We start from the raw sequence: 56,684 nt of genomic DNA, 5'->3' as shown, positions 1-56,684 counted from the left end.
AAAATTTAGAGTAAATAGCTACATAGAAACCAAATATGATGAGAATATGAAACTTAGTAAGAGCATACACAATATAGATAATCTAGCTGATATTTATCTGATTTATATGGTTGATTATGGGCGATTTATCTTGCTTGATAAGGAGATGTTTAATAGCACTTTTATCCAGCTTTATGTGCTTGAGAATTATGAAAAAACGCCATTTGAGCCTGTGATATTAGACCCAACTGCTAAGGTATATAAATTAAAAAGGTAGCACTATGAAAATAGGATTTTTATCCCATTCAGATATGAGTATATATCACTTTAGATTGCCTATTATGCAAGCTTTAAAGGATTTAGGGCATGAGGTGATCGCTATTGTGCCAAAGGGTAGTTATAATGAGCTGATTAAAGCGGAATTTAGGCTTATAAATTATGATATTGATAAGGCTAGTTTAAATCCATTTAGGGTGTTTAAAGATACAAAAAATTTAACAAAATTATTAAAATCATTAAATTTGGATTTAATCCAAACTTCAGCTCACAAATCAAATATATTTGGCACACTAGCCGCTAAAAGAGCTGGTATAAAATATATAGTAAATTTAGTTGAAGGGCTAGGTAGCTTTTACACATCAAATTCATTTAAAAATATAGCTGTTAGATATATTATTGAAATCCTATATTTTATCACTTTTAGACTCTCAAATGCTACAATTTTTGTTAATGATTCAGATCCAAACTATATGCTAAATCATCATCTAATCCCAAAGAGTAAGGTCATTCGCATAAAAAGCGTAGGCGTGGATGCAAATAAATTTAACCCACAAATTCTCAATCCATATAACTTTAATAGCGATAAAAAAATTATATTAATGGTAGCTAGAGCATTAAAAGATAAAGGTGTTATGGAGTTTTACCAAGCAGCTAGGATATTAAAAGATAGAGATGATTGTCAATTTGTATTTGTAGGCTCAAGCGACCCTAATAATCCATCAAGCATTGATGAGAGCTTTTTATCTAGCACCAATGTAACCCACATAAGCTGGAGTGATGAGATAGCAAATATGCTAGTATCTTGCTATATGTTTGTTTTGCCAAGTTATAAAGAGGGGTTTGCTCGCACTATTTTAGAGGCTATGAGTATGGCTAAACCATCAGTTGTAAGCAACTGCGATGGATGCGTGGAGGCTATAGATGATGGCGTTAGTGGCTTAATTTGCAAGATAAGAGATCCAGTCGATTTAGCAAATAAGATAGCAACTCTTTTAGATGATAGCTTATTAGCTACTAAGATGGGTAAAAATGCTAGAGATATAGTATTGGCTAATTATAATCAACCTCTTATAACAACAAAATATATTAAATTTTATAAGGCATTAGCAGGTGTATAGATATTTTTTTAAAAGAGTATTTGATATTTTAGGTGCTTTGATTTTGATTATTTTGACCTTGCCTGTGATGATATGGGCCTGTTTTGCTATCAAAAGAGAGCTTGGCTCTCCTGTGATATTTACCCAGTCTCGTCCTGGCAAGGATGAAAAGATATTTAAAATTTACAAATTTCGCTCAATGAGTAATGAGAGAGATAGTGATGGGAATTTGCTAAGCGATGAGATTCGCCTTGGCAAATTTGGCAAAAAGATTAGAGCGCTTAGCATAGATGAGCTACCACAACTTTTTAATGTATTAAAAGGCGATATGAGCTTTATAGGACCTAGACCGCTTTTAGTCGAGTATCTACCGCTATACTCAAAGGAGCAAAAACGCCGCCATAATGTCCGTCCAGGTATCACAGGTCTAGCTCAAGTAAATGGGCGAAACGCTATAAGCTGGGGGGAGAAATTTAAATTTGATACATTTTATGCTGATAATTTAAGCTTATTTTTAGATATAAAAATCGCCATACAAACCATCAAAAAGGTGATAAAAAAAGATGGAGTAAATAAAGATGGTATGGCAACTACGGAGAAATTCAATGGCTGCAACTAGCCTTTATATCTATGGCAATGGCGGTCATGCTAAGGTCGTAGCTGATATTGCTAGGGCAAATGGATATGAGAATTTGATATTTTTAGATGATAATGATGGATTGAAATTTAGCCCAAATCTACCAAAATATCCAGTTATAATCGCTATTGGCAATGCTGAGGCTAGAGCGAGAGTACAAAATTTGGTTTTATCAAGCGGATTTGAGTTAATTACGCTAATCCACCCTACAGCCATCATATCTAATAGTGTTAAAATCGGCGTTGGAAGCGTGGTTATGCCAGGAGCGATAATAAATGCTAATAGCGTAATTGGAAGTGGAGTTATCGTAAATAGCGGTGCTATAATAGAGCATGATTGTCTAATAGATGATTTTGCTCATATCTGCCCAGGGGTAGCTATAGCCGGTGCTGTAAGCGTTGGCAAACGATCGTGGATAGGGATAGGAAGTAGCGTAATTCAAGGGATTAAAATAAAGCAAGATATAGTCATAGGTGCTGGAAGTGTCGTAGTTAAAGATATTTTAGAAGGTAGCTTAGCCTATGGAAATCCATGCAGGGTAGTAAAAAGATAAATTTATGCGTGATTTAATCTATTTGGTAGCTTAGGCTGGATTATTGGGTTTGGTAATCCAAGCTTTTAGCTCTATTTTTTTACAAAGCTTTATAAATAAAATTTATAATATTGCTAATTTAAATCTTATAATTTATAGATAGATAATCGCTATAAATTATAAATTTATATATTAAGCCAAAATATCTAGCTTATTATCGCTATTAATAGTAGTTTGATTTATCGTACTACTATTAAGTTCAACTTTGATTTTATCATCTTTATTATCTTTTTTCCCTTCCTCTTGTTTTTCTAGTATTTTTAATAGATCATATGTTTGATGAAGCTCCTTTGGCACACAAGCATGTTGAAGCATTGTCATTCTTACCATTTTATATCCTTAAAAATAGTTTTTACAATATTATCTATTTATATATTAAATTATACTTAAAATATATAGATTTTAAAAATATATTTAAGAATTAATAAAGGATACATTATATTTCTATTAAAAATTATAAATAAACCTAATAATTATCAAATTTTAGTTAGAGTGTAGTTAGCTAATTGATAGCTATCATCGCATAATTTAGCCATATATTCATCGTGAGTTACTAATACCAAAGCAGCTTCATTGCTCTTTACATAGTCAAATATTATGCTCATTACCTCTTTAGCGGTTATTTGATCTAAATTTCCAGTTGGCTCATCTGCAAATATTATTTTAGGTTTTTTAGCTAAAACTCTAGCGATACTAACTCTTTGTTGCTGTCCGCCGCTAAGTTCGCCTATTTTTTGATTTATTACCTTATCTATATTTAGAGCTTTTAATAGTTTTGCTTCTATTTTTTGACCGCTTAGTATTGTAGCAAGCTCGATATTTTCAAACCCATTAAACCCCTTAAATAGATAGTGTGCTTGAAAGATAATGCCAAAGTCATATCTGCGAATTTTTAAAAGCTCATCGCTAGTTAGATTATAAAGCGATTTATCGTTGTATATAACTTCACCGCTAACTGGTTTTAAAAGGGTGGATAGAATGTGTAAAATTGTAGATTTACCGCTACCACTTACCCCCATAATAGCGGTGGTGGTAGCTGGTTTTATATCTAAGTTTATATTATTAAAAAGCTGATAGTCAAATTTATGAGATAAATTCAACGCTTTTAGCATTATTAAGCCATTTGAGCGGCTACTTCAGCTGCAAAGTCTTCGCTCTTTTTCTCTAGACCTTCACCTACTTCAAATCTTACATAGCTTACGATTTCTATTTGACCGCCAAGTTTTTTAGCCTCTTCAGTGATAACTTGCTCAATAGTTTTTTTATCATCCATTACATAGAATTGCCCTAAAAGAGTAAGTCGTTGGTCTAATTGAGTATTATCTGCTATATATCTATCGATTTGACCTGGAAGGATTTTATCCCAGATGGCTTCAGGTTTGCCTTGTTTTCTTAGCTCTTCTTTTAAATTCTCAGTTGCTCTAGCTATTACTTCATCGCTTAATTGAGCACGGCTAGCAAATTCTGGTATTTTGTGAAGTGGCTTTTTAAGGCGAACTAGCTCTTCGTTTTCTTTTTCAAGCTCACCTTTAAGAGCTAGATACTCTTTTTCTATAAATTCAGGGTCAAACTCTTTATAGCTGATGACTTGAGGCTTCATAGCAGCTGCGTGCATACAAAGATTTCTTAAGAAATCGTGGATTTTACTAGCTGTCTCTTCAGAATCACAAGCCGCACCAATAAGAACGCCCACACGGCTATTTGAGTGGATATATCCAGCTACAATCCCATTTTTACTAACTTTGATAGTTTCAAATCTTCTTACAACTAAATTTTCGCCGATAGTTGCGATTTGGCTTTGGAAATACTCTTCAAATTTAACTCCGCCTATGCTAGACTCTTTTAGCTCATCAACTGTAGTGATTGAGTTTGTCTGTACATGAAGAGTTGTATTTTTAACTAGATCGACAAAGGTTGCATTTTTAGCCACAAAGTCAGTTTCAGAGTTAATCTCTGTGATAGTTGCTGTTTTATTATCATCACTTACAACCACACTTACAAGACCTTCACTAGCTAGGCGATCAGCCTTTTTAGCAGCCTTACCAAGACCTTTTTCTCTTAGTATATCAACTGCTTTTTCCATATCTCCATTAGCTTCTTGAAGAGCCTTTTTGCAGTCCATCATACCAGCTCCGGTGCTTTCACGGAGCTCTTTTACCATACCTGCGCTAATTTCCATTACTCTTCCTCGCTTTCAAACATAGCTTCTGCTAATACTTCATCTTTCTCTTCTTGAGTTGGAGCTTCTATCTCTTCTATGGTCTCATCTTGATCTCTTAGAGCCTTACCTTCATTTATCGCTTCAGCCATCTCTTGGCAGAATAGTTGAACGCTCCTTATCGCATCATCATTGCCTGGAATTGGGTAGTCGATAATATCTGGGTCGCAGTTTGTATCGATTGGTGCTACAACTGGTATTTTCAATTTGTTAGCTTCTGCAACGGCGATCTTCTCTTTTACTGTATCGATTACAAATATCATATCAGGAAGTGTTTTTATATTTCTAATACCGCCTAGAGTTGCGATTAATTTCTCTTTTTTACGGCGAAGCATTAGGGCTTCTTTTTTAGTTAATAAATTTATAGAGCCATCTTCTTCCATAGCTTCTATAACTTCAAGCTTTCTTATAGATTGTCTAATTGTCCCAAAATTCGTCATCATACCGCCAAGCCATCTGTGATTTACATATGGCATACCGCATTTTTCAGCATACTCTTTTACTGCGATACCAGCTTGTTTTTTAGTGCCGACAAATAGTATAGTTTTGCCTTCAGCTGCGGCGTCTCTTACTATATTATATGTGTATCTAAAATATCTAATAGTTTTTTGTAAATCTATTATATAAATGCCTTTTCTCTCGCCAAAAATGAATTTTTTCATCTTTGGATTCCAGCGTCTTGTTTGGTGACCAAAATGCACACCGCACTCTAGTAAATCTCTCATAGTTACCATGAGTTTCTCCTTAAAATTAAATTTAGTTTATTCCCTCTACGCTCCTTAACAGCGGCATTTGCTGCAACTAAACAAGGATTAGCGTATGTGAAATGAAGGTGGCATTCTATCTAAATTTAACTTATTATTTGCTGAGTTGGAATTTCTCTTTTATATTTTCTAATGAGTTAAATATTTGGGCGATTTTTTCTAAATCATAGCCTTGAATTTCAAAATTTTTAGCCTTGAAAAATAGCTCTAAAAGTGCGATATTTTCTCCAAATTCTAATCCATAATTTCTAGCATTTTGCGAAATTTTTAAAAGCTCTATATCTGTATATCTCTCATACATTTTCACCCCTTTAACATTATAAATCCAGCAAATCTACCTGTGATTTTATCCCTTCTATATGAGTAAAATCTCTCATCGCAATGGTTGCAAATATCGCTAAATTCATAATCTACCACCCCAAGAGTATTAAGCTCAGCTCTCAAAGCCCCATTTATATCAAATTTAGCATTATCTTTAAATTTATTAAATTCCCCAAGATCCAAATCCCCTATCTCATAGCAATTTTTTTTGATATTTGGTCCGATTATGGCTTTTATATTTTTAGGGTTTGAGCCCATTTTATCGATAGTTTTGCTAACTATTTTTGATACTACTCCAGCCCTACCAGCGTGGATAGCAGCAACTACGCCTAGCTTTTTATCATAGAGCAAAACCGCAGCACAATCAGCCACCATAACGCAAATCCCAACGCCCTTTAAATGGGTAAAAATCGCATCACAAGGTGGCAAATTTAATCCGCTATACTCCATCACAAAATCAGAGTGTATCTGCTCCATAAAAATTAAATTTTTAGCCCCAATTTTACTAGCTAGAATATCTCTATTTTGCCTTACATTTTGGCTACTATCGCCGACATGATAAGCTAAATTCAAACTCCCATAAACGCCATTGCTAACTCCGCCAAATTTAGTTGTAAATCCAGCAATTATTTTATCATCATCAATAGATACTAGCATAAAAATCAGCCTTTTGCCAAGTAAGAGCTTGGCTTTTTGAGTTTAAAATTCTATCAATATAACGAGCTAAAATATCGCTTTCTATATGAACTCTCCTACCTACTTTAAACTCTCCAAATAGCGTATCTTTCATGCTTATAGGGATTAGGGTTAGACGCATTAAATTTGAGCTAATATCATTAATGGTTAAGCTCACCCCCTCAACTGCGATAGCTCCCTTATTTGCCACTAAATGTAAAATTTCATCTGGCAATTCTATGATAAAATCCACCCCAGTTTGTAATTTTTTAATGCTTTTTATCACTCCGATTGCATCTATATGGCCTTGCATTAAATGCCCATCAATCCTATCGCCAATCCTCATAGCTGGTTCTATATGAACCCTATCTTTATAATTTTCTAAGGCTAATATATTAGCACTTTCACTACTTAATTCTACTACAAATCCATCTTTATCAATGTTTGTCACACTCAAGCAAGCGCCATTTACAGCTATACTATCACCTAAATTTGGCTTATAAGTAGCCTTTATGCTTAGATTTTTACCATCAAAGCTACGCACAATGCCAATCTCACGAATTAGACCATTAAACATAATCACCCCAAATTTAAATAGCCAAATTATAGCTATTTTTTCTAAATTCAACCAAAAATACAAGATTCAATTTATAAATCTTTTACTATAAATTAGGTAAAATCGCCCCTAAAAATTACAAGGCAAATTATGAAGTATGATATTATCGTAGTTGGTGGAGGACACGCTGGGATTGAGGCATCCTTAGCTGCGGCTAAAATGGGAGCTAAAACCCTACTTATAACCATCTTAGCAGAGCAAATAGGCGCAGCTAGTTGTAATCCAGCTATTGGAGGATTAGCTAAGGGGCATTTGGTTAAAGAGATAGATGCTTTAGGCGGTCAAATGGGTCTTACTACTGATGAGTGTGGGATTCAGTTTCGACTATTAAATGAGAGCAAAGGTCCAGCCGTGCGTGGTAGTAGAGCTCAAATCGATATGGATAGATATAGAATTTATATGCGAAATTTGCTTTTAAATACTCCAAATTTACAGATCACTCAAGAGATCGCTACTGAGATTTTAACATTAAATTCAAAAATTATAGGAGTTAAAACCCACTTAGATAATGAGTATAGCTGTGATAAACTCATCATAACAACAGGAACATTCCTAAATGGCTTAATCCATGTGGGCACAAATAAGCTTGAAGCTGGTCGTGTAGGGGAATTAAGCTCAAAAGAGCTATCAAGCTCACTATCATCTCTTGGGCTTGAAATGGGTAGATTAAAGACTGGGACTTGCCCAAGGGTATTAGCAAATTCGATTGATTTTAGCGTTTTGGAAATTCAAGATGGCGATACCAATCCAAAGCCATTTAGCTTTAGAAGTAAAAATTGGAGCAAAAAGCAGCTCCCATGCTATATAGCTTATACCAATGAAACCACGCATGATATTATAAGATCAAATTTCAATAGAGCTCCACTATTTACAGGGCAGATAGAAGGGGTAGGGCCAAGGTATTGCCCAAGCATCGAAGATAAGATAAATCGCTTTGGAGATAGGGAGCGCCATCATCTATTTATAGAGCCTCAAACTCTAGAGGCTACTGAATACTATATAAACGGCTTTTCAACCTCACTTCCATATGATGCGCAAGTAGCAATGCTAAGGTCGATTAAGGGCTTTGAAAATGCGATTATTGTCCGTCATGGATATGCTATAGAATATGATTATGTCAATCCAACCGAGCTTAAGCACACACTAGAGACAAAAAAGATTAGTGGGTTATATTTAGCCGGGCAGATAAATGGAACTACAGGATATGAAGAGGCTGCGGCTCAAGGGCTTATGGCTGGGATTAATGCTACTTTAAATTTACAAAATAAAGAGCCATTGATACTTCGCAGAGATGAGAGCTATATAGGTGTTTTAATAGATGATCTAGTCACAAAAGGGACAAAAGAGCCATATAGAATGTTTACTAGTAGGGCGGAATTTAGGCTACTTTTAAGGGAAGATAACGCAAATTTAAGACTTAGCAAATATGGATTTGATATAGGATTATTACCAAAAGAGGCTTATGATGAGGTTGTGGCTTTAAAAGATGAATTGCAAAAAGCGATGGAGCTTTTGCTTACTAATGAGATTACGCCAAATAAAGATACTCTTGAGTTTTTAGCAGATATGGGCGAAGAGCCAATAAATGAGAAGATAACGCTACAAAAATTGGTAGCTAGAAAGAGCTTTGATGAAGATAAGCTTAGAAAGCTTGATTTATTCTTTGAAAATTTAAGCAAAGAGTCTATAAACCAAATTCTAACAGAGGCAAAATACTACCATTACATCGCCCAGCAACACATAGAAGTTGAGAAGATGAAAGGGCTTTTGGATATTAAAATCCCAAGCGATTTGGATTTTAAATCAATTAGCGGGTTGAGTAATGAGGTGGTTGAAAAGCTTATTAAATTTACTCCACCAACTCTTGCGGCAGCTTCAAATATCAGCGGAATCACCCCAGCAGCCATAGATATTTTGCATATTGCTATTAAACATCATAAATTTAGCTAAGCTTTGAGCCTAGCTAATTTCTTTACTAAAATTAATTCTAATTAAATAAAATTTTAACTTTAAAATGGTAGAATTATGGGTTTAGTTTCGCTTTTATAATATAAAAGTTAGCTTAAATTTAGTGGCAATAATCAAAATAATAGAAAGGAAAAAAATGTCTATTCAAAAGCAAGAAAGACGCGATTTCATCGGAATGGCATTTGGTGCTGTCGCAGCTGTGGGCGGTGCTTTTGCTTTGGTTGGGATGAAAAAGTCTTGGGATCCACTTCCTAGCGTTAAGGCAGCTGGTTTTACCACAGTAGATCTAAGCCCTATGCAGCCTGGCGAATTTCGCCAAGTAGAGTGGCGTAAAAAGCCTATTTTTATCATCAAAAAAGATGAGAGTATGAAGGCTAATCCTTCAAGAGATGTAGTTGTAGGAAATGAAAACTATATAGTTACAATAGGTCTTTGTACTCACCTTGGGTGCATACCTAGCTGGAGTGCTAGTGATAAGATGTTTAAATGCGCCTGTCATGGTGGTGAGTTTAATTCTGATGGCATGAATGTGTTTGGGCCGCCACCTCGTCCGCTGGATATTCCACCATTTAAAATTGATGGGACTAAGCTTGTGCTAGGCGAAGAGGGGCCTGAGTACAAAAAATTAGTCGCAACAGCATAAGGGAGGATTTATGGCACACATTACAAAAGCTACAAGCGTAAGAGATTGGTTTGATCAGCGTATAGCTCTTACAAAATTATGGAATGTATTAGCAGGGCAGTATTGGATACCAAAAAATATTAACTTTCTTTGGGCAATGGGCGTGGTTTTAACCGTTTTATTTACTCTGCTTTTTATTAGCGGTTTATTGCTTTTAATGTATTATAAACCAGATGCGAATTTGGCATTTGATAGTGTGAATTACACTATTATGAAAGAGGTCGAGTATGGTTGGCTATGGCGCCATATTCACGCAGTTGCAGCGTCTGTAATTTTCTTAATTATCTATATCCACGCATTTGTTGGAATTTACTATGGTTCGTATAAAAAGGGTCGTGAGATGATCTGGATTAGCGGTATGTTGCTTTTCTTGATATTCTCAGCTGAAGCTTTTAGCGGATATATGCTACCATGGGGGCAGATGAGCTACTGGGCAGCACAAGTTATCACTCAATTGTTTGGTGGAATTCCATTTATTGGTGATGCGTTGGTTGAGTGGATTAGAGGGGATTATGCAGTTAGCGATCCTACACTTACAAGATTTTTTATGCTTCATGTATGCTTGCTACCAATCGTTATTATTATGGTTATAGGGGTGCATTTTTATACTCTAAGAGTTCCACATGTAAATAACCTTGAAGGTGAAGAGATAGATTTTGAGCTTGAAGCTGAAAAATATCTAAAAGGCGATACTGTAAATTCAAAAGTTATCCCATTTTGGCCTGGATTTTTAAGTAAAGACTTCTTTTATGTATCTTTATTTATGATATTCTTCTTCTATTTAGTAAGCTTCCATTTTAATTTTGCTATGGATCCAATCAACTTTGACCCAGCTAATGCCGCTAAGACTCCAACTCATATCTATCCTGAGTGGTATTTCTTGTGGCAATATGAGATTTTGCGTGGTTTCTTCTTTGATATTGGACCTATAAAGGCAGCTGATATAGGTGCTTTAGCTATGGCTTTTGCGGGTATTTCGCTATTTTTTATGCCTTTATATGATAGAAGTGATGTCGTGGCTCCAGCACATAAAAGAAAAGGCTTTTTTGTATGGTTTTGGCTACTTATAATTGATTTAATTATCCTAACAGTATATGGCAAACTTCCTCCAACAGGATTTAATGCTTGGATAGGATTCTTCTCATCAGTTGGCTTCCTTGTGTTGCTACTTGTAGTGCTTCCTATCATCACAATCAAGGAAAGAAAGGCAAATAGATGAAAGAATTAAAAGCGTTTTTAATTGTAGTCATTGTTACGGGTGCTATTTATTGGGGTGTTGAGCCTTATGCGCACTCAGTTTTACACCCTCATGTTGAACCGGCAAATTTTGATTTTGCTAAAGAGGATATAAATCTAGCAAAGACTAATGTAGAAAAAGCTGAAACCGCCTTAAAAGCTGCTCAAGCTAGCGGTGATGCCACTGCGATCGATGGTGCTTCTAAGACTTTAGAGAGTGCTAAAGCTCAATTAGAAAAATATAGCTCTTTTTGGGCTGATATAAATAGCATTGATCTTGCTAAGGGCGATGCTACTTCAGGTCAAAATCTAGTAGTAGCAGCTGGCTGTACAGCGTGCCATAGTATAAAATCAGCAGGATTTGAACCAGCTATGGATGATAAGAGTGCTAGTGAAGCTTATGGCATTGCTCCACCAGATTTAAGCAATATTGGTTATCTTTATGATGGTAAATTCTTAGCTGCTCTTATCAAAGATCCAGCTATGGCATTAAAGGTTACGCATAAATTTAATGATACAAATCCATTTCCTATGACAGCATTCTATGGTGCTGGTGGCGATCTAAATCAAGAAGTTGCCGATTTAGTAGCATACTTTAAAAGCATAGCACCAAAAGAGATGAGCGATAGAGATGTGTTTGTTGAGTCTTGTGCTAGATGCCATGATATGAAATATGTAAATGTATTTGCAAATGGTAATAAACAAAGCATATCAAACTATCTAGGAATGACCCCACCAGATCTATCTATGTATATTAGATCAAGAGATGAATTATATTTAAATAATTTTATCAACGATACTCAAAAAATGCTTCCAGGCACATCTATGCCTCGTGTTGGCTTAAATGAGAAAGCACAAAAGCAAGTTATTGAGTATATGAGAGAGTCTGGTGATAGTAAAAAAGATGAGCGAGAGACAACTGGTATTTATATTATGATCTATTTTGCTATTCTTAGCGTATTTGCTTGGGCTTGGAAACGCAAAATTTGGTCTAAATTACATTAATACCGCTAAAGATTTAGGGCAAATTCGCTCTAAATCTTACCTATAAACAATTTTTATAAATTCATCTTTGTAATCTTAAGAAAATTAAATCTATAATTGATACTAAAATTTAAAAGAGATAAATCAATTTATGATTATTTCAATTTTCATTTTTAAATACAAAAATTAATATTTTCGTAAAAAATTTAAAACAACTGATGGTAATTTAAGTTTAAATTAATGGGTGGTATAATTACACTTCAATACTTTAAAATAAGGAGATAGAATGATAAATTCTACTTTAAAAATTTGTCTTGTTGCCTCTATGGCCTGCTCGTTTGCACTTGCTGAGGGTGCATTTATCGGTGTTGAGAGTGATTACTCTTTTAAATCAAATTTAAAAATGAAATTAAATGATGGTGAAAAAGAAACTTTCAAAAAAGCTCAAACTGGAATTGGCATAAAAGGCGGTTATGATTTTGATATGTATAGAGTTTATGGCTCTTATGTTTATGATTTTCAAACTAGCAAAACAAAAGTCGATGAAGATGGAGACAATTTTAAACTAAAATGGCTAACTCATAAATTTATCGTTGGAGCTGACTATACTCCATCTATAACAGATAATTTTAAACTAGCAGTTGGTCCATATACTGGCTATTCTAGATTGACATTAAAACCTGAAGGCGAAGGCAAAGCTAACACAAATGGCTGGATAATAGGTGCAAAACTAGGTGGAATTTACTCAATCGATAAAAATAACGAGCTAGAGTTTGGCTTCAAAACAGACAGAACAGATTACAAAAAAGTATCGAAATTTGAATTAAAAGATGTAAAAGAGACAAACTACGGCTTATATTTAGGATATAACTATAAATTCTAATAGTCAACTGGATCATAAAACTATGATCTAGCTTAAACTAACTTTATAATATAATAAATGAAAATTACATTTATCAAAAATTTTTATAATATTAAGCAAATTTATTTATTATAAATTTGATAATTTTGAGTAATTTTTGCCAAAATGCTTGACAAAAGGCAAAAGATATAGTATAATTCCAACTCATTTTTAGATTGGGGTATCGCCAAGCGGTAAGGCAACAGGTTTTGGTCCTGTCATTCAGAGGTTCGAATCCTCTTACCCCATCCACCTCTTATGACGCGAGATGGAGCAGTGGTAGCTCATCGGGCTCATAACCCGAGGGTCGGGGGTTCAAGTCCCTCTCTCGCAACCATCAAGTTACTCTAAAGATATCTTACCAATCCCTAAAAACTCGTTAAAGTCTTTTAAATCAATGTTTATATCGCTATCTTTTGCTCACTTTCGTAGATTGATTGTAAAAATCTCATTTTTATTCCTTTGTTTTGAAAAATTTTTTAAATTTAACAATACAACATAAAATGCTAGTTTTACTAAAATTCCTACTTTAAAATAGGCGGTTTTTAGTGAGATAAAATTATATTAAAAAACTAAGGATAGAGTTCAAAAATTCTTTAAAAATCAAAAGAGGTAAAAATGATAATTTTAAACAGAGTTTTTAGTGGTGGCTATCTAAATGATAATCTAGGACATGAAGTTATAAATTTTTTTTAAAGCTGACAATGGTGAGCATTATATTTACATAACACCTTATGGAAAAATAAATATTAAAGCAAAAAATGCTGCTGCTGTTCTTATGGTGCGTAGTGTTGGACAAGGGCATATGGAAATTTTGGGATATGCCAGCGATTTGGAATGTTTGATTAGCGATGAGTTTATGAAAGGGTCTAGAAATAAGCTTATGGATGAAGAACAAGACAAACAAATAAAACTCATTAAAGAAGAAAAAATAAAATATGGTGGAAAAGCATTAAATGAGTTATTTAACGAACAAGAAAATACCGTCTATGTAACTTTTAAGGTTGGTTCTTTTAAAAAGCCAAAACAAAAAATTTATATTGTAAATGAAAACGAAGTTAGCGATAATAAATGTTATGTTAATTTTAGAGCAAAACAATCGTTAATTGAGTATTTAGATGAAGAAAAACTTAAGGACTCAAAACTACAAGAGTTTTTAGATAAAAAAGAATTTTGGGATGAAAAACCTTGCCAAAGTGTTGATGAAATAATGAAAAATAATGAAGATATAAAAGATGTAAATTTTTTTGAAGTGATAGGCAAAGAGTATGATGAATTAGCATTTTCAAATATTATAAGTTATGTTCTTAATGAAGATAGAGAATTATTGGCTAAATTTTGCCTTGAATTCGCAAAATTTCAAATGGATAGTAAAATGGCTGTAATAACAAGAGAAACCGATGAAAATATAGATATTTATATAAAAGATGATAAACATGCTATTGTTATAGAAAATAAAATCAAATCTGGAGTAAATGGCAAAAAATATGATGAAAAAATGAATGAAGAAATAGAAAACCAGCTTGATAAGTATCGTGATTTTGCCAAGATTAAAGATAAAGGTGCTGAAGCTAGAGAAGTAAAATGTATTTTACTTGTGCCAGATCACCACGATATTTTAAGAAATGATAACGCCAAAAAAGAAGTGGCTAATAAAGAATACGAAATTATTACCTATAAAAAACTTTTTAAGTTTTTTAGTGAATATAAATCAGAAATTAGGTTCTATGATGAGTTTTTAAGAGCTTTGGAATTTCATAGCACAGATTATCAAAATAGAGCCTATGAAATAGCAATGAGAAGACTTCAAAATATAATAAAAAATAATTAAAAGAATAAACATAATTTGCGTATATTCACGGCTATGACTCAAATAAAATATGCAGAAGTGGCAAGGTGTTAAGTGAGCTTTTAGGCACAAAGGGACAAGTGCTAACTCTGGGATGGCAATGCTATCTAAAATCCATTTCTATACTAAACCCTAGCTTAGCTTAACCTTTTAAGCCATTTCTACACAATCTTATTAATACTATTTACTACTCTTATTTCTTTTTAGGCTACTTAAGCGATTTTATAGGCGTTCTATGGCTTCTATAAGCCTATCTCTTATTTTGTTGTATTCGTGCCAAGCTTCCCAAGCTTCATCTCTTAATTCATAGTAATTATCTAGCTTACTCTCAAAATACTCAAAATCTTTAATAGCGTAAGCAAAGAGGGAGCTAGAGCGCTTTAGTTTATCTACCACACTCTTAGCTGCTTTTGCTTGCTTGTTTTCTTTAGGTATTATTAGTCTCATTTTTTTATGTGATAGTTTTTGCAATTCTAGCATAAGTAAATTAAATATTAATAAAAATTAATTTTTAATTTAACTTGTTTAGCTGTATTTATTATCATAAATTTTTACCACCTTAAGTAAATTTAAAGGGATAAGAAGGCAAAATCTTGCGATAAAATAAATATAATGTTAGCTATAAATCTTTAAGATTGCTTAAATTATTTGGATTATAATTAAGGAGTAAAAATGAATATCCTAATCACCGGTGGAGCTGGTTATATAGGCTCACATGTTTTAAAAGCACTTTTACATAAAAATAGCGATAAAATCACCGTAATTGATAATTTTTATAGTGGATCAAGAGAGACTTTAATAGCGCTTGAGAGTGTGGGGAAATTTGAGTTTATCAAGTGCGATTTAGCCGATACTGCGTTATTAGAAGAGATTTTTTCTACGCATAAATTTGATGCGATTATACATTTTGCGGCTTATATCGAGGTATTTGAGAGTATGCAAAATCCGCTAAAATATTATCTAAACAATACCGCAAATACCGCAAATCTCATTAATTTAGCAATTAAATTTGGGATTAAAAAGTTTATATTTAGCTCCACAGCCGCTACATATGGTGAGCCTAAAAATGGCATAGTGTGCGAAAATAGCCCACAAAATCCTATAAATCCATATGGCAATAGCAAGCTTATGAGCGAGCAAATTTTAAAAGATGCAGCCGCAGCAAATAGCAGTTTTAAATATGGAATTTTAAGATATTTTAATGTCGCAGGTGCCTCAAGCGACTCTTTAATTGGCCAAAACTATCCAAACGCCACCCATCTAATAAAAGTGGCCACGCAAACAATAACTGGAAAAAGAGCCAATATGAGTATCTTTGGCAGGGATTATGATACTAAAGATGGGACTTGTATAAGGGATTATATCCATATTGAGGATTTAGCAGATGCGCATTTAGCGGTGCTTGATTATCTTGATAGCAGTGATAGCGATATATTTAATGTTGGGTATGGGCATGGATTTAGCGTGCTTGAAGTGATTGATATGGCTAAAAAGGTAAGCAAGGTAGATTTTGAGGTTATGGACGCACCAAGACGCCTAGGCGATCCGGCTGTGTTGATCGCTGATTCATCAAAATTAAGAAGTCTTACCTCTTGGAAACCTAAAAAAGATAGCCTAGAGACCATCATCGCTTCAGCCCTTGCTTGGGAGAGAAAAATAGTGTAAATATATAAAAATATATGATATTAACTTAAATTTGAGTATAATTTTGGTTTTAATTTGATTTAAAAGGAAAAATATGCCAATTATAAATATTAAACTAGCTGACCCTATGCCAAGTCGCCAAAAATTAGATGAAATCGCAGTCAAAATCACTGATATTATGGTAAATGATCTAGGTAAAAAGCCTGAGCGTGTGGTTATAAATTTTGATGAGATTAGAAGTGATGCGACATATTTTGGTGCTAAATCTGTCCAAGCTATGAAAGAGGGCAAATGATGGAGAGTAAAAATCCAAATTTCACTCAAGAGGATTTAGAGCGTAAAGTTACCTTAACAGCTGGAGATATAGCACCTGATTTCTCTTTAGAAAATAGTGATGGAGTAAGCATTAGCTTAAGAGATTTTGCGGGTAAAAATGTGGTTTTATACTTCTATCCAAAGGATAATACTCCAGGTTGTACGACTGAGGCTTGTGAATTTAGTCAAAATTATGATGATTTTATCGCTAATGATTGCGTGATTGTAGGCATTAGCCCAGATAGCGTTAAATCTCACGCCGGATTTATAAATAAGCAAAATTTAAAGCATATTTTGCTTAGCGATCCAGATAAAGAGGTAGCTAAAGCTTATGGTGTTTGGCAAGTTAGAAAAAATTATGGAAAAGAGTATTTAGGGATTGTCCGCACGACATTTGTCATAGATAAAGATGGAAAAATCCTAAAAGTCTATAAGAGCGTAAAAGCAGCTGGCCACGCCGCTAAGGTGCTAGCAGATCTTGTAAAGTAGGCGAATTTGCTAGTTCATATATGCTGTAGTGTTGATAGCCACTATTTCATTGGCGAGCTTAAAAAGCTATATCCAAATGAGCGTATTATAGGGTATTTTTACGACCCAAATATCCACCCTTATAGTGAATTTTTGCTAAGATTTCAAGATGTCAAAAGAAGTTGTAAGAAGCTTGGTGTAGAGGTTATTTGCGGTGAGTATGAGTATGAAGAGTGGCTAAAGGGAACTAAGGGGCTTGAAGATGAGCCTGAAAAGGGCAAAAGATGTGCGTATTGCTTTGAATTTCGTGTAGGAAATAGTGCTAAAGAGGCCGTAAAATTAGGGTGTAAAAAGATCACTACAACCTTGCTAATGAGCCCTAAAAAAGATTTTACCCAGTTAGAAGATGCCTTAAATAATGCTATAAAAGGGACGAATTTAGAAGCTGTTGCTGTGGATTTAAGAAAAAATGGTGGCACTCAAAAGCAGTTTGAACTAGCAAAAAATGATAAATTATATCACCAAAATTATTGCGGTTGTATATATGGGCTTATTAAGCAACGCCATAATGAAGAGGTGATAGATGAGCTTTGTGAGCCACTTGGAGGGCAGATTTGGCCAGGTTCCATAGGCTATAGATTAAAGCTATATAAAAAGGTAAGAAAGCTTGAGAGATCAAAGATTAAATTTAGCTTAATTAGAGAGAAAATTCTAAATTATAGATTGAGATTTGCTCGTGTAAAGATGGATAATATCGCTATACCTAGCTATTTTTTATTTTACTCACATTTTAGGCTTTTAAGCTCTAAATTTATCATTGAAAAGCAAGGAGATTTTATCAATACAAATAAAGATGATATTAAGCTTATAAGCCTATCTAAATTTAATAAACTTGGCAAATTTAAATATAAAAATACCCTAGAATTAATCTATAATCCACCAAAATTAAAGCAAGAGCTAAAGGTGCGTCAAAAGATTACTAAATCTAATCTAAGCCCTATAATTGTAGTCGATGAGATTAAAAAGGCTAAATACATAGTAGAAGCAAATAGCCAAATCTTTCCAGCAAGCGTAGAGGTGGTAGAAAAAATTTAATATCTATCTGAATTTAGATAAAATTATTGATATTTTTTAAAAATTCAACTAATATTTTGCTAATTTTAGATACAATCTAGCACTTTGTATTCAGAAGGTATTTTATGATAGATGTAGTTGAAATTCAAAAGATATTACCGCACAGATACCCATTTTTGCTTATTGATAGAGTTGTTGAGCTAGAGCCTGGCAAACATATCAAAGGGTATAAGAATGTTACAATTGCCGAGCAGGTTTTTCAAGGTCATTTTCCAGGTCATCCTATATATCCAGGCGTTATGATTATTGAAGGAATGGCTCAAGCTGGCGGAATTTTAGCTTTTAAAAGCTTGGGCGAAGAGGAGCAAATTAGCGTAGAGAATAAGGTAGTCTATTTTATGAGTATTGATGGGGCGAAATTTAGATCTCCTGTTCGCCCGGGCGATAGATTAGAGTATAGATTAGAGGTTTTAAAGCGCAAGGGAAATATCTGGGCTTTGAGTGCTAAGGCCTATGTAGATGAGAAATTAGTGGCTGAAGCTGAGCTAAAAGCGATGATTGTAGATAAATAATTAAGAGCAAAATATGCAAATTCATAACACAGCAGTTGTAGAAGATGGTGCTATTTTAGGTGATGGATGTGTTATTGAGCCATATGCTTTCATAAGCTCAAAGAGCGTTTTGGGTGATAATGTTATAATCAAGCAAGGTGCTAGGATTATCGGAGATACGCATATTGGTAGCGGTAGTAAAATTTATAGCTACGCAATTGTGGGCGATATCCCTCAAGATATTAGCTACTCTATAGAGGATGCTGGTGGAGTTCGAGTAGGAGAAAATGTTACCATCAGGGAGTTTGCTACCATAAATTCAGGCACCAAAAAGGGCGATGGATACACTAATATCGGTAGTAATAATTTTATAATGGCATATACCCATATAGCTCATGATTGCCTCTTGGGTGATGGGATTATTTTAGCCAATGGCGTGACGCTAGCAGGGCATGTGGTGATCGATGATTATGCTGTGATTGGCGGTCTTACGCCTGTGCATCAGTTTGTCCATATTGGTGAGAGCTGTATGATAGCTGGGGCATCAGCGCTTAGTCAAGATGTGGTGCCATTTTGCTTAGCTGAAGGAAATAGGGCTTATATAAGAAGTTTAAATTTAGTTGGAATTCGCAGAAGATTTGATAAAGAGATAGTAGAACAGATCAATAAAGCTTATAAATTTCTATTTAGAAGTGGTGGCGGATTAAAAGATAGAGCATTAGAGCTTTTGGATCAAAATCCTACTTTAGAGGCTAGGAAGATGTGCGAATTTATCATAAACACAAAAAGAGGAATACCGCTTGATAAGGGGAGAGATTAATGGCTAGAAAGTGTAGTTTTTGCGGTGAGAGCGAAGCAAATGATAGAAAACTTTTAGCTAATGAGAGTGATAGTTCATTTATATGTGAATTCTGTGTTGATGCAGCATATAGTGCAGTTCATGGCGATGAAACAGGGCAAAATACTCATAAGGCTATAGATTATAAAGATATAACTCCAAAGATTTTAAAATCTGTTTTAGATGATTATGTAATAGGTCAAGAAAGAGCTAAAAAGGTATTTAGCGTGGGTGTTTATAATCATTATAAAAGAATATTTAAGCAACATAGCATTGAAGATGATACTGAAATTTCAAAATCAAATATCTTGCTAATTGGCCCTACAGGGAGTGGTAAAACGCTAATGGCTCAAACTTTGGCTAGATTTTTAGATGTTCCAATAGCTATTTGCGATGCTACAAGCTTAACTGAGGCTGGATATGTAGGTGAAGATGTAGAAAATATCCTTACAAAGCTATTAAATGCAGCCGGTGGCGATGTGAAAAGAGCTGAGCAGGGGATTGTGTTTGTCGATGAGATAGATAAGATTGCTAGAATGGGTGAGAATAGGTCAATTACTCGTGATGTAAGCGGTGAGGGCGTCCAGCAAGCACTATTAAAGATAATAGAAGGTAGCGTGGTAAATATCCCACCAAAAGGCGGTAGAAAGCACCCAAATCAAGATTTTATTCAGATTGATACTACAAATATTTTATTTGTTTGCGGTGGGGCTTTTGATGGACTTAAGGATATTATTGAGCGTAGGCTTGGTAAGAATGTTTTAGGATTTAATCAAGAGAAGCGTGGTAAAAGCCAGAAGTCAAATTTGCTAAGCCTTGTAGAGCCTGATGATTTGGTGCATTTTGGGCTAATTCCTGAGCTAATTGGCAGATTACACGCTATTACAACCCTAAATGAGATTACAATTGATGATATGGTAAATATCTTAACCCAGCCTAAAAACGCCCTTTTAAAGCAGTATGAAAAGCTCTTTGCCATTGATGGAGCAAGGCTTAAATTTGAAGATGAGGCTATTAAAGAGGTGGCAAATCAAGCCATTAAGCGTAAAACTGGAGCTAGAGGTTTAAGGAGTATAATGGAAGATGTGATGATAGATATTATGTATGATCTTCCAGAGTTAAATGGCTATGATGTGATAATATCAAAAAATGTGATTGATGGTGATGCAAAGCCACTATTAATGAAAGCAAAGTAAAGGAGATATATGATTTTAGACCAATTAGTAGGGCTATTTTCTAGCGATATGGGAATAGACTTAGGCACTGCAAATACATTGGTATTGGTAAAAGATAAAGGCATTGTGATAAATGAGCCAAGTGTTGTAGCTGTCCAAAGAGAGAAATATGGTAAGCAAAAGATACTAGCAGTCGGGCATGATGCTAAGGAGATGGTGGGTAAAACTCCAGGGGATATAGAGGCGATTAGGCCTATGAGAGATGGGGTTATAGCAGATTTTGATATGACTGAGAAGATGATTAGACATTTTATCGAAAAAACCCATAGAAGAAAGACATTTTTACGCCCTAGAATCATTATCTCTGTCCCATATGGCTTAACTCAAGTCGAGAGAAAAGCCGTTAGGGAGAGTGCGCTTTCAGCTGGGGCTAGAGAGGTCTTTTTGATAGAAGAGCCTATGGCTGCAGCCATTGGGGCGAATTTGCCAATCCGTGAGCCTCAAGGTAGTTTGGTAGTGGATATTGGTGGTGGCACAACTGAGATTGGCGTGGTATCTTTGGGCGGATTAGTGATATCTAAAAGCATTAGAACGGCTGGAGATAAGCTTGATGCTAGCATTATGAACTATGTAAAAGAGAAGTATAACTTGCTAATTGGTGAGAGAAATGGCGAGGATATTAAGATCAAGATTGGCTCAGCCATTCAGCTACCTAAAGAGCTATCTATGGTAGTAAAAGGTAGGGATCAAGTAAGCGGACTATTAAGCCGTATAGAGCTTACTAGCGAGGATATTAGAGAGGCGATGAGAGAGCCTTTAAAAGAGATTGCCGATGCTTTAAAAACCGTTTTAGAAAATATGCCACCAGATCTAGCTGGAGATATAGTAGAGCGTGGTGTTGTGCTTACTGGTGGTGGAGCGCTGATTAGGGGGTTAGATAAGTATTTGGCTGATATTGTAAAACTACCAGTTTATGTAGCTGATGAGCCACTTCTTGCAGTGGCTAGAGGAACTGGTAAGGCCTTAGAAGAGATAGGTTTATTACAGCAATTAATAAATGAATAAAATTAAATTTATCTTAATAATTATTTGCTTGGGTTTTACATCATTTTATCTAAGCGATTATGCTAGGAGTATAGTGATAAATAGCACAAATTTCATATTATCACTATATCAAGATACAAGGGATTTTATAGTTAATAGTATTGATGAGCATTTTAACCAAGCAGATGAGATAAGAGCGCTTAGAGAGCAAAATGCTGAGCTGGAGTACTCAGCTACCTTGCTTTCGGCGTTTGCTTATAAGCTTGATACACTATTGAGCGAGCAAAATTCGACTAGATTTAACCCAGATATTAGGCTTGTTAGGGTGCTTTCGTATATGAATATTGGGGATCATGATAAAATTTGGATCGATTTTGATGAATTTGATGAGAATAAAATTTATGGTCTAATCTCTCAAGGTAAAACAGCAGGTATAGTAGTAAATAAAGATGGAAATCCGCTAGCCTTACTTCAAACTGACCCCAAATCGACATTTTCTGTAAGTATCGGAGAGCAGCGTATAGCAGGTATCGCTACTGGAAATGGCAAGAATATCACGGTTAAATTTATAGCCCAATGGCTCAATCCAAAAGTAGGCGATGAGGTCTATACTAGCGGACTTGATGGGATATTTTTTGGTGGAGTGCCAGTAGGTAGAATTATTAAAGTCTATGAAGAGGAGTTATATAAGAGTGCAGTTGTAGAGACTATGCTAAAAATCCAAGTTCCAAGCTACCTATATGTGGTTACAAATCAATAATACTCAAATTTCATTCAAATTTCTATAAATCAACAATTTACAACAGAATTTTATCCCTTTTTTATGCTGTTTTTTATCTATTATTCAATATAATTACACTTAAATTTGCTAAAAATTAAGTAATCTTAGTATCCCTTAAAGTGCGAAAATAAGAGAGGTAGAGTATGCCAAAAAGAGAAGATATCAAGACAATTTTGCTTATAGGAAGCGGACCTATAGTCATCGGTCAAGCCTGTGAGTTTGACTATAGTGGCACTCAAGCAGCTAAAACGCTAAAAGAGCTTGGCTATAGAGTTGTGCTTATTAATTCTAATCCAGCTACGATTATGACAGATCCAGATTTTGCCGATGCAACCTATATAGAGCCAATTACCAAAGAGAGCATAAGTCGCATAATCAAAAAAGAGAGCGTCGATGCTATCTTGCCTACTATGGGTGGTCAAGTAGCGTTAAATGTGGCTATGGAGCTATATGAGAATGATATGCTTGGCAATGTTAAATTCCTAGGAGCTAATCCAGCAGCTATAAAAAAAGGCGAAGATAGAGTAGCTTTTAAAGAGGCGATGATAAAGATAGGTATGGACTTGCCAAAGTCAATGTATGCTTATAATATGCAAGAGGCTCTAAATGCGGCTAATGAGATAGGATTTCCACTTATAATTAGAGCTAGCTACACCTTAGGCGGTGCTGGTAGTGGCGTGGCATATAATCTTGATGAATTTAGAGATATTGCAGAAAGCGGGATAGAGGCTAGTCCTATAAATGAAATTTTAATCGAAGAGAGTCTTCTTGGGTGGAAAGAGTATGAGATGGAGGTCATCAGAGATAGGGCTGATAACTGCATTATCGTATGCTCAATAGAGAATTTAGATCCGATGGGAGTGCATACTGGAGATAGCATAACCATAGCCCCAGCCCTTACTCTAACTGATAAAGAGTATCAATATATGCGTGATGCGAGTTTTAAAATATTGCGTGAGATTGGCGTAGATACAGGTGGTAGTAATGTGCAATTTGCCATAAATCCTAAAAATGGTAGAATGACTGTAATTGAGATGAATCCGCGTGTAAGCAGAAGCTCAGCTTTAGCTAGTAAGGCTACAGGCTATCCGATAGCTAAGGTTGCTACTATGCTTGCAGTGGGCTTTACCCTTGATGAGATTAAAAACGATATTACAGGCACTCCGGCTAGTTTTGAGCCAGTAATTGACTATATAGTTACTAAAATTCCAAGATTTACATTTGAGAAATTCCCAGGCTCAAATCCATATCTAGGCACAGCGATGAAAAGCGTGGGTGAAGTAATGGCAATTGGCAGAAGCTTTAAAGAGAGTATCCAAAAAGCCCTTTGTAGCTTAGAGAAGGATTATAGCGGATTTAATCATCTAAGCCTAAGTGATGATGAGCTTGTATTTGGGTTAAGAAACGCTCATGAAAATAGAATTTTATATATCGCTCAAGCTTTTAGGAATGGTAAAAGCGTTGATGAGGTTTATGAATTAACTAAGATTGATAGATGGTTTTTAAATCAAATTTATGAGATAGTTGAGTTTGAAAAAAGTGTAGATATGGATATCTTAAATGATAAAGAGCTTTTAAGAAAAGCCAAAACTTGGGGCTTTAGCGATAAGATGATAGCATATTTAATCAACTCCAAAGATAATCTAGAATTAAGTCAAAATGATATATATTACGCTAGAATGCGTCACAATATCGCTTTAGAGTATAATGAGGTTGATACTTGCGGTGGCGAGTTTTTAGCGCTTACTCCATATCTTTATAGTAGCACAAATATCACACCAAATTTACCAAGTTTAAAAGTAAATAGCGCTAATAAAAAGGTCCTTATCATCGGTGGGGGGCCAAATAGAATAGGTCAAGGGATTGAGTTTGATTATTGTTGCGTTCATGCGAGTTATGCCCTAAAAGACCTTGGTATTACAACTATAATGTATAATTGCAACCCAGAAACCGTCTCAACTGATTATGATACTAGCGATATTTTATATTTTGAGCCAATTGATTTTGAGCATTTAAGAGCCGTGATAGAGCGTGAAAATCCAGATGGCGTTATAGTTCATTTTGGTGGTCAAACCCCTCTTAAATTCTCCAAACGCCTATCAATGATAGGAGCTAAGATAATAGGCACAAGTGCTAGAGTAATCGATGTAGCAGAAGATAGAAAGAAATTTAGTGAGTTTATACGCTTAATCGATGTGGCTCAGCCTGAGAATGATACCGCTACTAGCGAGTCTGAAGCTTTGGAAAAAGCAAATAAAATCGGCTATCCTGTTTTGGTGCGTCCTAGCTATGTCTTAGGTGGGCGAGCTATGAGAAGAGTTTATAATCAAATTGAGTTAAAAGAGTATATGGGGGAGGCGGTTAAAGTAAGTAATAACTCACCAGTGCTTTTAGATAAATTCCTACAAGATGCTACCGAGCTTGATGTGGATGCAATTAGCGATGGCAAAGATGTCTATATCGGTGCTATTATGGAGCATATAGAGGAGGCTGGAATCCATAGTGGCGATAGTGCTAGCATACTTCCACCACGCAATCTATCACAAAAAATCATAGATCAAGTAGAAAAATGCACCAAAGATATAGCACTAAAGCTTGGTGTAATAGGGCTTATGAATATACAATTTGCGGTATATAATGATAAGCTTTATATTATTGAGGTTAATCCAAGAGCTAGCCGCACGGTGCCATTTGTAAGTAAGGCTACAGGTCTTCCGATGGCAAAAGTCGCCACGCGCGTTATGTGGCAAGGGAATTTAAAAGAGGCGCTTGAGTTTTATGACCAATTTAAAGTGGTTAAATTTGATGGGCAAATTTATAAACCAGATTTAAATGGGGTAGTTTGTGTAAAAGAGAGCGTATTTCCGTTTAATAAATTAAGCGGAGCCGATCTGATTTTGGGTCCAGAGATGAAGAGCACAGGCGAGGTTATGGGGATTAGCGATAGCTTTGCTAAGAGCTTTGTCAAGTCTCAAATATCAGCTAAAAATATACTCCCAAGTAGTGGCGTAGTCTTTATAAGCTTAGCTGATGCAGATAAGGAGCGTGGAATTTTATTAGCTAAGGAATTTGATAAGTTAGGCTTTGAGATAGTGGCTACTGGTGGCACTTATAAAGCCTTGTCTCAAGCTGGAGTTAAGTGCGAAATGGTATATAAAATTAGCGAAGGTCGCCCAAATATAGAAGATAAATTAAAAAATGGCGAGATAGCCTTAGCGGTAAATACTAGCGATAGCAAGTCAAGCACAAGCGACGCTGTTAAAATCCGACAAGCCGTGCTTAGATTTAAAATTCCATATTTTACTAATATGAACGCAGCCTTAGTCGCCGCTAGCTCAATTAGCTCAAATGAAGCAGCCCTAGAGGTAAAAAGCTTACAAGAGTATCTAGGCAAATAAAATATGGTAGAAGGTGGAATTGGCGATCTTTATGCTGTGTATAAGAGCATTCAAAATTTGCTTGAGTATGGTATCGCAACTAGCATAAACGCCATAGTCAAAAGTGCGATTTATAGGGGCGTGGCTGACCTTAAGGCTAGGATAGAGCTTTTATGATTTATTTGGCTCAGACTGATACCACGGCTGGATTTTTAAGCCAAGACTTAGAGAAGTTAAATAGAGTAAAAAACCGCCCATTAAATCAGCCTTGTTTGATTTGTGTTAGTCAATTTAGCATCTTAAAAAATATCTCAAGAGTTCCTAAAAAATATCGAAATTTAGTCCGCAGAGCCAAAAAAACAACATTCATATACCCAAATTCACAAGCCGTTAGAGTGGTAAAAGATCACCCGCACGCTAGATTATTAGATAAGCTAGGGTGGGCATATTCTACTAGTGCAAATCCCCATAAAAAGGGCTTTGATATAGAATTTGCGATGGCAAATGCTGATATTATCATAGATACCAAATTTACTCAAGCCCCAGCGTCAAAAATTTATAAAATATCAAAAACTAATATTAAAAAAATCAGATAATCTCATCATCTTTTACGATTTTTTCTATTAGTCCAAATTTGATATGTTTAATCTCAAATTCCCCAGCTTGTATAAATCCTACGCTATCATTTGGATGAATTTTATATATTTTGGATTTGATTTTTAGCTTTTTTCGTCTGCCAAATAGGGCATTTATAAAGCTTATTGTATTATTTCTTTGCCAGTTTAAGTCTAAATTTACTCTAAAATGCTTTGGCAATTTTTTCTTTTTATTACTGATTAAAAAATATCTAATCGACCCAGTTAGTATCTCGCCGCCATATAGGTGCAAGCGAGACCATACAGTCATAGAAGTTAATATTTTTTTAAGCTGATTTTGACTATTGCTATCTGGGCGGATTTTGCTGCGATTTTTATGTAAAAGATTTAAAAAATTGTGTTTGGTTAATATATATCTATTTTTGCGAATTTGCTTTGGTATGCTAATTTTTGTTTTATCAAAAACGACAAAACTAAGTATTTTATAGCTACTTAGATCAAATTCATTATTGGTTAAAAAATCTTTGAAAATTTGAGTATTTTTAAGTAGTTTAACCAGTGGATCTTGGTGTATTATGGTTCGTTTTTTAGTAGTTTGTATCCACCCATCACCGCTAATATCAATGCTCCCAACCCAGTGCTTAAACTCCACAAGATAGATATAAAACCCATCTACGATGATAAAATCAATCTCATGTAATCCAGCATTAGAGTCCTTAACGCGTTTATTTTTATAGATATTTAATCCATTGATTTGACTAATAATATCAAAAAACTCACTCTCTGCTAAATTCCCAACACGGCTTATCATATTAGGCGGAGTTATATTTGGCTTTGAGACGAGTTTATAGTTTTGCCAAAAGCTTTTTAGCATTTAGTGAGCCTATTTACCGCAAGTGCTGCTAAATTTAAGCCAAAACTTGCTGTTACGCCTATAAAGCTTCCTAAATTTACGCAATTTGGTGCTTCTGTTGAGAAAACTACCTTATAATCTCCCTTAAATCCAGCTTTTTTAAGCTCATATCTAATTTTCCTAGCAAATGGATCGTTTGTAGTTTTTTTGATACTTGCGACTTCTATTTTTGTTGGATCTAGCCTTTTAGCCCCACCCATTGAGCTAAGTAGTTTTTTATAGCAAATTTGAGCCATCGCCACCTTAGCTGGTATATCATCTATACAGTCAATAACAAGGTCAAAAGGCTCAAAATCAAACTCACTTATCACGCTTGGCGTTAGCTTTAAATTCATCGTTTTTATACCAGGATAGAGCCTAGCAAATACATCGGTTTTAAGCTCCCCTACAAAGTCGCTTCCTATTTGGCGATTTTGGTTTGTTATATCAAATTTATCACAATCAATTGCGGTGATATGCCCAACCCCACTGCGATACAAGGCATCGATACACACGCCACCTACGCCCCCACAGCCACATACTAGTACCTTTGAGCTTTGGAGTTTTTCAAATTTATCGCCAAAAATCCAGCGACTTCTAGTAAATCTATCAACCATTTTAAATCCATTTTTTTATAGTTTCTATGCTTTTGTGAGCGGTCATATCAAGCTTAATTGGCGTTAGACTAGCGTAGTTTTCATCAAGCACCGATATATCACACTCATAGCCTAAATTAGCAGCATATCTAATCCCAGGTGTCCCTAGCCAGTAGTACTCTAGCCCTCTTGGATTGCGATGGATTTGGGCGTTTGTGTTGTAGCTTTGCTGACCAGCTGGGACTATTTTTAGCCCTTTATACTCACTTTTTGGCACAGCAGGAATATTTAAATTTAAAAACTCTCTACCACTTAGCGGATAGCCATTTTCAAATATATTTTTGACTAATTCTAATGTGATTTCACAAGCTAAATCAAAGCCAAATTTATCCAAACTATCATTTTTATATAGTTGCGAAACCGCAATGGAGCAAACCCCTTGAAGTGTCCCCTCCATAGCGCCACCGCAAGTGCCTGAGTAGGTTATATCTTCGCCTACATTTGCGCCGTGATTTATACCGCTTATGATAAGATCTGGCTTTTTATCTTTATACATCGTCTCAAGCGCAAGGTAGATACAATCACTAGGCGTAGCGTCATCAAGTTTGAAAAATCCATCATCAAGCTGGATAAATCTAAGCGGACGAGTTAGAGTAATAGAGTGCGAACAAGCTGATTTTTCGCTACTTGGAGCGACGACTACGACATTAGCTATTTTGCTAAGTGTATCACGCAAAGCTAGTAGCCCAGCTGCTTCAAATCCATCATCGTTTGTTATTAAAATATCTTTCACATATATCCTTTTTTGCTAAATTTTACCTATAATTTTTAAATTGTTGGCTATAATTTTGGTTAAATTTAAAAGGAAATTTATGAAAATCTTAGTCTCATCACTGGAAGCATCAGCAAATTTGCATTTAGCGGAGGTGCTAAAATATTTAGATAATAGCGAAATTTGCGGGATATTTGATAGGAGATTTGGCGCTGCTTTGTATGATAGTAAGGAATTTAGCGCAATGGGGTTTGTGGAGATTTTGCCACTGATTTTTAAAGCTAAAAGAGCTTTAAAACAGATGGTAGAACTAGCTAAAAACTGCGATAAAGTCTTGCTAATTGATAGCCCAGCTTTTAACCTACCTTTAGCAAAAGCTATAAAAGAAGCTGGACTAAAATGCGAGATAACCTACTATATACTCCCACAGGTTTGGGCATGGAAAAAGAAAAGAGTAGCTAAGGTGGAGAGATATTGCGATAATCTAGCCTCAATTTTGCCTTTTGATGAGAGATATTACACTAAAAGCGTATATGTAGGCCACCCTTTGCTTGATGAGATAAAGGTGCAAAAAACAGAGCTTTTAAATAGCGAAGTTATAGCCTTTATGCCAGGGTCTAGAAGGAGCGAGATTAGCCGTTTAATGCCTATTTATAAAGAGGTTGCACGAAGCTTAAAGCATAAAAAACTCTTAGTTATCCCACCAAATTTAAAAGATGATATAGATGAAATTTATGGCGATATTAGCGAGTTTGAAGTGGTTTTTGATACTCATAAAGCCCTTTTACAAAGTCAATTTGCTTTTATCTGCTCTGGGACTGCTACGCTTGAAGCGGCTCTTATAGGCACACCATTTGTGCTATGCTACAAGGCAAAAGCGATCGATATATGGCTTGCTAGAAAGCTTGTGAAGCTAAAACACGCAGGACTTGCAAATATAATATTTGATTTTATAGGAAAAGAGCCTTTACATGATGAATTAATCCAAGAGCAAGTTACACCGCAAAATTTGCTTAATAGCTATAAATGCTACGATGGGGCTAAATTTCTAAACGCTTGTAATGAGCTTAGGAGATATTTAAAGCATGGAAGTGCAAAGGGCGTGGCTGATATGCTTTTAAGATAAAATAGGATAAAATCCTAAATTTAAATATTTGTAAGGAAAATTTATGACTGAGCCAATGACAATTTATGGTTATGAGAAGATTACGGCTGAATTAAAAGATCTAAAGACAATCCAAAGACCAGCGATAGTAAAAGAGATAGATATAGCAAGAAGCCATGGGGATTTAAAAGAAAATGCCGAGTATCACGCCGCTAGAGAGAAGCAAGCTTTTATAGAAAATCGCATAGCTGAACTTAGCGATATAGTAAGTAGAGCAAAGGTCATAGACCCAAGCGAGTATGAGCATGATAAGGTTAAATTTGGCTCAACAGTAACTATAATGGATATTGATAGCGAAGTGGAGACAACTTACACGATTGTAGGTATAACAGAGAGCGATCTTAGCCGTGGGCTAATTTCAATATCTACCCCAATTGCTAAGCAGCTAATAGGCAAAAAAGAGGGCGATGAGGTGGTTTTGACCCTACCAAATGGTAAAAGTGAAATAGAGATAGTCGAAGTAAAATATCAAGATATAGTTTTTGAGTAAGGTAGAATATGATAAGAGTAGGGGTAGTTGGTATTAGCGGATATACCGGGCTTGAGCTGGTTAAAATGCTGGTGGCTCATCCAAATTTTGAGCTTTGTTATGCTGGGACTAGTAGTAGCGGGAAGTTATCTGATAGCTTTAGTAGTTTAAAAGGCGTGATCGATATGCCAATTGAGGTGGCAAATGCTGATGAGATAAAGGCTAGATGTGATTTGGTATTTTTGGCTTTGCCGCATAAAGAGGCTATGATTTTAGCTAGCAAACTTAGAAAAAGTGGCGTAAAGATAGTAGATCTCTCAGCTGATTATAGAGTAAGCCAGGAAAATTATGAGAAAAATTACTGCTCTCATATCGATTTAGATGGGCTAAAAGAGGCCGTTTATGGACTAGTGGAGATAAATAGAGACAGGATCAAAAACGCAAATTTAATAGCAAATCCAGGGTGTTATCCTACTTGTTCGCTTTTAGCTTTGTTGCCATTTGTTAATATGCTTGATAGTAAATTTGGCGTGATGATAGATGCTAAAAGCGGTCTAAGCGGAGCTGGAAAAAGCCTAAAGCCTAGTAGTCATTTCATCAGCGTAAATGAGAATATGAACGCTTACTCGCCACTTACTCACAGGCATAGTGATGAGATTAAGGAGCATTTAAATTTGGCTTATAATACTGATATTGATGTGATGTTTGTGCCGCATTTAATACCGCTTAGTCGTGGAATGCTAGTAAGTAGCTATGGGTATTTAAAGCCTGAATTTAAGGGTATTGATCCATTAAGCGTTTTAAAAGATTTTTATAAAGATGAGAGATTTATACGCATTCGCACAGAGCCAGTATCTATAAAAGATGTGGCTGGGACGCATTTTTGCGATATTTTTGCTATGAATAAAGATGGGAAAATTTGGATAAATTCTAGTATAGATAATCTACTTCGTGGTGCTTCATCTCAGGCCTTAGCAAATGCTAATTTGATAATGGGGATAGATGAGGCGGTTGCTTTGCCAGTTATTGGGAATTCTATATGAGAATTTTAGATGGGGCGATTTTTATAGCTGATGCTCATGAAAATATAAAACGCTTTGAGTTTTTAAAACTCATTAAAGCCTTTAATAAAGGCATTTTAAAGATACCACCGCAGATATTTTTAGTTGGTGATATTTTTGATTTTTTAAGCTCTGCGCGCCATACTCAAGTGGTTTATAAGGAGTGGATTGATGAGTTAAATTTACTCTCTACAAAGACGCAAATACACTATTTTGAGGGCAATCACGACTTTAATCTTGGCTCAATTTTCCCAAATATTATGTTATATCCTATCTCATCGCAACCAGCTATTTTTACCCTTGATAATAAGCGTGTGGCCATAGCTCATGGGGATATATTTTTGGGATTTTTTACGCAAAATATATTGAAATTTTTGCGTAATTGTATATTTTTAAAATTTATGGATTTTCTTGATGGGGTTTTGAAATTTAAGATAACTAAGTGGATTTTATCTACTCAAAAAGATAAGAATTTATCCTATAAAATACCAAATTTCAAAGAGATTATAACTCAAAAAATAGATAAATATAAGGCTGATATTATTATCGAGGGGCACTATCATCAAGGTGTTAAATTTAAGATAAATTCAAAAGATTATATAAATTTACCTTGTTTTGCGTCTGAGCGTAGATATTTTATTGTAGAATACGCCGATGAAATTAAATTTCAACTTATAAGGAGCCCAAATGTTTGATGATAATATCTTAAAAACGGGTTCGAATGAGATGGAGCTTGTTGATTTTCGTATCTTAAAACAAGGCAAAGATGCTATATATGAAGGTATATATGGCGTTAATGTCGCTAAGGTCAAAGAGATCATAAAGATGCCAAATCTCACCGAACTACCAGGTGTGCCTGATTATATTGAGGGGATTTTTGACCTTCGTGGAGTTGTTATCCCCGTTATCAATCTTGCTAAATGGATGCAGATTGAAGAGCCAAAAGAGGCAATTTTAAAACCTAGAGTTATCATTGCTGAATTTAGTAATATTTTTATCGGTTTTATCGTCCATGAAGCAAAGAGAATTAGACGCATTAATTGGAAAGATATAGAGCCAGCTAATTTTGCTGGAAGTGCCGGTACTGGGACATTGGATAAATCCAAAATTACTGGCGTAACAAGAATAGAAAATGATGATGTTTTGCTGATTTTAGATCTTGAGAGCATTGTAGAAGAGCTTGGAATTTATCAGCCAAAAATGGAAGTTGAAGTTGGCGATATACATAAATTTAGTGGCGTTGCTCTTATCTTAGATGATAGTTTGACTGCTAGAAGGCTTGTTAGCGAAGCACTTACTAAGATGGGCTTAAGAGTAGTTGAGGCCAAAGATGGCGTAGAAGGGCTAGAGAAACTAAACGACCTATACTCAATGTATAAAGATGATTTAGAAGATAATCTTCGTGTGATTATAAGCGATGTTGAGATGCCACAAATGGATGGATTCCACTTCGCTGCAAATGTAAAAGATGATAAGAGATTTACAAATATTCCTATTATCTTTAACTCATCATTGAGTAATGAATTTAGCGAAATTCATGGCAAAGATGCTGGCGGAGATGTATTCTTAACCAAATTTAATGCCACAGAGTTTTATTCAGCTGTTTCAAGAGTGATTGAATCACGCAAAAAATATATTAGTTAAGAGGTGATTTATGGATGATATGCAAGAAATACTAGAAGACTTTTTAGTTGAGGCATTTGAGCTTATTGAGCAAATAGATCATGATTTGGTTGAGCTAGAGTCTAATCCTGAGGATTTAGAGCTATTAAATCGTATTTTCCGTGTTGCTCACACAGTAAAAGGTAGCTCATCATTTTTAAATTTTGATGTCTTAACAAAACTTACTCACCATATGGAAGATGTGTTAAATAAAGCTCGCCATGGGGAGTTAAAGATTACTCCAGATATTATGGATGTGGTTTTAGAATCAGTTGATATGATGAAAGCACTTTTAAGAAGTATTAGAGAGCGTGGAAATGATACTGATGCTGGTGTGAGTATATCTGATATATGCGATAGACTTACAGTCATTAACGAAGGTAGAACTCCAGAGGTTAGCAGTGCATCTACTACTAAAGATGAGCCAAAAGAAGAGCTCCCAGCTCAAACAAAAGAAGCTCCAGCACAAGAGCAAGAAGCTGAGCCAGAAGTAGATGTAAATAGCTTAAGCGAAGATGAGGTAGAAGCTGAAATTGAAAGACTTCTTAAAGTTCGCAAAGCCGAAGATCAAGCCAGAAGAGAAAAACAAAAGCAAAGCAGTGAGCAACCAGCTCCAAAAGAGCAAGCCCAATCGCCTAAACCACAAGCTCTAAAATCATCAAAAGAGCAAACTCCAGCCCACTCTAGCTCATCAGCAGTAGAGCAAACTATTAGGGTTGAGGTAAAAAGACTTGATAATTTGATGAATTTGATTGGTGAATTAGTTCTTGGCAAAAATAGACTCCTTAAAATTTATGATGATGTAGAAGAGAGATATGAAGGAGAGAAGTTCTTAGAAGAGTTAAATCAAGTTGTAAGCCAATTAAGCTTAGTAACTACTGATATTCAACTTGCTGTTATGAAAACAAGAATGCTACCAATTGCTAAGGTATTTAATAAATTCCCAAGAATGGTGCGTGATCTAAGCCGTGAGCTAGGCAAACAAATTGATCTAGAAATAAGCGGTGAAGAGACAGAACTTGATAAATCAATTGTCGAAGAGATCGGCGATCCGCTTGTTCATATAATTAGAAATTCTTGCGACCATGGCATTGAAGATCCTAAAGATAGGTTAGCAGCTGGAAAACCTGAAAAAGGCGTAATCCAACTAAAAGCTTATAATGAGGGAAATCATATCGTTGTTGAGATAGTAGATGATGGTAAAGGGATTGATGCTTTAGCTGTGAAGATGAAAGCTCTTGAAAGAGGCATAATCACAGAAAGAGAAATAGATAGTATGAGCGATAAAGAGGCATATTCGCTTATATTTAAGCCAGGATTTTCTATGGCTAAGCAAGTTACCAATGTTAGCGGTCGTGGCGTGGGAATGGATGTCGTTAAGACAAATATTGAGAAATTAAATGGTATAATTGATATAGAGAGCGAAGTTGGAAAAGGCACAATTATGAAGCTTAAAATTCCACTAACTCTAGCAATTATACAATCCCTATTAGTAGGCTCTCAAGAGGAATTCTATGCTATCCCACTAGCAAGCGTTAAAGAAACAGTAAGAGTCCCAGTAGATAATATCTATACAATCGAGGGTAAAAATGTCCTTAGACTTAGAGATGAAGTTCTTAGCCTTGTTAGACTTAGTGATCTATTCGGTGTTAAGCAGATATTTGAAAGCGGCGATCAAACATATGTAGTTGTAATTAATGTTGCTGATAGTAAGCTTGGTATTATAGTTGATAGCTTGATTGGTCAAGAGGAGATCGTTATTAAATCTCTTGGAAATTATTTACAAAATATTCGCGGAATTGCTGGTGGTACCATTAGGGGTGATGGTAAGGTAACACTAATTGTCGATGTTGGTATGATAATGGATATGGCAAAAGAGATTAAAATAGATATTAGAGCTAGTATGGAATCAAACGCTCAAATGGCTAAAAAAGAAAAACCAAGTGATTATAAAGTTTTAATTGTTGATGACTCTAAGATGGATAGGACAATTATGCAAAAATCACTTGAACCAATTGGTGTAACTGTGATAGAAGCGACAAATGGTATTGAAGCGTTAAATATTGTCAAATCAGGAGATCACAGCATAGATGCAATGCTTATAGATATTGAGATGCCTAGAATGGATGGTTATACATTGGCTGGAGAGATTAGAAAATACTCTAAATATCGCAATTTGCCACTAATTGCAGTTACAAGTAGAACAAGTAAAAGCGACCGCTTAAGGGGCGTAGAAGTAGGTATGACTGAGTATATTACTAAACCATACTCTCCAGAATACTTAGAAAATGTCGTAAGAAAAAATATAAAGCTAGTGTAAGGAAGTAAAATGAGCGATAAATTAGGTGAAGTTTTACAAAGGCAAAAACAGCAAATAAGCGAACCTGAAAATATAAAAGATAGAGAAGAGATAGAACAACTCGTAGGCTTTATCGTTGGTGATGAGGAGTTTGCTATTCCAATTTTATATATAAAAGAGATTATCAAGCCAATTGAATACACTAGAGTTCCTAGTGTGCCACCATATGTGCTTGGTGTGTTTAATCTTAGGGGTAGTGTTATCCCTTTGATAGATTTAAGAATTAGATTTAATCTTGAACCTAGTAAAATGACAGCAAATACCAGATATATCGTTATGCAAGATAGCGAAAATATCGCTGGTTTTGTCATAGATAGGCTTACAGAGGCTATTAGAATAAATACAAATCAAATAGACCAGCCGCCTGAAACTCTAGCTAAAGATAAAGGAATGATACAAGGTATCGGTAAAAGAGATAATAATATCTTAACGATATTAAAGGTTGAATCTTTATTAAAGCGTGATTTTTAAGGCATTTAAATGATAAAACTTTGTGTTTTTGATTTTGATTCTACTCTTATGGATGGTGAGACTATTACCATCCTCTCAAGAGCGATGGGTAAAGAAAAAGAGGTGGGCGAGATCACTGCTAGAGCTATGGCAGGTGAGCTTGATTTTTATGAAAGTCTTATAAAAAGAGTTAGATTGATTGAGGGCTTAGAGCTTAATAGAGCCTTAGAAATTGCTTCAAATTTACCATTTATCACTGGTGCAAGTGATATTATCTCATATTTAAAATCCAAAAATATTAAGATAGTTGTATTTAGCGGTGGATTTCATATAGCAACAGATATAGCACAAAATAAACTAGGCTTTGATATAAATTTTGCCAATGAACTCCACCATAAAAATGGAATTTTAACTGGCAATGTAGGCGGAGAGATGATGTTTGGCGACTCTAAGGGTAAGATGCTTAAAAGACTTAAAGATTTTTTAGGTTTAAATAAAGATGAAGTAGCTTGTGTGGGCGATGGGGCAAATGATATATCTATGTTTAAAGAAGCTAGCACCGGTATTGCCTTTTGTGCAAATCAGGTATTAAAAGACGCTGCTACTCATATAATAGATATTAAAGACTTAAACGAGATTAAAAAGATTATATAAAGGTAGAAAATGAAAGAGATTAATTTCTCTCTTTGGTGTGATTTTTTAGAGCGTGATTTTATAAATTCAAATTTTACAGAGCTAATCCAAAATAGCGTAATTAACGGCGCTACAAGCAATCCAAGCATATTTAAAAATGCTATTTGTAGCTCAAAAGCCTATAGTGAGTTAAAGGATAAATTTAGAAAAAAAGATCCAAAAAAACTATATGAAATTTTAGCTACAAATGATATTAAAATGGCAGCTACTAAGTTGCTTGGTAATTACGCAAGAGGCGATGATGGCTTTGTCAGTATCGAGATAGATCCAAATTTAATTTTAACAAGCGATATTATAGAAGAGGGCAAAAGGCTATATAATACAATTAAAATGCCAAATGTGATGATTAAAATCCCAGCTATTTCATCTGGATTTGAAGCGATGAGTGAGCTAATGAAAAAAGGAATTAATGTCAATGCTACGCTTATTTTTTCTAATTCTCAAGCCAAAGAGTGCCTAGAGGCATTTAAAGAAGGAACGAAAAAATATAGCAAAAGATTTCCGCAAACTACTTTGCCACAAGGGGTAATTAGCGTATTTGTAAGTCGCTTTGATAGATTGCTTGATGAGAAGCTCGAAGATAGAGCTAAATTTGGGATTTATAACGCAACAAGCATATATAGTCAAATCCAAAATGCCAATCAGAGCAATGTAAGAACTCTATTTGCAAGCACAGGCGTTAAGGATGGGAGTTTGCCAGCAGATTACTATATCAAAGAGCTTTTGTATCCAAATTCTATAAATACAGCGCCACTTGATACCATCAAAGCTTTTATCGCTAGTGGCGATTTTAGGGCTAAAGCTTTGCCAAGCGATGATGAAATATCTAAATTTATGGCAAATGCAAAGGTGCTTGGTATAGATTATAATAGAGTTTGTTCAGAGCTTTTAGATGATGGTTTAGAGGCGTTTGTAACGGCTTTTGATGAGATTTTAGCGTCGCTATCATAAGTTTAAATTTATATTTTTTGGCTATAATTGCCAACTATTTTATTTTTAAGGAAAGATAATGTTAGAAGGCATTGTTAGAGAGAGTATTGACAAAAGAAGCACTAAAGCTCTTAGAAAAGATGGTTATCTAATCGCCAACATTTACGCAAAAGGTATTGAAAATATCAATGCTGCTTTTAAAGTAAATGATTTTATCAAAGCTGTAAAGGCTAAAAGCGGTTTGAAATTTGATGTAAGTGTAGGTGGTAAAACCTATAATGTTGTAGTGGTTGATTATCAAAAACACCCAGTAACAAGTATTTTAAAACATGTTGATTTAAAAGTTGTCTTACCAGATGTTGAATCAAAATATTTAGTCCCAGTTATTCCTGTTGGCACTCCAGCTGGTATTAAAAACAAAGGCGTTTTACTACAATCTAAAAAGCGTTTAAAAGTCAAATGTAAAGGCAAAGACCTTCCAGATAGCTTTAAAGTAGATGTATCTCCACTTGATATAGATGATACAATATTAGTTCGTGATATTAAGGCTCCACAAAATGTTCGCATTATAGATGCGGGTCGTGTAGCCGTTTTAGGTGTAGTAAAAGCTAAGTAATGACCCTAATAGCTGGGCTAGGCAATATTGGCAAAGAGTATGAAAATACTCGCCATAATGTTGGATTTATGCTAATTGACCTTATGCTTAAAGATGGCGGTTATAGCGATGTAAGTTCAGCTAAATTTCAAGGTGAGCTATATAAAAAAGGCTCCCTTCTCCTTCTTAAACCATCTACATATATGAATGCTAGTGGTAACTCATTAAAAGCTGTAAATGATTTTTATAAGCCTAGCCAGATTATTGTCGTTCATGATGAGCTTGATATAGCTTTTGGGGCGATGAGATTTAAAAATGGTGGCAGTAGTGGTGGCCACAATGGCATCAAATCCATAGATAAGCTAATAGGCAATGGCTATGATAGAGTCCGCATAGGTATAGGTCGTAGTGATAAAAGCGTGATTGATTATGTTTTAGGCAAGTTTGATAGCGATGAGATGAAAAAGCTTGATGGGATATTATCTCATGCTAAAGAGGCTATTTTGGCTTTAGTAAATTCAAAAGATATAGCGGCAATCTCATCTAAATTTACACTTAAGGCTTAAAAATATCTTAATCTAAATTTGATATAATACCCCAATTAAATTTAGGAATAATATGAGATTACAAGATATTAAAACTCCAGCATATGTCTGTGAAAAGAGCAAACTTCAATCAAATTTAAATCTGCTTAATTATGTCGCTCAAACAAGCGGAGCTAAGGTGCTTTGTGCTCTTAAAGGTTTTGCATTTTCTCCTGGTATGCCACTTACCTCATCTATATTAGGTGGTGCTACTTGTAGTGGCTTAATCGAAGCTCAATATGCCAAAGAGCATGGTTTTAAGGAGATACACACATACTCTCCAGCCTTTAAAGATGATGAGATCGATGAGGTGCTAAGCATTAGTAATCATGTGGTTTTTAATAGTTTTAACCAGTGGAGACGCTTTGCTTCAAAGGCTAAAAATAGCAACGCAAGTATAGGCCTAAGAGTAAATCCAAATGTCTCAGCTAGTCCAACTGATATGTATAATCCGTGTGGTAGATTTTCTAGATTGGGCATTACTAGAGAGAATTTTGAATTTGATAATATAGATGGGATTGATGGGCTCCATTTTCACGCACTTTGTGAAGAGAGTGCTAAGAGCTTGGAGATGGTTTTAAAGGCGTTTGAAGAGCAGTTTGGCAAGATTTTACCGCATATGAAGTGGGTAAATTTTGGAGGCGGTCATCATATCACAAAGGCTGGTTATGATGTAGAATTGCTTATTAGGCTTATTAAGAATTTTTCTAAAAAGTATAATGTTAGAGTCTATATCGAGCCTGGTGAAGCTGTGGGCTGGGAGTGTGGATTTTTGATTGCAACTGTGCTAGATATAGTTGATAATGAGCAAAAAATTTGTATTATAGATGCTTCAGCTGAGTGCCATATGCCAGATACTATTTTAATGCCATATCGCCCAAAGATTAGAAATGAGAGCCAAAATGGCAAATTTAGCTATAGATTTGGCGGGGCAACTTGCTTAGCTGGGGATATTGTCGGAGCTGAAGCTGGGGATCCAATTTATAAATTTGATAATCCTATAAATATTGGTGATAAGATAATTTTTGAAGATCAAATTCACTACACAATAGTAAAAAATACCACTTTTAATGGCGTTAAGCTCCCAAGCTTGGCTATGATTGATGAGAGCGGTGATGTGGTAGTTTGGCGTGAATTTGGATATAAAGATTATGCTAATAGAAATTAAGTAGGCTAGATGGCAGACGATCAAGAAAAAACCGAAGAGGCCACCGCTAAAAAGATTGAGGATGCTAGAAATAAAGGAAATGTCCCCAAATCCCAAGATGTTAGTGGATTTGTCACCTTGCTTGTGGGGTGCGTAGCTCTTATTGCTTTGATGGGATTTATGGGCGATAGGGTGATGAATTTATATCTATATTATCAAGATCTTATCGGCACACCACTTACTAGAGAGCTATTTTTTAAAATTGTTATCCACTCTATTTTTCAATGTTTGCTTATACTTTTGCCCTTGCTTATTTGCGTGATGATTGCTGGGATTATCTCAAATGTTATGCAGTTTGGTTTTATTTTTACCACTGAGCCTTTAATGCCAAATTTTTCTAAGCTTGATCCAATCAAAGGTCTTGGAAATCTCTTTTCGCTTAAAAAGGCAGTTGAAACAGCAAAAATTTTAATCAAAGTTTCAGCCATATTAGGTTGTGCTTTTTATGTATTTTTGCAGTTTATTACAGAACTTCCTTATACGATGTTTTATACGATGTTTGATCAGCTTGTATGGCTTAGAGATAAGATGTTTATTTTAGCAGGGATTATGCTATTGCTTTTTTTGATTATTGCAGTTGCCGATATATTTATAGTAAGGTATCAATATTTCAAAGGGCTTAGAATGTCTAAGCAAGAGGTAAAAGATGAGTATAAGCAGATGGATGGAGATCCTAGAGTTAAGGGGCGTATCCGTCAGTTACAGATGCAAGCAGCCAAAAAGCGTATGATGCAAAATATCCCAGCAGCCGATGCCATTATCACAAACCCAACCCACTATGCTGTGGCGATCCGCTATGATAAGGATAAGGAGTCTGCGCCTATTGTATTAGCTAAGGGAGCAGATCATTTAGCACTTCGTATTAGGCAAATTGGGATTGAGCATGGGGTGCAAATAGTGGAAAATCCGCCACTAGCTCGTGAATTATACCGCTTGTGCGATGTAGATGATCAAATTCCGGCTAATCTATTTAAAGCAGTAGCTGAGGTGCTGACATTTGTGTATTTAGGTAATAAGAGTAAATTTGCCAAAAGGCTAAATGGCTAGAAATTTATTAAAATTTATAGCCATTTAAGCAGATTATTAATCAAATATTCCACCACCGCTTAGCGTGATATTATTATCAATCCAATCCTTAACAGCTGGGATTTTAACTAAAGTTTTGCATAATGGCTCGCTTGAATTACTAGCATCATCAACACTAATAGTATCGCTTGCAAGCGTGATATTTAGGCACCTTATCCAAGCTTCATTTTTATCATATGATTTTTTGTAAGTTGGGGCTAGTTTATCTAAATTGCTTTGAGATTTTAGCTCACCAGATGGAAGTTTGCCATTTATCGTATAGTATGCTGTTAGTTGAACAATGGTATCTTTTAGCAAAGTAGCAGAGACCATAGCACTTGCGTCATCTTTAGTAGCTATAAATTTAGGCACAGCAATACTAGCTAAAATCCCTAGCACCACAATCACAAAAACCAGCTCAATCATAGTAAATGCACTTCTCATTCACACCACCACATTTGGAAAATCATATACTAATTTTCCTGATTTTATAGTTTTTATAGCGGCTCCTTTTAGTTTTTTGCCTAGGAGTGGCGAATTTTTGGATTTGGATTTATTTAAATTTTCATCATAAATATACTCAAATTCAGGATCAACTATAGCAATATCAGCCAAATATCCTATCTCGATTTTGCCCCTATCATTAAGTTTTAATAGCTTAGCTGGATTTAGGCTTGTAAGCTCTACCATCTTATTTAAGCTTATCACTCCATCTCTAACTAAATTTAAAGTAAGCGGGATTAAGGTTTGAAGACCTAAAATTCCAAATGGAGCCTTATCAAATTCCCTCTCTTTCTCATCTAAATGGTGTGGGGCGTGATCTGTGCAGATTATATCTATTATACCATTTCTTAGCCCCTCTCTCATCGCCTTGACATCATCTTTAGTGCGAAGTGGTGGAGACATTTTGTAGTTTGTATCATAGCCTTCAAGGTAGCTATCATCAAATGTAAAGTGGTGCGGACAGACTTCACAAGTTATATTTATACCCTCTTTTTTGGCAGTTTCGATGAGCTTTAAGCTCCATCCGCTACTTACATGAGCTATGTGAATATGTCCGCCAGTTAGCTTAGCTAGGAGCATATCGCGGCTTATCATAATCTCCTCTTGCTCTCTTGGCATACCTTTTATGCCTAGTTTCATAGACATTAACCCCTCATTCATATGTCCATTTCTACATAGTGAGCAATCTTGAGAGTGGTTTATAATAAATGAGCCATGAAATGCTGAATACTCAAGCGCAGCTCGCATAACATCACTAGAGCTTACTGGCAACCCATCATCGCTAAATGCCACGCATCCAGCCTCGCTCATCTCGCCCATCTCAGTGATACCGCCACCTTTCATACCCTTTGTTATGGCTCCTATTGGCATTAAATCTATTAGGCCTCGTTTTTTAGCCTTTTTTATCATATCTCTTGTGATTGTGGCGTTATCATTTACGGGATTTGTATTTGCCATAGGGCAACAAGCAGTTATACCCCCAGCTACAGCAGTTTCAGAACCACTTATAATATCATCTTTATACTCAAATCCAGGATCTCTAAAATGCACATGAATATCAATAAGTCCAGGCATTATGAGTTTGCCATTAGCATCAATGATATTATCAGCCTTTGGCTCATCTAGAGTAATATCAACTATCTTGTCATTTTCTATTAATACATTTGCCTTTTTACTATCATTGGCGTTGATTATCATTCCATTTTTAATCAAAGTTCTCATTATAATCCTTTGAGATTTTTATATACTATATCTAATATTGCCATTCTAATCGCCACGCCATTTTCTACTTGGGATAAGATATTAGAAATTCTAGTATCATCAGCTACATCGCTATTTAGCTCCACGCCTCTATTTATAGGGCCTGGATGGAGTATAATGGCGTTATCTTTGGCTTGTTTCATTCTATTTTTACTTAATCCAAAATATCTACTATACTCTCTAATGCTAGGAAATGGCGTCTCATCATCGCTTCTTTCAAGCTGAATTCTAAGCATTATAATCGCATCGCTACCTCGCACCGCCTCATCCATATCTTTACAAATTTCACAGCCAAAGACGCTAGCATATTGCATCATTTGAGGTGGGCCAAATAGTTTAATTTTTATACCTAAAGTTTGCATAGCATAGATATTTGACCTAGCTACTCTAGAGTGAGCTATATCGCCGATTATAGATACAACTAGGTTATCAAATGAGCCAAATTTCTCATATATCGTAAATAGATCAAGCAAAGCTTGAGTAGGGTGCTCATTACATCCATCGCCGGCATTTATCACGCAACTTGGGGTGTGAGATGCTACGAATTTAGCAGCACCTGAGCTACTATGACGCATAATGAATATATCAGTTTTCATAGATTCTATATTTTTGATTGTATCAATTAGCGTCTCTCCTTTATTGGTGCTTGAGCTACTAGCGGTAAAATTAATAGCATCACTTGAGAGCCTTTTGGCTGCGATTTCAAAGCTTGTGCGAGTTCTAGTGGAGTTTTCAAAGAATGAATTTACAACCGTAACGCCCTTTAAAAGTGGGGATTTTTTCTCATTTTGTAGATTTAGATTTTTATAATGTTTGGCTAAATTTAAAATTTGAAATATATCATTGCTATTAAGATCTTTTGTAGAGATTAGATCCTTTTTGGAGTATGCCATTTTCTCTCCTTTTTGCGTGGCATTTTATCTTTATTTGGCTTAATTATGAATATAATTAAAAAATTTTTTTATTTAAAGATATATAAAATATAAAAATAATTATATTAAAAATATATAAATTTTATTTTTAAATTTTGCCTTGACAATTTAATAAAATTTGTATAAAATTAAGACTTTAAACTACAATTTTATTCGTTGTAACCGCTATTTATTCACATATTAAGAGGACTAAAGAGGACTAATGGAAAGCAAGGAAACCACCCAACAAACCAAAAAACAACACACACGCACACACACGCCAGTTGATGGCTATAAGATAGAAGAGCTTAGACTTCAAGATTTAGATAGCTTAGTAGCAATCGCTGAAGAAGTAGGTGTGCAAAATCCTAGAGAATTTCGTCGCCAAGAGCTAGTATTTGAAATTTTAAAAGCCCAAACCAAGCAAGGCGGATTTATCTTATTTACTGGAATTTTAGAGATAGTTGAGGGCGGATATGGCTTTTTACGCTCTACTGATGCGAATTTGAGTGATTCTGCTAATGATACATATGTTAGCCTAAGCCAGATTAAAAAATTCGCCCTAAGAGTCGGTGATATCATAACCGGACAAGTAAGAGAGCCAAGAGAACAAGAGAAATATTACGCTCTTTTAAAGATAGAAGCGATAAATTATAAATCCATAGCCGAAGCCAAAGAGCGCCCATTATTTGATAATCTAACTCCGCTATTTCCAAATCAAAAAATTCAATTAGAATATGATCCAATGAAGCTTACAGGTCGTGTGCTTGATCTTTTCACCCCGATAGGCAAGGGGCAAAGGGGGCTTATAGTTGCCCCACCTAGAACAGGTAAAACTGAGCTTATGAAAGAGCTAGCTCACGGAATTACAAGAAATCACCCAGAAGTTGAGTTAATAGTGCTTTTAATAGATGAGAGGCCAGAAGAGGTTACAGATATGCAACGCAGTGTGCGTGGTGAGGTATTTAGCTCTACATTTGACTTGCCAGCGTCAAATCATGTAAGGGTGGCTGAATTGGTGATAGAAAAGGCTAAAAGACTAGTAGAGATGGGAAAAGATGTAGTGATATTGCTTGATAGCATTACTCGCCTTGCTAGGGCGTATAACACAGTAACCCCAAGTAGCGGTAAGGTTTTAAGCGGTGGCGTGGATGCAAATGCATTGCATAAACCAAAGAGATTTTTTGGTGCAGCTAGAAATATAGAAAATGGCGGAAGTCTAACCATAGTAGCAACCGCATTGATAGATACGGGCTCTAGAATGGATGATGTGATATTTGAAGAGTTTAAAGGCACTGGTAATAGTGAGATTATACTAGATCGCACCATTTCAGATCGCAGAATTTACCCAGCTGTAAATATACTCAAATCAGGCACTAGAAAAGATGAACTACTACAAGGTAGCGATGATTTAGGCAAAATCTGGGCTATAAGAAATATTATAGCTACGATGGATGATATAGAGGCTCTTAAATTCCTATACTCTAAAATGCTAAAAACCAAAAACAATAAAGAGCTTTTGGGTATAATGAACGAATAAGGAGTGAATTTGAAAGCTTTAGCACTTAAATATCGCCCAAAGAGCTTTGATGAGTTAATCGGTCAAGATGTGGTGGCAAATACATTAACCCACGCTCTAGAGACCAATAGATTAGGACATGCGTATCTATTTTCTGGGCTTAGGGGAAGTGGTAAAACCAGTAGTGCTAGGATATTTGCTAAGGCTTTAATATGTCAAAATGGTATAAGTGCTCATCCGTGTGAAGTTTGTCCAAATTGTATTATGGCTAATGAGAATCGCCATATGGATATTATAGAGATGGATGCAGCAAGCCATCGTAAAATCGATGATATTAGGGAGTTAATCGAGCAGACTAAATACTCTCCAAGTAGTGCTAGATTTAAGATATTTATCATCGATGAGGTGCATATGCTAACCAAAGAGGCTTTTAATGCACTTTTAAAGACGCTTGAAGAGCCACCTGATTATGTTAAATTTATCCTAGCGACTACTGATCCGCTCAAACTTCCAGCTACTGTTTTATCACGCACTCAGCACTTTAGATTTCACTCTATAGCTAAAGCTAGTGTGGTTAAGCATTTAGAATTTATACTAAATAAAGAGGGAATTGAATTTGAAGAAAGAGCCTTAGAAGTATTAGCTAGAAGTGGCGGTGGGAGCCTTAGAGATACTCTTACCTTGCTTGATCAAGCGATTATTTATTCACACGAAAAGCTTACACACAAGGTCATTGTAGATATGCTAGGGCTACTTGATCCAGATAAGATTGATGAGATATTTGCTGTGGTAAATTCAAGGGATAAAAATGAGCTTTTAAAGCTTTTAAATGAGTTACAAAATTATGATTCTAGCTCGATAATTGATGAGTTAATAGAGAATTTAAAATATAAATTTATCCATCAAAATAGCCAATACTCTTTGCTTATATTTGAGAGATTTTTTAGAATTTTAAGCGAAGCAAAATCAATGCTAAGCAATCTAGCAGATCCTGAATTTGTGCTATTTATCACCTTATTTATGATGGTTGAAGCATTTAATCTAAGAAGTATAGATGATGCTATAACGGAGCTAAAAAATAAGCCCATAACTCCAAATTTAGAGCCACAAAATAGATCTACTCCAATCCAGCCAAAGAGTGATTATCAAAATTTTGTAGATTTTTTATATGATAAAAGCTATGATTTGGGTATTTTATTTGATGAGTGCGTTAGTTTAAAAGGTTTAGAAAATGGCGTTTTGACGCTTGAATTTGCTATGAGTAATGAGCAGCTGGATCTTGCTAGAAAGCACTATAATGATGTGATTTTACCAGCTGTTAAGGCGTCTTATGGAGACTCTATAAAGCTCAATGTGCAAAAAGTTGTCCCAAAAGAGATTGGCGCTTTAAGTCGTGCCCCAATGCCACCAATAACCCAGCAAATTAACAAGCCAAAAACGCAAAATAGTGAGCCAAAAGCCATTAATGAGCCAAGTGGTGTGTTGAGTTTAAAATCATCATTAAGCCAAGAAGAGATAAATTTAAAAGAGTTAAAACGGCTATTTGGGGAGCCAGAAATTATATCAAATAGTTAGGAATATTATGAAAAATATAAGAAATTTTAGCATTATAGCCCATATAGATCATGGTAAAAGCACTCTAGCTGATCGCATTATTAGCCAGTGTGGTGCTGTAGATGAGAGATCTATGAGCTCTCAAGTAATGGATACAATGGATATAGAAAAAGAGCGTGGAATTACCATAAAAGCACAATCTGTAAGGCTTAGCTATACCCTTGATGGCGAGCATTATATTTTAAATTTAATTGATACTCCAGGGCATGTGGATTTTAGCTATGAAGTTAGTAGAAGCTTAGCAAGTTGTGAAGGGGCACTTCTTGTAGTTGATGCTTCTCAAGGCGTTGAGGCTCAAACTATAGCAAATGTTTATATAGCTTTAGAAAATAATCTTGAAATTATTCCAGTTATAAATAAAATAGACCTCCCAGCAGCTGATCCTGAACGAGTAAAAAATGAGATAGAGCATATAATTGGGCTTGATTGCTCTAATGCTTTAGAGGTGAGTGCAAAAAGCGGAGTTGGGATAAAAGAGCTAATAGAAACTATAATTCGCAAAATTCCACCACCAAAGGCGGATTTGAATTTGCCATTAAAAGCGTTAATTTACGATAGTTGGTTTGATAATTATTTAGGTGCTTTGGCTCTTGTAAGGGTCTATGATGGAAGCGTTAAAAAGGGCGATGAAGTCTATGTGATGGGAACAGATAAAAAGCATATTGTTTTAGATCTGATGTATCCAAATCCAGTTTTACCTATTAAAACAGATGAGCTAAAAGCTGGAGAAGTAGGGGTAGTGGTTTTAGGTCTAAAAGATGTAGCAAGTGTGAGTGTGGGCGATACCATCACACTAGCTAAAAATAGAGCCACAGAGCCAATAGGTGGATTTGAGAAGGCTAAGCCGTTTGTATTTGCTGGATTATATCCTATAGATACAGATAAATTTGAAGATTTAAGGGATGCTTTAGATAAGCTTAAATTAAATGATAGCTCTATAAGTTATGAGCCAGAGACTTCAGCAGCTCTTGGCTTTGGCTTTAGAGTTGGATTTTTGGGCTTACTTCATATGGAGGTGGTAAAGGAGAGATTAGAGCGTGAGTTTAATCTTGATCTCATAGCCACAGCTCCGACTGTAACCTATCAAGTAGTATGCACTGATGGGACTACGCTAAATATCCAAAATCCAAGCGAACTGCCGCCAACTAATAAAATAGAGCATATAAAAGAGCCATATGTCAAGGCTACTATTATCACTCCAAGTGAGTTTTTAGGCAATATCATCACTCTTTTAAATTCACGCCGTGCTATCCAAACTAAGATGGATTATATCACCACTTCAAGAGTTCTTTTAGAGTATGATATACCGATGAATGAGATAGTTATGGACTTTTATGATAAGCTAAAGAGTGCTACAAAAGGCTATGCTAGTTTTGATTATGAGCTAGGCGAGTATAGGGTTGGAAATTTAGTTAAACTAGATATAAAAGTAGCTGGCGAGACAGTCGATGCTCTCTCCATCATAGTTCCTGAAGAAAAGGCGATGAGCAAGGGTAGAGACTTTGTAAAAGCAATGAAGGAGATAGTCCCAAGACAGCTTTTTGAGGTGGCTATCCAAGCAAGTATAGGTAGCAAGATAATTGCTAGAGAGACAGTCAAATCAATGGGTAAAAATGTAACCGCAAAGTGCTATGGTGGCGATATAACTCGCAAAAGAAAGCTCCTTGAAAAGCAAAAAGAGGGTAAAAAGCGTATGAAGGCTATTGGCAAGGTTACTTTGCCTAGTGAGGCATTTTTAAGCGTGCTTAAGATAGATTAAATTTAAATGGCACGGAATTTGCTAAGTATTTTGATTAAGGAGAGCAATGCCATATATTAATATTAGGGTTACTAAAGAAAATGGCGAACCCACAACCGAGCAAAAAGCGAAGCTAATAGAGGGCGTAACGGATTTAGTAAGTCAAATTCTAGGTAGAAACAAAGCTAACACCGTAGTAATCATTGATGAGATAGATATGGAAAATTACGGCTTAGGGGCTAAAAGTATAAAATCTATAAGGGAGAGCAAATGAGAAAAATTTTGATTTTGGTTTTGGCGATGATTTTTGGTGGTTGTGCTATGAATAGTAGCACGGCTAGGACAGAGAGTGCGAAGTCTTATGATACGATATTTCGCATAAATACCAAGTGCGAACCATGCTCACAAAAGGGCTATGAGACTACTATAGATGGTAGATTATATAGAAGCGATATAGCGCTTAATTGTTGTGAAAATAGCCGCACTATCGATACATCAGCAGCGTTAAAAAAGGTCTATATCCACAAAGTGGTTGATTTAGCAGATTCGCAAAAATCTGTTAAAATAAATGGCAAAAATGTTAAATTTGATAAAAATTTCGCCTCAGTTTTTTACGCGGCGTTAACAACTGAGTTAAAATCTCGTGGAATTTATGTAGAAAATAGCAGCAAATCGCCTTATACTTATAGAGTGGATTTTGATTTTACCGATATAAGAAGCGCATATAGCCCAGGGGCGAACTATTTAAATTCCAAGCTATCAGGAACGCTAAATATCAAAAATATAAATAAAAAAAGAACGATATTAATCACTACAACTCAGAGTGTGAGCGACCTAAATGCTAGTCAATCATCCGATTTTGATATGTTTATGAATTTGCTTATCAAACAATCGGCTAATAAAGTAGCCCAAGAGGTATCAAATTTCTAAAGGTTAAGATATGAGAGTGGTTATTTTTGCTATTTTTATCTTGATTTTAGCAAGTTGTACTAGTTCTAGCTCGGTTTTAACACTTAAAGATTATAGTGTTACTAGTGAGAATATACATAAAAAAGTGCTTATAAATAGCATAACTGACACAAGACCAAATAAAAGTATAGTAGCCACCATTACAGATTCTAAAGGGAGCGTAGAGCATAGTGTGATACTCTCTCAAAGCTTAGAAGATAGCTTTGCTAAAGCGTTAAATCAAGCATTAGGAAAAAATGGCGATGGCGATGAGATTGTCGTGGATATAGAGATAGTGCAATTTAGTGCTAATCTAAGTGGCTATAGTGGGGAGAATTTAAAAGGTCAAAGTAAGGTGATAATCAAGATTAAAAATGGCGATAAGGTTATCACTAAGACAATCTCTCAACCCCAAAGCCGATATACTCCACTTCCTATTCCATCGGCATTTGAGCCATTTATTAATGATATGTTAAGAGATATGGTAGAAGCTAGTATCAAGGCTATTTTATCTAGTTGATGCGATGCCTTAAATGTGCTAAAATATCGTTTAAAATGATATGTAAAGATTGCCAAAATATACTTAGCGAGTATGAGCAAGGCTGTAGATTAGTAGATGGATTTAAGGTATATTATTTTTATAAATATAGCGATATTAAGGAGTTGCTAGCTACTAAGCACCATTTGCATGGCTCTTTTGTTATTTCGCATTTGGCTAGTCTTAGTTTAGCTAAATTTGCTAGTGAGTTTAGCTTTGGGAGTAAGGTGGCAGTAGTAGCGCTTGATGATAATATAAAAAGTGGCTACTCTCACACTGCGATTTTAGCCAAAGCCCTATCAAATTCAGAATTATCCCCTATTTATAGAGCTTTACGAGCTACAAATGAAGTCAAATATGCTGGAAAATCTCTAGAGTTTCGCCGTAAAAATCCACGCAAATTTCAGCTTTTAAAGCAGATTAAGTATCCCGTAATCTTAGTAGATGATATTATAACTACTGGCTCTAGTATGCTAGAGGCTAAAAAGGTATTAGTAAAAGCTGGGATAAATGTGCTTTTTGGCTTAGTTTTAGCAGACGCTAGAGAGTAGGGCGGTTTAAATTTAGGATTAGTTTAATCCTAAATTTAGTTAAATCGCACATCTAGACCTATATTTTTCCATTATTTCATTTAAATTTGATACGACAAATCTAGCGTCTTCATCGCTCATCATCTGGTGGCATGGCAAGCTAAGCTCAGCCCTATAGAAATCTTCAGCCCCATTAAGCCTAATCTCTCCATATAAATTCTTATAAAAGCTAAATTGATAAGTTGGCTTATAATGGACTTGCACGCCAATTCCCCTAGCGTGAAGCTCATTATAAATATCCTCTTTTACGCACCATAAATTTGAGTTTAAAAGCACTGGATATAGATGTCTAGCACTTCTTATATTACTTGGTATCTCTATAGTTTTTAGATATTTTGAGCCTTTAAAAGCATCATCATATATCTTAGCAATTTCATATCTCCTATTTATAAATTTATCAAGTTTTTTAATCTGACTAAGCCCCAAAGCACACGCTACATCGCTTAAGCGGTAGTTGTATCCTAGCTTTATCATATCCATATTCCAAGCCTGTTTTTTGATAATGCCATGTGAGCGTGTGAGTTTAGTTGATGTGGCGATATTTTCATCATTAGTTAGCAGCGCCCCACCTTCAAATGTAGTAATAGGCTTAATCGCATGAAAGCTAAATATACTCACATCGGCTAGATTCCCTACCATCTTCCCATCACGGCTACTTCCTAAGGCATGACTAGCATCATCGATGATTTTGATTTGGCTATTTTTAGTCAAATTTTTAATCTCATCTATATCCGCTGGATAACCACCAAAATCAACCGCGGTAATAACCTTTGTTTTATCATTTATCAAAGGTTTTATAGATTTTGGGTCTATATTTCCATTTGGTAAAATGTCAGCGAATTTGACATTTGCTCCGCACATTATAGCCGCATTTGCCGTAGCCGCAAAGGTAATTGGCGTGGTGATTACTTCATCATTTTTATTCACACCAAGTGCGATATAACCAGCATGGAGCGCTGAAGTAGCTGAGTTCATCGCCACAGCAAATTTCGCCCCAGTAAGCTCACACAAAGCACTTTCAAATTCACTCACTCTATTACCGCAAGTAAGCATATCGCTCTTTAGTGCTTCTACCACAGCTTGTATATCATCATCATCTATCTTTTGTCTGCTATAAACCATCATTTTAAGCCCTTATTGTAATATTCTTGGTAGGGTTATTCCTGTTTGGGATTGATATTTGCCATTTTTATCAGCGTAGCTTACCTCACAAATCTCATCTCCTTGTAAAAATAGCACTTGAGCTATCCCTTCATTGGCGTAAATTTTAGCTGGAAGTGGGGTTGTATTTGAAATTTCTATCGTGATATAACCTTCAAATCCAGGCTCAAATGGGGTTACATTCACTATTATTCCGCACCTTGCATATGTGCTTTTGCCAAGGCATATAGCTAGAGTATCCCTAGGCATTATAAAATACTCCACAGTCCTAGCTAACGCAAATGAATTTGGAGGCACAATGCAGATATCTCCTACGAAATCCACCACATTTTTCTCATCAAAATTTTTTGGATCTACCACAGTCCCACCCACATTTGTAAAAATTTTAAACTCATTACCAACTCTAATATCATACCCATAGCTTGAAAGCCCGTAGCTTACGACTCCACGACCTATATTCTCTTCACAAAATGGCGTTATCATCTTGTGATCTAAACTCATTTGGCGTATCCATTTATCGCTTTTTAAACCCATAATTTTCCTTTGAAATTTAAATCACTACATTATATCAATTTCTACTTTAAACTAAAGTTTAGCTTATTATTTATATATTTTAGGTAAAATTATGAGATTTTACTCAATTTAAGGAGAATTTATGACAAAAGACGAAATTAAAGAGCTTATGAGCTTTTTTGATGAGACAAGCATTAATAAAATCAAAATTAAAAATGGCGATTTTGCAATTGAATTAGAAAAATATGAACCTTGCGAACAAGTAGCTCCAGCTCCAGTTTGTCCTCCAATCCCAGCACCAGCACCAATTAATGTGGTAGTAAATGAAAAAACAGTAACCACATCAGCCACAGATACCCTAAATGCACCGATGGTAGGCACATTTTATATAGCTCCAAGCCCAGGTGCGCCAAGTTTTGTAAAAGTAGGTCAAACAGTTAGAAAAGGCGATATTATCGGCATTATAGAAGCTATGAAAATTATGAATGAGATTGAAGCGGAGTTTGATTGCAGGATTATAAAGGCTTTAATCGCAGATGGTCAGCCAGTGGAATTTGGCATGGCGCTATTTGAGGTTGAGAAACTATGAGAGAGATTAAGCGAATCTTAATAGCAAATCGTGGAGAGATAGCTCTTAGAGCACTTCGAACTATACAAGAGATGGGTAAAGAGGCAGTTGTGGTGCATTCTACAGCTGATAAGGACGCCCTTTATGTCAAATACGCTGATGCTAGTATCTGTATAGGTGGGGCTAGAAGTAGCGAGAGCTATTTACACATTCCAGCTATTATCACAGCGTGTGAGATTAGCGAGGCTGATGCGATATTTCCAGGGTATGGATTTTTAAGCGAAAATCAAAATTTCGTAGAAATTTGTGATAAGCACAATATCAAATTTATCGGCCCAAGCGTGGAAGCTATGGCTTTAATGAGTGATAAGAGCAAAGCTAAGCAAGTTATGATGAGAGCTGGAATTCCAGTTGTTCCAGGTAGTGATGGTGCGATAAAAGATATAGAAACAGCTAAGAAATTAGCCGCTCAAATCGGCTATCCAGTTATCATAAAAGCAGCCGCAGGTGGTGGCGGTCGCGGTATGAGAGTGGTAGAAAAAGAAGAGGATTTAGAAAAAAACTTTTGGTCAGCTGAAAGTGAGGCTATGAGTGCTTTTGGTGATGGCACAATGTATATGGAAAAATATATCTCAAATCCTCGCCATATAGAGGTTCAAGTCCTAGGCGATGAGTATGGTAATGTAGTCCATGTAGGCGAAAGGGATTGCTCAATGCAACGCCGCCACCAAAAATTAATAGAAGAGAGCCCAGCTATAATTTTAGATGAAAAAACTAGAGATGAATTACACCAAACAGCAGTAAAAGCGGCTAAGGCTATCGGATATGCTGGTGCTGGGACATTTGAATTTTTATATGATCAAAAGGATAATAAATTCTATTTTATTGAGATGAATACAAGACTTCAAGTCGAGCATTGCGTAAGCGAGATGTGTAGTGGGCTAGACCTTATAGAGTGGATGATCCGCATAGCCCAAGGCGAGAAGCTCTTAGACCAAAAGGATATTAAACTAAGCGGTCATGCTATAGAGTGTAGGATAACTGCTGAAGATCCAAAGAGTTTTACTCCAAATCCTGGTAAAATCACAAAATATGTAGCCCCTGGCGGTAGAAATGTCAGAATGGATAGCCATATTTATGAAGGGTATAGCGTCCCACCATATTATGATAGTATGATAGGTAAGCTAATAGTTTATGATGCTAATAGAGATAAAGCTATTGCTAAGATGAAGGTTGCTTTAGATGAGTTAATTATCCAAGGTATTAAAACAACTAAAGATTTTCATATAGGTATGATGAATAATGATGACTTCGTAAATAACTTGTATGATACTAACTATCTATCAAAGCATTAATTACAAATTTGGCTAGAGATAGCCAAATTTACTTTAAAGCTAACTTACAAAATAATCCCCATCAAAGCTTACAAGCGAATATTTACGCTCATTTCCTAGACCGCTAGTTAGCTCATCAATGCTTAAAAACTCCAAACTATCAGCACCAATAAATTTACAAACATCCATAGCGTCCATTCTAGCGCTAATGAGCTCTTCATAGCTTGGAGTATCAATGCCATATCTACAAGGGTGCTTGATCTCTGGAGCGGCGATTTTCATATGAATTTCTCTAGCTCCAGCATTGCGTAAAAGCTCTACAATCTTCTTGCTAGTTGTCCCACGCACAATGCTATCATCTATAACCACAATGCTTTTACCTTTTAAAACGCTACTCATAGGGTTTAATTTTAATTTAACCTTAAGATTTCTCATCTCTTGAGTTGGCTCTATAAAAGTCCTACCCACATAGTGATTTCTAACTATTGCCATCTCAAATGGAATTTTACTCCTAGCTGCATATCCTAAGGCCGCTGGCACACCAGAATCAGGCACCGGAATGACAAAATCAGACTTACAGGTTGATTTATCGGCTAAAATTTCACCTAGTTTTTTCCTAATCTCATAGACATTTTTGCCATCTATTATGCTATCAGGACGAGCAAAATATATATATTCAAATGCGCAAATTCTAGGATCTTTTGGCTCAAATAGCTCAATACTCTTAAACGCACTCTTACCCTCTTCAAAGATAATCATCTCCCCAGGAGCCACATCACGCACAAATGTAGCACCCACTAGATCAAAGGCACAGCTCTCACTAGCTACTATATATCCACCATCTTTTAATCTACCGATGCTAAGGGGTCTTATCCCATATGGATCACGCACTACAAACATTTTAGAACGGCTCAAAATCAGTAAGCAATACGCCCCGACAATCTGCCTCAAAGCCTCTATAATGCGATCTTGTAAATTCTCTTTTTTACTCTTAGCGATTAAATGTAAGATATTTTCTGTATCCATATTTGATTGAAATATCGCACCATCTTCAATCAAACGCTCCCTAACTTCATATTTATTAATCAAATTTCCATTATGAACTATACTAATCTCGCCCAAAGAGTATTTCGCACTGACTGGCTGAGCATCTAGCACGCTATCGCTACCAGCGGTTGAATATCTATTATGCCCTATAGCCATCTGCCCTTGTAATATCTCAAAGCTATCGCTACTAAAAACTTCAGTTACCAAACCTCTATTTTTAATAGTTTTGATTTGGTGATTATAACTTGAGCTAATCCCACTTGCCTCTTGCCCTCTATGCTGCATAGAAAATAGCCCATAATAAGCGGTTTTAGCAGCATCTTTTGAATTTACCACTCCTACTATCGCACACATTTTATATCCCTAAAGCATCATAGATTGTGTATAGTTTTGGCTCTTTATCCGCTAGCCAAATTCCAGCTTTTATCGCACCTTTAGCAAATGTAGCTCTACTAGTAGCAGTGTGATTTAGCTCGATATACTCCCCATCGTTATAAAATCCAACCCTATGCCTACCCACAATATCGCCGCCACGAAGTGCCATTATGGCTATCTCATCTTTACTTCTAGCTCCAACTATCCCATCACGACCGCTTACTCTTACATTAGATAAATTTAGATTTCTACCCTTTGCTGCATGCTCCCCAAGGGTCAAGGCAGTGCCACTTGGTGCGTCTATTTTATTGCGATGGTGCATCTCGACAATCTCTATATCAAATTCGCTTAGCACCCTACTAGCCATCTGTGTTAGGCGATTTAGCACCGCTATACCTAGGCTCATATTTGTAGCTTGAAGTATTGGCATTGTGGAGCTTGCAAGTTTGATTAGCTCCATACCCTCATCGCCCAATCCAGTAGTGCCAATCACTAGTGGCTTTGGATTTGTCCTAGCGTAATTTATCAAATTTATAGAAGCACTTGCTATACTAAAATCAATAACCACATCGCTATTATCAAATAAAACATTATATTTATCAGTAACTATCACGCCATCATCTACGCTCATAGGCTCTATAGTGTATGCTACTGATAATTTAGCGTTATTAAGCCCTTTTAAATTTGCGATTATCTCGCTTCCCATTTTGCCACTTGCTCCGTGCAAACCTATATGAATCATCATCGCCCTTTTTGGATAAATTGAGATTTTATTTTAGCCAAAAAAAGATAAAAATAGCAAATTTATAAGTTGAAGTATTTGAAATTTTATTATTGATTTTTTATTTTTTAAATTATTTTTTATTTATTATAAAAATTTAAGCTTAGATTAATGGGGGGGGG

62 protein-coding genes and 2 tRNA genes (1 of these 64 running past the window's edge) are annotated in these 56,684 nt (G+C 35.6%); 46 read left to right on the top strand and 18 right to left on the bottom strand.

Annotated elements, in window-relative coordinates:
- The 4 genes in view from CSUIS19073_RS01610 to pglD are tightly spaced (at most 4 nt apart) and all read left to right on the top strand, a layout consistent with a single transcriptional unit that may run on beyond the window.
- Window positions 1-256 carry the 3' portion of an STT3 domain-containing protein gene (locus CSUIS19073_RS01610; protein ID WP_086242351.1) on the top strand. The gene continues 1,835 nt to the left of window position 1, outside the view, so 256 of the gene's 2,091 nt are visible here — the last part of the coding sequence; its start codon lies off the left edge, out of view; its stop codon occupies window positions 254-256.
- A gap of 4 nt (window positions 257-260) precedes the next feature.
- Window positions 261-1,376 carry a N,N'-diacetylbacillosaminyl-diphospho-undecaprenol alpha-1,3-N-acetylgalactosaminyltransferase gene (pglA, locus tag CSUIS19073_RS01605; RefSeq protein WP_086237029.1) on the top strand — a complete coding sequence of 372 codons (1,116 nt, stop codon included), beginning with the start codon at window positions 261-263 and terminating at the stop codon, window positions 1,374-1,376.
- On the top strand, window positions 1,369-1,974 hold the full coding sequence (pglC, locus tag CSUIS19073_RS01600) for an undecaprenyl phosphate N,N'-diacetylbacillosamine 1-phosphate transferase (RefSeq protein WP_086242352.1): 606 nt from the start codon (window positions 1,369-1,371) through the stop codon (window positions 1,972-1,974). Before pglA ends, pglC begins: the two co-directional genes overlap by 8 nt.
- Window positions 1,961-2,545 (top strand): UDP-N-acetylbacillosamine N-acetyltransferase, encoded by a 585-nt coding sequence (gene pglD / locus CSUIS19073_RS01595; protein ID WP_086237027.1) that lies wholly within the window; start codon window positions 1,961-1,963, stop codon window positions 2,543-2,545. Before pglC ends, pglD begins: the two co-directional genes overlap by 14 nt.
- A 171-nt stretch (window positions 2,546-2,716) precedes the next feature.
- On the opposite strand, the gene CSUIS19073_RS01590 is transcribed toward pglD, so the two are convergent.
- The 7 genes from CSUIS19073_RS01590 to ribE form a co-directional block, all read right to left on the bottom strand.
- Window positions 2,717-2,914: a hypothetical protein gene (locus tag CSUIS19073_RS01590; RefSeq protein ID WP_086237026.1), complete on the bottom strand. Its 198-nt coding sequence runs from the start codon at window positions 2,912-2,914 to the stop codon at window positions 2,717-2,719.
- Window positions 2,915-3,060: 146 nt separating this feature from the next.
- A complete protein-coding gene (locus CSUIS19073_RS01585; RefSeq protein WP_086237025.1) occupies window positions 3,061-3,696 on the bottom strand; it encodes an ABC transporter ATP-binding protein in 636 nt (211 codons plus the stop codon).
- 2 nt (window positions 3,697-3,698) lie between these two features.
- Window positions 3,699-4,763: a translation elongation factor Ts gene (tsf, locus tag CSUIS19073_RS01580; protein ID WP_086237024.1), complete on the bottom strand. Its 1,065-nt coding sequence runs from the start codon at window positions 4,761-4,763 to the stop codon at window positions 3,699-3,701.
- Window positions 4,763-5,536, bottom strand: a complete 774-nt coding sequence (gene rpsB / locus CSUIS19073_RS01575) for a 30S ribosomal protein S2 (protein ID WP_086242353.1) — start codon at window positions 5,534-5,536, stop codon at window positions 4,763-4,765. The genes tsf and rpsB overlap by 1 nt, the downstream gene beginning before the upstream one ends.
- A gap of 124 nt (window positions 5,537-5,660) precedes the next feature.
- Complete coding sequence (locus CSUIS19073_RS01570) at window positions 5,661-5,867, bottom strand: hypothetical protein (protein ID WP_086242354.1); 207 nt, start codon at window positions 5,865-5,867, stop codon at window positions 5,661-5,663.
- A gap of 2 nt (window positions 5,868-5,869) precedes the next feature.
- Entirely contained in the window at window positions 5,870-6,544 is a 675-nt protein-coding gene (gene pgeF / locus CSUIS19073_RS01565; RefSeq protein WP_086242355.1) for a peptidoglycan editing factor PgeF, read from the bottom strand.
- Window positions 6,528-7,139, bottom strand: a complete 612-nt coding sequence (ribE, locus tag CSUIS19073_RS01560) for a riboflavin synthase (RefSeq protein ID WP_086242377.1) — start codon at window positions 7,137-7,139, stop codon at window positions 6,528-6,530. Before ribE ends, pgeF begins: the two co-directional genes overlap by 17 nt.
- Before the next feature lie 129 nt (window positions 7,140-7,268).
- Between ribE and mnmG the strand changes: the two genes are divergently transcribed.
- The 8 genes from mnmG (at window position 7,269) to CSUIS19073_RS01520 (ending at window position 14,780) form a co-directional block, all read left to right on the top strand.
- Window positions 7,269-9,128 carry a tRNA uridine-5-carboxymethylaminomethyl(34) synthesis enzyme MnmG gene (gene mnmG / locus CSUIS19073_RS01555; RefSeq protein WP_086237020.1) on the top strand — a complete coding sequence of 620 codons (1,860 nt, stop codon included), beginning with the start codon at window positions 7,269-7,271 and terminating at the stop codon, window positions 9,126-9,128.
- Between the two features lie 154 nt (window positions 9,129-9,282).
- Window positions 9,283-9,789 (top strand): ubiquinol-cytochrome c reductase iron-sulfur subunit, encoded by a 507-nt coding sequence (gene petA, locus CSUIS19073_RS01550; protein ID WP_086237019.1) that lies wholly within the window; start codon window positions 9,283-9,285, stop codon window positions 9,787-9,789.
- 10 nt (window positions 9,790-9,799) lie between these two features.
- Entirely contained in the window at window positions 9,800-11,047 is a 1,248-nt protein-coding gene (locus CSUIS19073_RS01545; RefSeq protein ID WP_086237018.1) for a cytochrome b, read from the top strand.
- Window positions 11,044-12,069 (top strand): c-type cytochrome, encoded by a 1,026-nt coding sequence (locus CSUIS19073_RS01540; protein ID WP_086242356.1) that lies wholly within the window; start codon window positions 11,044-11,046, stop codon window positions 12,067-12,069. Before CSUIS19073_RS01545 ends, CSUIS19073_RS01540 begins: the two co-directional genes overlap by 4 nt.
- A 265-nt stretch (window positions 12,070-12,334) precedes the next feature.
- A complete protein-coding gene (locus CSUIS19073_RS01535; protein ID WP_086237016.1) occupies window positions 12,335-12,931 on the top strand; it encodes an outer membrane beta-barrel protein in 597 nt (198 codons plus the stop codon).
- 195 nt (window positions 12,932-13,126) lie between these two features.
- Window positions 13,127-13,201, top strand: a tRNA-Gln gene (locus CSUIS19073_RS01530).
- A 10-nt stretch (window positions 13,202-13,211) separates the two neighbouring features.
- Window positions 13,212-13,286: transfer RNA gene (locus CSUIS19073_RS01525), tRNA-Met, on the top strand.
- A gap of 441 nt (window positions 13,287-13,727) precedes the next feature.
- On the top strand, window positions 13,728-14,780 hold the full coding sequence (locus tag CSUIS19073_RS01520; RefSeq protein ID WP_086237002.1) for a PD-(D/E)XK nuclease family protein: 1,053 nt from the start codon (window positions 13,728-13,730) through the stop codon (window positions 14,778-14,780).
- 240 nt (window positions 14,781-15,020) lie between these two features.
- Here CSUIS19073_RS01520 and CSUIS19073_RS01515 read toward each other — a convergent pair whose 3' ends face one another.
- Window positions 15,021-15,245: a hypothetical protein gene (locus CSUIS19073_RS01515; RefSeq protein ID WP_141082461.1), complete on the bottom strand. Its 225-nt coding sequence runs from the start codon at window positions 15,243-15,245 to the stop codon at window positions 15,021-15,023.
- A 225-nt stretch (window positions 15,246-15,470) separates the two neighbouring features.
- On the opposite strand from CSUIS19073_RS01515, the gene galE reads away from it, so the two are divergent.
- The 12 genes from galE (at window position 15,471) to CSUIS19073_RS01455 (ending at window position 26,661) form a co-directional block, all read left to right on the top strand.
- Window positions 15,471-16,463 carry a UDP-glucose 4-epimerase GalE gene (galE, locus tag CSUIS19073_RS01510; protein ID WP_086242358.1) on the top strand — a complete coding sequence of 331 codons (993 nt, stop codon included), beginning with the start codon at window positions 15,471-15,473 and terminating at the stop codon, window positions 16,461-16,463.
- 73 nt (window positions 16,464-16,536) lie between these two features.
- A complete protein-coding gene (locus tag CSUIS19073_RS01505) occupies window positions 16,537-16,737 on the top strand; it encodes a tautomerase family protein (RefSeq protein WP_086236999.1) in 201 nt (66 codons plus the stop codon).
- Window positions 16,737-17,246, top strand: coding sequence for a thioredoxin-dependent thiol peroxidase (gene bcp / locus CSUIS19073_RS01500; RefSeq protein ID WP_086237272.1), 510 nt, complete (start codon window positions 16,737-16,739; stop codon window positions 17,244-17,246). Before CSUIS19073_RS01505 ends, bcp begins: the two co-directional genes overlap by 1 nt.
- A 6-nt stretch (window positions 17,247-17,252) precedes the next feature.
- Window positions 17,253-18,320: an epoxyqueuosine reductase QueH gene (locus CSUIS19073_RS01495; RefSeq protein WP_086236998.1), complete on the top strand. Its 1,068-nt coding sequence runs from the start codon at window positions 17,253-17,255 to the stop codon at window positions 18,318-18,320.
- A gap of 104 nt (window positions 18,321-18,424) precedes the next feature.
- Window positions 18,425-18,871: a 3-hydroxyacyl-ACP dehydratase FabZ gene (gene fabZ / locus CSUIS19073_RS01490; RefSeq protein ID WP_086236997.1), complete on the top strand. Its 447-nt coding sequence runs from the start codon at window positions 18,425-18,427 to the stop codon at window positions 18,869-18,871.
- A 13-nt stretch (window positions 18,872-18,884) separates the two neighbouring features.
- The gene (gene lpxA, locus CSUIS19073_RS01485) at window positions 18,885-19,670 is read left to right on the top strand and encodes an acyl-ACP--UDP-N-acetylglucosamine O-acyltransferase (protein WP_086236996.1); all 786 of its coding nucleotides are present in this window, start codon (window positions 18,885-18,887) and stop codon (window positions 19,668-19,670) included.
- On the top strand, window positions 19,670-20,884 hold the full coding sequence (gene clpX / locus CSUIS19073_RS01480) for an ATP-dependent Clp protease ATP-binding subunit ClpX (RefSeq protein ID WP_086236995.1): 1,215 nt from the start codon (window positions 19,670-19,672) through the stop codon (window positions 20,882-20,884). Before lpxA ends, clpX begins: the two co-directional genes overlap by 1 nt.
- 9 nt (window positions 20,885-20,893) lie before the next feature.
- Window positions 20,894-21,928, top strand: a complete 1,035-nt coding sequence (locus tag CSUIS19073_RS01475) for a rod shape-determining protein (protein WP_086236994.1) — start codon at window positions 20,894-20,896, stop codon at window positions 21,926-21,928.
- Window positions 21,921-22,667 (top strand): rod shape-determining protein MreC, encoded by a 747-nt coding sequence (mreC, locus tag CSUIS19073_RS01470; RefSeq protein ID WP_086236993.1) that lies wholly within the window; start codon window positions 21,921-21,923, stop codon window positions 22,665-22,667. The genes CSUIS19073_RS01475 and mreC overlap by 8 nt, the downstream gene beginning before the upstream one ends.
- Before the next feature lie 164 nt (window positions 22,668-22,831).
- Window positions 22,832-26,086: a carbamoyl-phosphate synthase large subunit gene (gene carB, locus CSUIS19073_RS01465; RefSeq protein WP_086242359.1), complete on the top strand. Its 3,255-nt coding sequence runs from the start codon at window positions 22,832-22,834 to the stop codon at window positions 26,084-26,086.
- Between the two features lie 3 nt (window positions 26,087-26,089).
- Window positions 26,090-26,242, top strand: coding sequence for a hypothetical protein (locus CSUIS19073_RS01460; RefSeq protein WP_180379374.1), 153 nt, complete (start codon window positions 26,090-26,092; stop codon window positions 26,240-26,242).
- Complete coding sequence (locus CSUIS19073_RS01455; RefSeq protein ID WP_086242360.1) at window positions 26,239-26,661, top strand: Sua5/YciO/YrdC/YwlC family protein; 423 nt, start codon at window positions 26,239-26,241, stop codon at window positions 26,659-26,661. The genes CSUIS19073_RS01460 and CSUIS19073_RS01455 overlap by 4 nt, the downstream gene beginning before the upstream one ends.
- Here CSUIS19073_RS01455 and CSUIS19073_RS01450 read toward each other — a convergent pair.
- From CSUIS19073_RS01450 to surE, 3 genes are read right to left on the bottom strand one after another with little or no spacing between them, the layout of a single operon-like run.
- Window positions 26,654-27,535, bottom strand: a complete 882-nt coding sequence (locus CSUIS19073_RS01450; protein ID WP_086242361.1) for a nuclease-related domain-containing protein — start codon at window positions 27,533-27,535, stop codon at window positions 26,654-26,656. The two genes, CSUIS19073_RS01455 and CSUIS19073_RS01450, sit on opposite strands and share 8 nt — an antisense overlap.
- The gene (locus CSUIS19073_RS01445) at window positions 27,529-28,170 is read right to left on the bottom strand and encodes a tRNA threonylcarbamoyladenosine dehydratase (protein WP_086236986.1); all 642 of its coding nucleotides are present in this window, start codon (window positions 28,168-28,170) and stop codon (window positions 27,529-27,531) included. The genes CSUIS19073_RS01450 and CSUIS19073_RS01445 overlap by 7 nt, the downstream gene beginning before the upstream one ends.
- 1 nt (window position 28,171) lies before the next feature.
- The gene (surE, locus tag CSUIS19073_RS01440; protein WP_086236985.1) at window positions 28,172-28,942 is read right to left on the bottom strand and encodes a 5'/3'-nucleotidase SurE; all 771 of its coding nucleotides are present in this window, start codon (window positions 28,940-28,942) and stop codon (window positions 28,172-28,174) included.
- A 79-nt stretch (window positions 28,943-29,021) separates the two neighbouring features.
- Here surE and lpxB point away from each other — a divergent pair, with 79 nt between their 5' ends.
- Genes lpxB through flhB form a run of 13 tightly spaced genes read left to right on the top strand, consistent with a single transcriptional unit; the run spans window position 29,022 to window position 41,143 of the window.
- A complete protein-coding gene (lpxB, locus tag CSUIS19073_RS01435; RefSeq protein ID WP_086236984.1) occupies window positions 29,022-30,047 on the top strand; it encodes a lipid-A-disaccharide synthase in 1,026 nt (341 codons plus the stop codon).
- A gap of 43 nt (window positions 30,048-30,090) precedes the next feature.
- Window positions 30,091-30,576 carry a transcription elongation factor GreA gene (greA, locus tag CSUIS19073_RS01430; RefSeq protein ID WP_086236983.1) on the top strand — a complete coding sequence of 162 codons (486 nt, stop codon included), beginning with the start codon at window positions 30,091-30,093 and terminating at the stop codon, window positions 30,574-30,576.
- Between the two features lie 8 nt (window positions 30,577-30,584).
- Window positions 30,585-31,598, top strand: a complete 1,014-nt coding sequence (gene argC / locus CSUIS19073_RS01425) for an N-acetyl-gamma-glutamyl-phosphate reductase (RefSeq protein ID WP_086236982.1) — start codon at window positions 30,585-30,587, stop codon at window positions 31,596-31,598.
- Complete coding sequence (locus tag CSUIS19073_RS01420; protein ID WP_086236981.1) at window positions 31,595-32,311, top strand: UDP-2,3-diacylglucosamine diphosphatase; 717 nt, start codon at window positions 31,595-31,597, stop codon at window positions 32,309-32,311. The genes argC and CSUIS19073_RS01420 overlap by 4 nt, the downstream gene beginning before the upstream one ends.
- Window positions 32,304-33,260, top strand: coding sequence for a chemotaxis protein (locus CSUIS19073_RS01415; protein ID WP_086236980.1), 957 nt, complete (start codon window positions 32,304-32,306; stop codon window positions 33,258-33,260). Before CSUIS19073_RS01420 ends, CSUIS19073_RS01415 begins: the two co-directional genes overlap by 8 nt.
- A gap of 10 nt (window positions 33,261-33,270) precedes the next feature.
- Window positions 33,271-35,598, top strand: a complete 2,328-nt coding sequence (locus CSUIS19073_RS01410) for a hybrid sensor histidine kinase/response regulator (RefSeq protein WP_086236979.1) — start codon at window positions 33,271-33,273, stop codon at window positions 35,596-35,598.
- Window positions 35,599-35,607: 9 nt separating this feature from the next.
- Window positions 35,608-36,108 (top strand): chemotaxis protein CheW, encoded by a 501-nt coding sequence (locus tag CSUIS19073_RS01405; protein ID WP_086236978.1) that lies wholly within the window; start codon window positions 35,608-35,610, stop codon window positions 36,106-36,108.
- Window positions 36,109-36,117: 9 nt separating this feature from the next.
- Entirely contained in the window at window positions 36,118-36,741 is a 624-nt protein-coding gene (gene serB / locus CSUIS19073_RS01400; RefSeq protein WP_086236977.1) for a phosphoserine phosphatase SerB, read from the top strand.
- Window positions 36,742-36,750: 9 nt separating this feature from the next.
- Window positions 36,751-37,731 (top strand): transaldolase, encoded by a 981-nt coding sequence (locus CSUIS19073_RS01395; RefSeq protein ID WP_086242362.1) that lies wholly within the window; start codon window positions 36,751-36,753, stop codon window positions 37,729-37,731.
- Between the two features lie 58 nt (window positions 37,732-37,789).
- Window positions 37,790-38,326, top strand: coding sequence for a 50S ribosomal protein L25/general stress protein Ctc (locus CSUIS19073_RS01390; RefSeq protein WP_086236975.1), 537 nt, complete (start codon window positions 37,790-37,792; stop codon window positions 38,324-38,326).
- Window positions 38,326-38,871 carry an aminoacyl-tRNA hydrolase gene (pth, locus tag CSUIS19073_RS01385; protein ID WP_086242363.1) on the top strand — a complete coding sequence of 182 codons (546 nt, stop codon included), beginning with the start codon at window positions 38,326-38,328 and terminating at the stop codon, window positions 38,869-38,871. Before CSUIS19073_RS01390 ends, pth begins: the two co-directional genes overlap by 1 nt.
- A 52-nt stretch (window positions 38,872-38,923) precedes the next feature.
- Complete coding sequence (gene nspC / locus CSUIS19073_RS01380; protein ID WP_086242364.1) at window positions 38,924-40,057, top strand: carboxynorspermidine decarboxylase; 1,134 nt, start codon at window positions 38,924-38,926, stop codon at window positions 40,055-40,057.
- A 9-nt stretch (window positions 40,058-40,066) separates the two neighbouring features.
- Window positions 40,067-41,143: a flagellar biosynthesis protein FlhB gene (gene flhB, locus CSUIS19073_RS01375; protein WP_086236972.1), complete on the top strand. Its 1,077-nt coding sequence runs from the start codon at window positions 40,067-40,069 to the stop codon at window positions 41,141-41,143.
- Between the two features lie 36 nt (window positions 41,144-41,179).
- On the opposite strand, the gene CSUIS19073_RS01370 is transcribed toward flhB, so the two are convergent.
- The 3 genes from CSUIS19073_RS01370 to CSUIS19073_RS01360 are packed head-to-tail and all read right to left on the bottom strand — an operon-like array spanning window position 41,180 to window position 43,818.
- The gene (locus tag CSUIS19073_RS01370) at window positions 41,180-41,605 is read right to left on the bottom strand and encodes a type II secretion system protein (RefSeq protein ID WP_086242365.1); all 426 of its coding nucleotides are present in this window, start codon (window positions 41,603-41,605) and stop codon (window positions 41,180-41,182) included.
- Window positions 41,606-42,886, bottom strand: coding sequence for a dihydroorotase (locus CSUIS19073_RS01365; protein ID WP_086242366.1), 1,281 nt, complete (start codon window positions 42,884-42,886; stop codon window positions 41,606-41,608).
- Window positions 42,886-43,818 (bottom strand): aspartate carbamoyltransferase catalytic subunit, encoded by a 933-nt coding sequence (locus CSUIS19073_RS01360; protein ID WP_086242367.1) that lies wholly within the window; start codon window positions 43,816-43,818, stop codon window positions 42,886-42,888. The genes CSUIS19073_RS01365 and CSUIS19073_RS01360 overlap by 1 nt, the downstream gene beginning before the upstream one ends.
- Before the next feature lie 241 nt (window positions 43,819-44,059).
- Between CSUIS19073_RS01360 and rho the strand changes: the two genes are divergently transcribed.
- The 7 genes from rho to CSUIS19073_RS01325 are packed head-to-tail and all read left to right on the top strand — an operon-like array spanning window position 44,060 to window position 50,744.
- Window positions 44,060-45,376, top strand: coding sequence for a transcription termination factor Rho (rho, locus tag CSUIS19073_RS01355; RefSeq protein WP_086236968.1), 1,317 nt, complete (start codon window positions 44,060-44,062; stop codon window positions 45,374-45,376).
- A 9-nt stretch (window positions 45,377-45,385) separates the two neighbouring features.
- On the top strand, window positions 45,386-46,930 hold the full coding sequence (locus CSUIS19073_RS01350) for a DNA polymerase III subunit gamma/tau (RefSeq protein ID WP_086242368.1): 1,545 nt from the start codon (window positions 45,386-45,388) through the stop codon (window positions 46,928-46,930).
- Between the two features lie 7 nt (window positions 46,931-46,937).
- Window positions 46,938-48,728 (top strand): translation elongation factor 4, encoded by a 1,791-nt coding sequence (gene lepA / locus CSUIS19073_RS01345; RefSeq protein WP_086242369.1) that lies wholly within the window; start codon window positions 46,938-46,940, stop codon window positions 48,726-48,728.
- A gap of 46 nt (window positions 48,729-48,774) precedes the next feature.
- Entirely contained in the window at window positions 48,775-48,981 is a 207-nt protein-coding gene (locus tag CSUIS19073_RS01340) for a 2-hydroxymuconate tautomerase family protein (protein ID WP_086236965.1), read from the top strand.
- Window positions 48,978-49,637, top strand: coding sequence for a hypothetical protein (locus CSUIS19073_RS01335; protein WP_086242370.1), 660 nt, complete (start codon window positions 48,978-48,980; stop codon window positions 49,635-49,637). The genes CSUIS19073_RS01340 and CSUIS19073_RS01335 overlap by 4 nt, the downstream gene beginning before the upstream one ends.
- A 10-nt stretch (window positions 49,638-49,647) precedes the next feature.
- Window positions 49,648-50,175 (top strand): hypothetical protein, encoded by a 528-nt coding sequence (locus CSUIS19073_RS01330; RefSeq protein WP_086236963.1) that lies wholly within the window; start codon window positions 49,648-49,650, stop codon window positions 50,173-50,175.
- The gene (locus CSUIS19073_RS01325) at window positions 50,175-50,744 is read left to right on the top strand and encodes a ComF family protein (protein ID WP_086242371.1); all 570 of its coding nucleotides are present in this window, start codon (window positions 50,175-50,177) and stop codon (window positions 50,742-50,744) included. The genes CSUIS19073_RS01330 and CSUIS19073_RS01325 overlap by 1 nt, the downstream gene beginning before the upstream one ends.
- 39 nt (window positions 50,745-50,783) lie before the next feature.
- Here the strand turns inward: CSUIS19073_RS01325 and pseC are convergent, their stop codons facing one another.
- A complete protein-coding gene (gene pseC / locus CSUIS19073_RS01320; protein WP_086242372.1) occupies window positions 50,784-51,908 on the bottom strand; it encodes a UDP-4-amino-4,6-dideoxy-N-acetyl-beta-L-altrosamine transaminase in 1,125 nt (374 codons plus the stop codon).
- Between the two features lie 9 nt (window positions 51,909-51,917).
- Window positions 51,918-52,478, bottom strand: a complete 561-nt coding sequence (gene dcd / locus CSUIS19073_RS01315) for a dCTP deaminase (protein WP_086242373.1) — start codon at window positions 52,476-52,478, stop codon at window positions 51,918-51,920.
- A gap of 121 nt (window positions 52,479-52,599) precedes the next feature.
- Here dcd and accB point away from each other — a divergent pair, with 121 nt between their 5' ends.
- Together accB and CSUIS19073_RS01305 are read left to right on the top strand one after the other, a co-directional pair.
- Window positions 52,600-53,046 carry an acetyl-CoA carboxylase biotin carboxyl carrier protein gene (gene accB / locus CSUIS19073_RS01310; RefSeq protein ID WP_086242374.1) on the top strand — a complete coding sequence of 149 codons (447 nt, stop codon included), beginning with the start codon at window positions 52,600-52,602 and terminating at the stop codon, window positions 53,044-53,046.
- On the top strand, window positions 53,043-54,380 hold the full coding sequence (locus CSUIS19073_RS01305; protein ID WP_086236958.1) for an acetyl-CoA carboxylase biotin carboxylase subunit: 1,338 nt from the start codon (window positions 53,043-53,045) through the stop codon (window positions 54,378-54,380). Before accB ends, CSUIS19073_RS01305 begins: the two co-directional genes overlap by 4 nt.
- A 39-nt stretch (window positions 54,381-54,419) precedes the next feature.
- Here CSUIS19073_RS01305 and purF read toward each other — a convergent pair whose 3' ends face one another.
- Together purF and dapB are read right to left on the bottom strand one after the other, a co-directional pair.
- On the bottom strand, window positions 54,420-55,760 hold the full coding sequence (gene purF / locus CSUIS19073_RS01300) for an amidophosphoribosyltransferase (protein ID WP_086236957.1): 1,341 nt from the start codon (window positions 55,758-55,760) through the stop codon (window positions 54,420-54,422).
- A gap of 1 nt (window position 55,761) precedes the next feature.
- Window positions 55,762-56,523: a 4-hydroxy-tetrahydrodipicolinate reductase gene (dapB, locus tag CSUIS19073_RS01295; RefSeq protein WP_086236956.1), complete on the bottom strand. Its 762-nt coding sequence runs from the start codon at window positions 56,521-56,523 to the stop codon at window positions 55,762-55,764.
- Window positions 56,524-56,684: the final 161 nt, after the last annotated feature.

Origin of the sequence: Campylobacter sp. RM19073, from assembly GCF_024723495.1 — a bacterium.
Classification (GTDB): Bacteria; Campylobacterota; Campylobacteria; order Campylobacterales; family Campylobacteraceae; genus Campylobacter; species Campylobacter porcelli.
The sequence above is the reverse complement of the archived record's forward strand: the minus strand, read 5'-3'. Positions and strand labels throughout refer to the sequence as shown.

Bases quoted from the DNA above. Each gene is read 5' to 3' on its own strand.
- pglA (WP_086237029.1), top strand. From the start codon at position 261: ATGAAAATAGGATTTTTATCCCATTCAGATATGAGTATATATCACTTT.
- pglD (WP_086237027.1), top strand. From the start codon at position 1,961: ATGGCTGCAACTAGCCTTTATATCTATGGCAATGGCGGTCATGCTAAG.
- CSUIS19073_RS01590 (WP_086237026.1), bottom strand. From the start codon at position 2,914: ATGGTAAGAATGACAATGCTTCAACATGCTTGTGTGCCAAAGGAGCTT.
- CSUIS19073_RS01585 (WP_086237025.1), bottom strand. From the start codon at position 3,696: ATGCTAAAAGCGTTGAATTTATCTCATAAATTTGACTATCAGCTTTTT.
- tsf (WP_086237024.1), bottom strand. From the start codon at position 4,763: ATGGAAATTAGCGCAGGTATGGTAAAAGAGCTCCGTGAAAGCACCGGA.
- rpsB (WP_086242353.1), bottom strand. From the start codon at position 5,536: ATGGTAACTATGAGAGATTTACTAGAGTGCGGTGTGCATTTTGGTCAC.
- CSUIS19073_RS01570 (WP_086242354.1), bottom strand. From the start codon at position 5,867: ATGTATGAGAGATATACAGATATAGAGCTTTTAAAAATTTCGCAAAAT.
- pgeF (WP_086242355.1), bottom strand. From the start codon at position 6,544: ATGCTAGTATCTATTGATGATGATAAAATAATTGCTGGATTTACAACT.
- ribE (WP_086242377.1), bottom strand. From the start codon at position 7,139: ATGTTTAATGGTCTAATTCGTGAGATTGGCATTGTGCGTAGCTTTGAT.
- mnmG (WP_086237020.1), top strand. From the start codon at position 7,269: ATGAAGTATGATATTATCGTAGTTGGTGGAGGACACGCTGGGATTGAG.
- petA (WP_086237019.1), top strand. From the start codon at position 9,283: ATGTCTATTCAAAAGCAAGAAAGACGCGATTTCATCGGAATGGCATTT.
- CSUIS19073_RS01545 (WP_086237018.1), top strand. From the start codon at position 9,800: ATGGCACACATTACAAAAGCTACAAGCGTAAGAGATTGGTTTGATCAG.
- CSUIS19073_RS01540 (WP_086242356.1), top strand. From the start codon at position 11,044: ATGAAAGAATTAAAAGCGTTTTTAATTGTAGTCATTGTTACGGGTGCT.
- CSUIS19073_RS01535 (WP_086237016.1), top strand. From the start codon at position 12,335: ATGATAAATTCTACTTTAAAAATTTGTCTTGTTGCCTCTATGGCCTGC.
- CSUIS19073_RS01520 (WP_086237002.1), top strand. From the start codon at position 13,728: ATGGTGCGTAGTGTTGGACAAGGGCATATGGAAATTTTGGGATATGCC.
- CSUIS19073_RS01515 (WP_141082461.1), bottom strand. From the start codon at position 15,245: ATGAGACTAATAATACCTAAAGAAAACAAGCAAGCAAAAGCAGCTAAG.
- galE (WP_086242358.1), top strand. From the start codon at position 15,471: ATGAATATCCTAATCACCGGTGGAGCTGGTTATATAGGCTCACATGTT.
- CSUIS19073_RS01505 (WP_086236999.1), top strand. From the start codon at position 16,537: ATGCCAATTATAAATATTAAACTAGCTGACCCTATGCCAAGTCGCCAA.
- bcp (WP_086237272.1), top strand. From the start codon at position 16,737: ATGGAGAGTAAAAATCCAAATTTCACTCAAGAGGATTTAGAGCGTAAA.
- fabZ (WP_086236997.1), top strand. From the start codon at position 18,425: ATGATAGATGTAGTTGAAATTCAAAAGATATTACCGCACAGATACCCA.
- lpxA (WP_086236996.1), top strand. From the start codon at position 18,885: ATGCAAATTCATAACACAGCAGTTGTAGAAGATGGTGCTATTTTAGGT.
- clpX (WP_086236995.1), top strand. From the start codon at position 19,670: ATGGCTAGAAAGTGTAGTTTTTGCGGTGAGAGCGAAGCAAATGATAGA.
- CSUIS19073_RS01475 (WP_086236994.1), top strand. From the start codon at position 20,894: ATGATTTTAGACCAATTAGTAGGGCTATTTTCTAGCGATATGGGAATA.
- mreC (WP_086236993.1), top strand. From the start codon at position 21,921: ATGAATAAAATTAAATTTATCTTAATAATTATTTGCTTGGGTTTTACA.
- carB (WP_086242359.1), top strand. From the start codon at position 22,832: ATGCCAAAAAGAGAAGATATCAAGACAATTTTGCTTATAGGAAGCGGA.
- CSUIS19073_RS01460 (WP_180379374.1), top strand. From the start codon at position 26,090: ATGGTAGAAGGTGGAATTGGCGATCTTTATGCTGTGTATAAGAGCATT.
- CSUIS19073_RS01455 (WP_086242360.1), top strand. From the start codon at position 26,239: ATGATTTATTTGGCTCAGACTGATACCACGGCTGGATTTTTAAGCCAA.
- CSUIS19073_RS01450 (WP_086242361.1), bottom strand. From the start codon at position 27,535: ATGCTAAAAAGCTTTTGGCAAAACTATAAACTCGTCTCAAAGCCAAAT.
- CSUIS19073_RS01445 (WP_086236986.1), bottom strand. From the start codon at position 28,170: ATGGTTGATAGATTTACTAGAAGTCGCTGGATTTTTGGCGATAAATTT.
- lpxB (WP_086236984.1), top strand. From the start codon at position 29,022: ATGAAAATCTTAGTCTCATCACTGGAAGCATCAGCAAATTTGCATTTA.
- greA (WP_086236983.1), top strand. From the start codon at position 30,091: ATGACTGAGCCAATGACAATTTATGGTTATGAGAAGATTACGGCTGAA.
- argC (WP_086236982.1), top strand. From the start codon at position 30,585: ATGATAAGAGTAGGGGTAGTTGGTATTAGCGGATATACCGGGCTTGAG.
- CSUIS19073_RS01420 (WP_086236981.1), top strand. From the start codon at position 31,595: ATGAGAATTTTAGATGGGGCGATTTTTATAGCTGATGCTCATGAAAAT.
- CSUIS19073_RS01415 (WP_086236980.1), top strand. From the start codon at position 32,304: ATGTTTGATGATAATATCTTAAAAACGGGTTCGAATGAGATGGAGCTT.
- CSUIS19073_RS01410 (WP_086236979.1), top strand. From the start codon at position 33,271: ATGGATGATATGCAAGAAATACTAGAAGACTTTTTAGTTGAGGCATTT.
- CSUIS19073_RS01405 (WP_086236978.1), top strand. From the start codon at position 35,608: ATGAGCGATAAATTAGGTGAAGTTTTACAAAGGCAAAAACAGCAAATA.
- serB (WP_086236977.1), top strand. From the start codon at position 36,118: ATGATAAAACTTTGTGTTTTTGATTTTGATTCTACTCTTATGGATGGT.
- CSUIS19073_RS01395 (WP_086242362.1), top strand. From the start codon at position 36,751: ATGAAAGAGATTAATTTCTCTCTTTGGTGTGATTTTTTAGAGCGTGAT.
- CSUIS19073_RS01390 (WP_086236975.1), top strand. From the start codon at position 37,790: ATGTTAGAAGGCATTGTTAGAGAGAGTATTGACAAAAGAAGCACTAAA.
- pth (WP_086242363.1), top strand. From the start codon at position 38,326: ATGACCCTAATAGCTGGGCTAGGCAATATTGGCAAAGAGTATGAAAAT.
- nspC (WP_086242364.1), top strand. From the start codon at position 38,924: ATGAGATTACAAGATATTAAAACTCCAGCATATGTCTGTGAAAAGAGC.
- flhB (WP_086236972.1), top strand. From the start codon at position 40,067: ATGGCAGACGATCAAGAAAAAACCGAAGAGGCCACCGCTAAAAAGATT.
- CSUIS19073_RS01370 (WP_086242365.1), bottom strand. From the start codon at position 41,605: ATGAGAAGTGCATTTACTATGATTGAGCTGGTTTTTGTGATTGTGGTG.
- CSUIS19073_RS01365 (WP_086242366.1), bottom strand. From the start codon at position 42,886: ATGAGAACTTTGATTAAAAATGGAATGATAATCAACGCCAATGATAGT.
- CSUIS19073_RS01360 (WP_086242367.1), bottom strand. From the start codon at position 43,818: ATGGCATACTCCAAAAAGGATCTAATCTCTACAAAAGATCTTAATAGC.
- rho (WP_086236968.1), top strand. From the start codon at position 44,060: ATGGAAAGCAAGGAAACCACCCAACAAACCAAAAAACAACACACACGC.
- lepA (WP_086242369.1), top strand. From the start codon at position 46,938: ATGAAAAATATAAGAAATTTTAGCATTATAGCCCATATAGATCATGGT.
- CSUIS19073_RS01340 (WP_086236965.1), top strand. From the start codon at position 48,775: ATGCCATATATTAATATTAGGGTTACTAAAGAAAATGGCGAACCCACA.
- CSUIS19073_RS01335 (WP_086242370.1), top strand. From the start codon at position 48,978: ATGAGAAAAATTTTGATTTTGGTTTTGGCGATGATTTTTGGTGGTTGT.
- CSUIS19073_RS01330 (WP_086236963.1), top strand. From the start codon at position 49,648: ATGAGAGTGGTTATTTTTGCTATTTTTATCTTGATTTTAGCAAGTTGT.
- CSUIS19073_RS01325 (WP_086242371.1), top strand. From the start codon at position 50,175: ATGCGATGCCTTAAATGTGCTAAAATATCGTTTAAAATGATATGTAAA.
- pseC (WP_086242372.1), bottom strand. From the start codon at position 51,908: ATGATGGTTTATAGCAGACAAAAGATAGATGATGATGATATACAAGCT.
- dcd (WP_086242373.1), bottom strand. From the start codon at position 52,478: ATGGGTTTAAAAAGCGATAAATGGATACGCCAAATGAGTTTAGATCAC.
- accB (WP_086242374.1), top strand. From the start codon at position 52,600: ATGACAAAAGACGAAATTAAAGAGCTTATGAGCTTTTTTGATGAGACA.
- CSUIS19073_RS01305 (WP_086236958.1), top strand. From the start codon at position 53,043: ATGAGAGAGATTAAGCGAATCTTAATAGCAAATCGTGGAGAGATAGCT.
- purF (WP_086236957.1), bottom strand. From the start codon at position 55,760: ATGTGTGCGATAGTAGGAGTGGTAAATTCAAAAGATGCTGCTAAAACC.
- dapB (WP_086236956.1), bottom strand. From the start codon at position 56,523: ATGATTCATATAGGTTTGCACGGAGCAAGTGGCAAAATGGGAAGCGAG.